The organism is Actinomycetota bacterium, assembly GCA_041658565.1.
GTDB lineage: Bacteria > Actinomycetota > AC-67 > AC-67 > AC-67 > JBAZZY01.
In genome coordinates this window covers 57672-115342 of the sequence record JBAZZY010000004.1, presented here as the reverse complement: position 1 = coordinate 115342, position 57671 = coordinate 57672, and the positions used below count along the sequence as shown (strand labels likewise).

The following is a 57671-nucleotide window of genomic DNA, read 5'->3' as shown; positions in this document are numbered from 1 at the left end:
ATGGGGGCCACAGTCCATCACCGAGCGGGTCATCGACCTCGTCGCTCCGCTAGGCAAAGGGCAGCGCGGTCTGATCGTGTCGCCGCCCAAGGCCGGCAAGACGACGATCCTCAAGCAGATAGCCAACGGGATTCTCGCTAACACCAGGGGCGTGCACTTGATCGTCCTGCTCGTGGACGAACGTCCCGAGGAGGTCACCGACTGGCAGCGCACCGTGAAGGCCGCCGAGGTCGTCTACTCGACATTCGACCGGCCGGCCGACGAGCACACTCAGGTCGCCGAGTTGGTGCTGGAGCGGGCAAAGCGCCTGGTGGAGGCCAAGCAAGACGTGGTGATTCTGCTGGACTCGATCACACGGCTGGCGCGCGCCTACAACCTCGCCGCCCCGACATCGGGCCGGATTCTGTCCGGTGGCGTGGACTCCACCGCGTTGTATCCACCGAAGCGCTTCTTCGGTGCGGCGCGCAACATCGAAGAAGGCGGATCGCTCACGATCCTTGCATCTGCGCTGGTCGAGACCGGTTCGCGGATGGACGAGGTGATCTTCGAGGAGTTCAAGGGCACCGGGAACTCCGAGATCCGTCTCGATCGCCAGCTTTCCGAGAAGCGGATCTTCCCGGCCATCGACGTCGAGGCCTCCGGTACCCGAAAGGAAGAACTGCTTTACGATAAGGAGGAGTTGATGCTCGTCTGGCGTCTGCGGCGCGTGCTGCATGCCCTCCAGGCTGGCCAGGCGATGGAGTTGCTGCGCGACAAGCTGGCGCAGACGGCGTCCAACGATCAGTTCCTTCGAGAAATCAGCAAGATGAAGTCCAACGACTAGGAGGCATGAAGCGTGAAGGCCGATATTCACCCTGCGTACGTGAAGGCGGTCGTGCGCTGCTCGTGCGGAAACACGTTCGAGACCCGCTCCACGAAGGCGGAGATGCAGGTCGAGCTTTGCTCGCAGTGTCACCCGTTTTACACCGGCAAGCAGAAGCTGGTCGACACCGGTGGTCGCGTCGAGCGGTTCCAGCGTCGCTACGCCAAGCACCAGGCCGACAAGTAGTGAGCGAACGCGAGGCGCCGCACTACTACGGTGGTCAGGCCCTTTTGGAGGGCGTGATGATGCGCGGCCGGGATACCTGGGCTGTTGCCGTTCGCCGTCCGGCCGGGGACATCTGGGTCGAGTGTCACCCGGTGCGTTCGGTGGCGCAGCGGTTTGCGATCTTCCGCAAGCCGTTCGTTCGCGGGGTCGCGGTAATGGCGGATTCGCTGTCGATCGGCATGCGCGCTATGACGATTTCAGCGAACCAGTCGCTCGGCGAGGACGAGAAACTCACGAAGAAGCAGATGGGGATGACGATGACGTTCGCCATGGCGGCGTTCATCGGCATCTTCATCGTTCTTCCGAACCTGTTGTCCAACATCGGGGGGAAGAAGTCTCACTCGCTCGCCTTCAACGTCAAGGAGGGCCTGATCCGGCTGGGGATCTTCGTCGGCTATCTCGTGCTGATCTCGTTCGTGAAAGAGATCCGCCGGGTGTTCCAGTACCACGGTGCCGAGCACAAGACCATCGCCGCCTACGAGGCGAACGAGCCGGTGTTGGAGCCCGGCGTGGTCGATAAATACTCGACCTTGCACGTTCGCTGCGGGACGAACTTCCTCATCATCACAATGCTGCTGACCATCGTGGTCTTCTCCATCTTCGGCCGACCGGCGATCTGGCTGCAGGTTCTCGAGCGCATCGGCGGGATCTTCGTTATCGCCGGGATCTCGTACGAGGGGCTGCGCCTCGGTGCCGCGCACGGGGACAACCTGATCGTGCGCGCGCTGATGAAGCCCGGACTGTGGCTGCAGAAGATCACCACGCGCCCGCCGACTCACGACATGATCGAGGTTGCGATTCGCTCTTTCGAAGCCGTGCTTCCGATCGAGGAGCGCGCGCGCGTCGCGGAGTTGCCGTCGATACTCGTGACGGGCGACTCGCTGGACGACGGTGACCCCGCTTCCCCTGACCGGTAAGAATCAAGCATCGGTCGCAAGGTAGACTCTCGCCGGTGGTGACTGATGGGGCTTGAGGAACGTCTTGCCGCGCGGCTGTCCGAGGTCGAGGCTCGCTTCGGCGAGGTCGAGCGGCGTCTTAGTGATCCGCGGGTTGCCTCGGATCCCGCGCTGTTGCGCTCGCTCGGCAAGGAGCATTCGGACCTTGCCGACATCGTAGATGGGCTGCGTGAGCATCGAGCCGCGACGGGGGACTTAGAGGCCGCGCGCGAAATGCTTCGAGATTCTCGTGAGTCCGACGCAGAGTTCTTGCGGGGAGAGATCGCCTCCCTCGAAGCCCGCCTTAACGCGCTCGCGGACCAGTTGCGTGACATGCTGGTGCCCAAGGACCCTAACGACGACAAGGACGTCATCGTCGAACTCCGCGCAGCCGCAGGCGGGGACGAAGCCGGCTTGTTCGCTCGGGACTTGTTCGTGATGTACCAGAAATATGCGGAACCCCGTCGATGGAAGATTGAGATTCTCTCGGCGCAGGGCAACGTGAGTGGTGGGTTCAAAGAAGTGATCTTCGGCGTGCGCGGCAAGGGTGCGTACTCCCGCATGAAGTTTGAGTCCGGCGTTCACCGGGTTCAACGTGTCCCCGCAACCGAGTCGCAAGGCAGGATTCACACGTCGACGGCGACCGTCGCGGTGCTGCCCGAAGCCGAAGATGTCGACGTCGAGGTGAATCCCACCGATCTGCAGATTGACGTGTTCCGCTCCAGCGGACCCGGCGGGCAGTCGGTGAATACCACCGACTCTGCGGTGCGCATCACGCACTTGCCGACCGGAGAGGTCGTCGCATGTCAGGAAGAGCGCTCGCAGTTGCAGAACAGGGAGCGCGCGCTTCGAATCCTGCGCGCGCGGCTCCTTCAACGCGCCGTAGAGGAGCAGCGGGCCAAGATCGCGGCCGACCGCAAGGGTCAGGTCGGCACCGGCGAACGGTCCGAGAAGATCCGCACTTACAACTTCCCTCAGAACCGGGTCACCGACCACCGTGTCGGAGTGACGCTGCACAAGCTGCCCCAGGTGCTCGAGGGCGATCTCGACGAACTGATCGACGCGCTCACGTTGAAGGATCGCGCCGATCGACTCACCGGCGACGACGATGCGAGGTCCGCCGCCTCGTGAGCATCGCTGTGGATCTGGCGACCGCCCAACGAACGCTTGTCGAGGCCGGAATCGAAACCGCGCGTCACGACGCGGAGTGGATCGCTGCGCGCGCGCTGAATGTCTCGCGCGGCATTTTGTTGGCGCGCGCGCAAGACGACTTCTCCGACGACGCTTCAAAGCATTTCCTAGAGATGATTGATCGCCGCGCGCGCCGTGAGCCTCTGGCGTACGTGACGGGGTTCGTCTCGTTCCGAGGACTCGAGTTGGAGTGCGGGCCCGGAGTTCTGGTTCCGCGGCCGGAGACTGAGATCACAGTCGCGCGCGCCATCGCGCGAGGGCGTGAGCGCGGTCCGAAGCCCACCATCGTGGACGTTGGAACCGGAAGTGGTGCGATCGGGATCGCTTTGGCCGCCGAAGTGCCGAACGCTCGTATCTTTGCGACCGAGGCCTCGGGTCACGCGCGCGGTTGGGCGTTGCGCAACCTCGCTCGTACCGGCCTTCGGTGCACGCTGCTTCCGGGAGATCTGCTCGACGGCCTGCATCCCGCACTCGGGGGAGGAGTGGATGTCGTCGTCGCGAACCCGCCGTACGTGGCGGAGGCGGAGTGGGCCGGCCTCGAGCCGGAAGTGCGTGAGTGGGAGCCGAAGGAGGCGATCATCGCCGGCCCGACCGGGCTCGAGGTCATCCTGGAGGTTATCGAGCAGGCGCGCGTCTGGCTTGCTCCCGGAGGATGGCTGGTGCTGGAAATCGCCTCTTCGCAGGCCGAACGGACCGCGCGTTTCCTGACGATCAACGAGTACGAGGATGTGCTCATCACCAAGGATCTGACCGGGCGTGAGCGCGTCGTGGAGGCGCGCTGGACGGGCGTGTGGTGAGCGACTTCGTGTCACTGGGGGACGGTGCCGCGCAGTGGCAGCGCGCGGCACTGGAGTTGCGCGCCGGCAACATCGTGGTCGTTCCGACCGACACCGTCTACGGAATCGCCGCCGACGCGTTCAACGCTGCGGCAACCCGGCGCATCTTTGCTTTGAAGCGCCGGCCGCGGTCCCTCCCTCTTCCCGTGCTCGTGTCGCGGCCGCGTCAGGCATGGGCGCTCGCGGCGAGCGTACCCGCAGCTGCAGAGGATCTGGCCGCTGCGTACTGGCCGGGCGCGCTGACTCTCATTCTTCCCCAAACGCCCGGCCTTTCTTGGGACTTGGGGGAGTCGTCCGACACCATTGCGCTGCGCATGCCGATGCACGAAGGCCTATTGTCGATGCTGGAGGCAGTGGGGCCCGTCGCAGCCACGAGCGCGAACCTGAGCGGAGAGCCCACCGCGCGCGCGGTAGCGGAGATCGCGGCGAAGTTCGGTGAGGGTGTGAGCTTGTACGTGGATGGGGGACCGGCCTCAACGGATGTCGGCTCGACGATCGTGGACGTGAGCGGTCCGGTTCCTCTTGTGGTTCGCGAGGGGCTCATCAGTGTTGCCGACGTCGAGCGCGTCACCGGCGGTCGCGTGGCGCGCGCGTAGCCGCTCGCCTTAGCCGGGCGAGGGCGCGCGGTAGGCGATGATCTCGACGTCTTCCAGGGTGATCAACCCTTCGCTCATCATCTCGTCAAGCAGCGGGAGGACGCGCATGATGCGCTCTTCGGCGTCCACGATCTCGATGACAAGTGGGAGATCCTCCGACAGCCGCAAGATGCGCGCCGTGTGAATCCGACTGTGCGCGCCGAATCCCTCGATTCCGCGCACGACCGTGGCCCCGGCGAGCCCTTCCTCACGGACGCGTTGAACGATCGCCTGATACAGCGGCGTTCCGTGCCACGTGTCGGATTCACCGACGAAGATCCGAAGCAGTTTCCCTTGTCCTTGGATCCTCATATCGCCCTCCCGATCCACATTCCCGCGACGATCGCAACGAGGCCGGCCAGCACGCTGCCCGCAACGTTGGCGGCTGCCAGCAGAACTGCACCGTCTTCTGCCAGTCTGACGGTCTCCAGGGAGAACGTCGAGAAGGTCGTGTATGCGCCCAGGAACCCGACCGTTAGCGCGGTACGCGTGGTTGGGTGAGGGAGGAACCTTTCGGTCAGAAGAACGAACACCAGCCCGAGCAGGAAACACCCGCTTACGTTGACGACAAACGTGCCCGCGGGGAACGCGCCTCGATTCGCGCGCGCAATCACTCCTCCGATTCCGTACCTCGCCAGCGCGCCGGCCGCCCCTGCGATTCCGATCCACAGTGCCCGCACTCCTACCTCCAACGAAAAAGGCTCCCACCGTCCCCGGTAGGAGCCATCAGCGGCCGCAGCCGCGGTTCACGGCGAGCTCCATCGCCGGATTCGCACGATACGGTTCCCCTTCGGCGCGCGTCAAGAAAGGGCGCGCGCCGAACGTGGAGATGTCGCCGGGCTATCGGGGAGTGACCGCAGCTGTTGAGGTAGTGGTTGGCGAGGGGACTGCGTGCGGGGCTCCGGAGGCCGCAATGGTGCGCTCGCTCTTCACCCAGGTTCCCGTTTCCGGGTCGATCCGGATGTCGGCCTTGTCGAGCAGGCCGTTCAGCCAGGTGATTACGCGCTTGGTCTTCTCGGCTTTCTCGGCCCAAGGCCGCAAATCCTCGCGGACCTTCGCGTATGGCTCGACTTCAGCGGGACGCATGCCGTCGTAGACGTACAGCATGGTTCCGTGGTCGCCCTTCAGCGGTCCAAGGAGTTGTCCGGGCTTGGCCGTCTTCAATTCCGCCTTGATCTCGGCGGGGAGCTTTTCGACGTCGATCCAGCCGAGTGCCCCGCCCGACTGCGCGGAGTGCTTATCGGTCGAGTCCTTGGCGACCTCGGCGAATGACTCACCGTTGCGCACGCGTCCGGCGGCGTCTTGGGCTTTCGCCTCGGACGCGAAAACAGCCACCCTCACGGACGCTTGCCGGGGATGCGAGAACAGGTGCTTGTAGCGCTGGTAGTAGCCCTTGAGTTCAGCTTCAGTGAGTGGATCTCCGCCGAACCGTTCGACGAGTTCCACCATGAGCGCCTTCTCTTGCCAGCGCTCGGTGAAGGCGCCTTTGTCCCAGCCGAAGTGCTCCATCGCCTCGTCCATCTTCTTGGTTCCCATGCTCGACTTCGCGGCCGCGATCGCGGCATCCGTCGTCGGCGGGGAGATACCCAGGCGCTCGGCTTCCTGGCGCATGACCTCGAAGCGGATCATCTCCAGGAGGACCTGGCGCCTCGCGGGTGAGGAGTTGGGCATACCCGCGAGGCGCCCTTGGGCCTCCGACATGCGAGCTGAGAGTTCGGACTCCGAAAGAGCCTCGCCGTTCACGCTGGCGACGGGGGAAGCAGAGCGTCCCCGGACCGCGAGCAGGGACGCGCCCGCCACCAGCACGATTACCAACGGTATTAGCAGTTTCTTGGAGCCCATCCGCATGACTGTTTCCTTTTCGTTGTCAGCCTCTCAGCGGCTGTTAAGGGCAACTACTGCGCGTCGTCGATGCGCTTGTAGAGACGCTGGTCGTGCGCGGTGTTATCGACTCGCCAGATCGTCTTGGTGAGCGGACCGGCAGAACCCTCGCCTTCCATGATCGGCATTAGGATGCCGGCCACGCCGGAGACGTCGCCGGGCATGTCCTTGAGGATCAGACCGCCATCGGCGATCACGTAGTTGACCTCAGGTGCGTACTCGATGATTACGGCGTCGATCTGGTCACTGACCGGAGTGAGGTCCTGGCCGGTGAACGCGTTTGTGCGCTCGGCGACAATGTGCCCCACGCTTTCGCCTGCACCGAGGCGGTGGCAGGCCGTGCATGCGATGTGCTTGGTGTGGCACAGCCAGCAGTCGGCGGTGCCGCTCGGAGTGACGTTGAAGTAGTGCTCCTCGCCCTTCTTCTCTGGGTGGCACTTCGTGCAGGACTCGGTCGTTCCCTTCGTGGCCGTCTCGACTTCTTCTCCGGCCTGGTCCGACTGCTCCTCAGGAGTGATGCCACCCTGCTCTCCGCCCACTCCGCTGCCGATCACCGGAAGGCCGTTTGCGGCCTCCTGGACGATCTGTGCAAGGTAGGGGATTCCCTCAGCCGTGCCTGCCGGCGGAGGCTGCGGATAGGACGAGCCCTTCCCGGGGAACGTTCGGGCCTCGATCTCTTCGATGTTGGTGAAGCCGTCCTGGTCCGAGTCGATCGGCTCGATCGCGACGAAGTCCAGGCCGGCGGTTTTGAGGTCCTTGCCGTACTGGTTCAGGTCGTCGGACGCGGTGTGGCAAGTGGAGCACGAGTCCAACTGAGTGCCGCCGGTGTTGTATTTCTGGTTGAACTGACCCTTGATGGTGCCTGTGGCCTGCGCCGCCGCCGCTCCCATTGCGACCATCGCCAGCGCGGAAAGCGCGACGATGAACACGGATGCGAGGCGGGTGCGTGGCCGTGAATGAGACTTCATGTTCGGCTACCCCCCTATTGGGTTTCCTACCTATGCGGTCTAGATTGTGAATCTTTTCACAACCTACCGGCATGGTACAAACCGGGCATGGGGGGGAGGGATAGCAAAAACACGGTCTTTTTCTGGGCAGGCGCATCAACTTCGCCTGGGTGAAACGCACCATAGCGACGGTTTCCCGCCGCTTGAATGGTGTTTATACCACCTCTGGATGTTCTTTGGCAATACTTCCTCCGAAGATCGGCGGTTTTTTCTAATGCAGACCCTAGGGCGTAGATGACAGCGTCTGGGATCCAGAGGGCGTCGACGTCGGTACACTCCCTGTTGTGGAGATCGAGGTGGTCGTGGAGATCCCGAAGGGATCCCGGAACAAGTATGAGATCGACCACGCCACCGGCGCGGTGTGGCTTGATCGCATGCTCTTCACTGCGACCCAGTACCCCGCCGACTACGGCTTCGCGCCGAACACTCTGGCTGAAGACGGTGATCCGCTCGACGTTCTGGTGATGCTCGATGAGCCCACTTTCCCCGGGTGCCACATGATGGTGCGGCCGGTGGGCGTTTTTTGGATGCGCGACGAGAAGGGTCCCGACGCCAAGGTGCTGTGCGTCCCTGCGACCGACCCGCGCTGGAAGTCGTGGCGCAACATTGGGGACTTGCCCGAGCATCTGCTCGACGAGATCGGTCACTTCTTCGACGTCTACAAGGAACTCGAGCCCGGCAAGCAGACCGAAACGCGTGGATGGCAGGACGTTGCCGCCGCCGAGGCCGCCGTCGAGGATGCGCGCGCGCGCTTTGATCGAGAGCACTCGTAGACTGCGCCTAAGGCGAAGGGGAAGGAAGCGGTGGAACCCAAAGAGATCATCGTCGTGTGCTACGGGAACATCTGCCGGTCTCCCATGGGCGAGGTGTTGCTTCAGCGAGCGCTCGAGGAGCGCTGCGGAACGGGTGCCTTCCTGGTGACTTCGGCGGGAATCGGAGCCGACGACGGCCGCCCTCCTAGTCAGGGAACCGTGCGCGCGATGGCGGAGCGCGACATCGACGCCCGCAGCTTGCGGTCGACTTACCTGCGTGGGCCCGCAGCGGAGGCGGCCTGGCGGATCTACTGCATGGAGCAGTACCAGGTGGACTTCGTCCGATCCATGCTGTCGACCCGGTCGGGCAAGGTGATGTTGATGGGCGAGGAGGTCCCGGACCCGTTGGGTTCGGCGCAACAGGCGTATGAGAACGTTGCGCAGCAGATCGAGCGACTGCTGCCGATGATCGTTGAAGACATCGCGGCTGCGGTCTCCGCCGAGGATGCTTCGGTCTGAGTTCGGTTAGACTCGGCGCCGACCCCTTCCCCCGTCCCAGAGGAGGCGCTCGGGTGCGCGTTGCGCTCGGCTCGGATCACGCGGGCTTCCGCTACAAGCAGATGTTCGATGTCGCGTTGCAGCACGCGGGTCACGACGTACTTGACTTGGGGTGCGAGACCGACGCGTCACCGCTCGACTACACGCAGGTTTCTGAGGCCGTTGCCCGCGCCGTCGTCGAAGGGCGCGCCGAACGAGGCATCATCGTGGCGGGATCGGGCAACGGAGAAGCCATCGTCGCCAACAAGATCCACGGGATCCGCGCCGCCGTCTGCAACGATCTGTACACGGCAGAAATGGCGCGTCTGCACAACGATGCGAACGTGCTGTGCCTCGGGCAGCGTGTGATGGGGGAGCCGGTCGCGTTGCGAATCCTGCACGTGTGGATGACGACCCCGTTCGAGGGCGCGCGCCATGAGGCGCGCCTCGCAAACATCGCCGCGCTCGAGGCGCGGCTGAAGAAGGAGTACGGAGCATGACTCAGCAGGGTGCGGGGGATCCGGTCCGGATCGCATGGGATGCCTTGCGCGCGTCCGATCCCGAGGTCGCCGACCTAATCGTGGCCGAAGAGCGTCGCGAACGTGACACCATTCGGCTGATTCCGTCGGAGAACTACGTCTCACACGCCGTGCTGGCCGCGACCGGCTCGGTGCTGACGAACAAGTACTCCGAGGGGTACCCGGGCAAGCGCTACTACGAGGGCCAGCAGGTGATCGATCAGATCGAGTCGCTGGCGATCGAGCGGGCGACCTCGCTGTTCGGAGCCGAGCATGCGAACGTGCAGCCGTATTCGGGGTCTCCCTGCAACCTTGCCGTGTACCTGGCCTTTCTGAAGCCCGGCGACACGGTGATGGGGATGGCGCTGCCGCACGGTGGTCACTTGACGCACGGCTGGAACGTCTCGATCACTGGGAAGTATTTCCGGTCGGTCCAGTACGGCGTGGCGAAGGAGACCGGCCGAATCGACTACGACGAGGTCCGCGACATCGCGAAGCGGGAGCGCCCGGCCCTGATCTGGGCGGGAGGCACGGCGGTTCCACGGATCATCGACTTCGAGGTGTTCGCAGAGATCGCGCGCGAGGTTGGAGCGGTGTTCGCGGCCGACATCGCGCACATCGCCGGATTGGTCGCCGGCGGCGCCCACCCGTCCCCGGTTCCGGTGGCAGACGTCGTGACCACGACGACGCACAAGACGTTGAGGGGGCCCCGCGGCGCTATGTTCTTGTCGCGAAAGACCCACGCATCCGTCTTGGACAAGGCGGTGTTCCCGGGCTTGCAGGGTGGGCCGCACAACCACACCACTGCTGCGATCGCCGTCGCCCTTGCCGAGGCCGCGCGCCCGGCGTTCCGCGACTACGCGCACCAGATCGTCTTGAACGCGAAGGCGCTGGCGGTCGGGTTGTTGAGTGCCGGCTTCGACTTGGTTTCGGGCGGGACGGACAACCACTTGATCCTCATCGATCTCACGAACAAGGGGATTACGGGCAAGGTGGCGGCCAAAGCACTCGACAGGGCCGGCATCGAGTTGAACTACAACACGGTTCCCTTCGATCCTCGCAAGCCCTTTGATCCTTCCGGGATTCGGATCGGCACTCCGGCCGTGACGTCTCGAGGCATGAAGGAGGCCGAGATGGGGCAGATCGCGGCGTGGATCACGCGTGTTGTGGAAGCGCCGGAGGACGAATCGACGGCCGCGCGAGTGCGCGGCGAGATCGCTGAAACGTGTGGGCGTTTCCCGGCTCCGGGGATTTCCGTCGGCGCCTAGCCGAGAACCGTGAAACCATTCCTCGTCGTCTTCGCTGTGGCGGCGGGGGTCACGTATTTGGTGACCCCGCTTGTTCGCCGGGCGGCGCTGCGCGTGGGCGCGGTTGACGTCCCGGACGATCGCAAGGTGCACTCCGAGCCGACGCCGACGCTGGGTGGCGTCGGCCTCTACGCGGGCTTTGCCGCGGCGATGCTCGTGGCCATGCTGTTACCGGCTCGATCCTTCGAGAACTTGTTTCGAACGTCTTCGGAGCCGGCGGCCGTTCTTCTGGCTGCGACGGTAGTGCTTGTTCTAGGGATCGTGGATGACGTCCGCGGGATGAAGGCTCGGACGAAACTCGTCGGTCAATTGCTGGCGGCGGGAGTCCTGGTCTTGCTTGGTGTTCAGCTCGTGTACTTCTGGGTGCCGGGGATCGGGGTGCTTTCGCTGTCGGCGGATCTGTCGGCCCTGCTGACGGTGTTGTGGGCGATCGCTCTGATCAACGCGGTGAACTTGGTGGACGGCCTGGATGGACTTGCCATCGGCGTGACGACGATCGCGGCCGTGACTCTGTTTGCTTACGCATACCAGACCACTCCCGGTCAGGCGACCACGGCTGAGTTGCTGACGGCGATCGTCGTGGGTCTGGGGGTCGGGTTCCTGCCTCACAACTTCAACCCTGCGCGGATCTTCATGGGGGACGTCGGCAGCATGATGCTTGGGTTGTTGCTGGCCAGCGCCACGGTCAGCGGAATCAGCCGAACTACCGAGCCGCGATTCATTGACGTTCCGGGATTCATCGTTCCTGTGTTGATGCCCTTGCTGGTGCTTGCCATCCCGCTGGCCGACGCGGGGTTTGCGGTCCTGCGTCGCGTCCGCGGACGTCGTCCGGTGTTCCATCCGGACAAGCGCCATATCCACCACTGGCTGCTCGGGATGGCGCGCAACCACCGCCAGGCGGTGCTCGTGATGTACATGTGGAGCGCACTTCTCGCCGGGGCCACGATTGCGCTCGCGCTCGGGCCGGGCGTGGTCTGGCGCTTTGTGTCGGTGGGCATATTCGGCTTGCTGGTGGTGAGCGTTGTTGTGGTTCCGCGGTGGATGCGGCGCGAACGGAAGTCACAGGTGGTCTCTGCTGGATCCGGACGACCCGCGGGGTCGCGATGACGACTTTTGCGCTCACTTCGCAGATCCCACTGCGATGTAGCGGAAGTGGCTGTTTACCTGGAAAATCGCTTCTTCCGATCGTTTTGACTTGGATCAGGGGGTGACCCTTAGAATGCCACCCATCACCGACCGGTCACGTAGTGAACTGTGGATTGGTGCGGGGGACGCCTGGACGATGGTCGCCGACCTTGTGTCGGCAATCGCAGTCTGGGGCGCAATCGGGTACGGCCTTGACCGGGTTCTTCACACGTGGCCGGCGCTGTTCGTGGTCGGTGTGGTCGTGGGACATGCGGCCGGCGTCTACGTCCTGTGGCTCCGGGCACAACGGCAGACGGCAAGCGCTCAGGCGCGCGCCAAGAAGGAAACTAAGTGAGCGCAGAGTTTCGGATCGTGCGGGGAGCCCTCAAGTGGGGCGCGATCGCGGCTGGGCCGGCCGGTGCTTTGATGTTCCTTGCGCGCGGCCCCGAGGCGGCACTGTCCGTGCTGCTGGCTATCGGTTTGGTGCTGGCCAACGCGGCCGTTGGGGCGCTCATCAGCGCGACCGCCGCTAAGGTCTCGACGCTGGCCTCGGCCGCCGTGGCGCTGCCGAGCTTCTTCGCGCGTATGGCCGGCGTGATCGCCGCACTTGTGGCTCTGAGCACTGCTGGATTCATCGACCTGCCGGTGTTCGCACTCGCGTTCGGCGCGTGTGTCGTCGCAGTGCAGGGGATCGAGGCTGTGCGCTGGATGCGCACACCGTGGATCGCACTGGCATTCCTGGAGGAGAGATCGTGACGTTCGCACTTGCACTGCTGGCAGCGTCGAAGCCCTTCGAGGTTCCGTCGGCCGGCGAGTTGTTCAACTACGAAACGTTGTTCAACATCGGTCCGCTGGAAGTCACGTACCCGACCTTGGTCATGTTCGGGGTCACCGCTCTCTTGGCTCTGTTCTTCTTGAAGGCATTCGCCCGGCCGAAAGTAGTGCCGACTGGATCGCAGAACTTGGCGGAAGCCGGAATCGAATTCGTCACCAAGCAAATCACCGGGCCGGTCTTGGGTGAGGAGGCCATTCGCTGGACGCCGTACCTGACCATCGTGTTCTTCTGGGTGCTGCTGCTGAACCTGATGGGAATCATCCCGGGGGTCCAGTTCCCGATCACCAGCCGCACGGCTTATCCGGCACTGCTCGCAGTGATTGCGTGGGTGATCTACAACGCCATCGGGATCAAGAACCAGGGGCCGATCGGCTACTTCAAGAACATGATGTTCCCGCCGGGCGTACCGGTGCTGGTGTATTTCATCTTGGCGCCGATCGAGTTGATCTCAACGATCATCATCCGGCCCGCCACGCTGGCCCTTCGACTCTTCGCCAACATGGTTGCCGGACACATGCTCCTCACCGTGCTGTTCCTCAGCGCCGGTGTGTTCTTCGCCAGCGGAATCGGAAAGGCAACCTTCATATTGCCGTTCGGGTTCGGCGTCATCTTCATGGGGTTCGAGATATTCGTTGCATTCATGCAGGCCTTCATCATCACCATTCTGATGGCCGTGTACATCGCCGGCGCGCAGAAGGCGCATCACTAGGACGGGAGTCGCTCGGGAGTCGAGCGGAAAGTAGGGAGGACGCATGCACATTCTCGCATCGCTGGTTGTGCTGGCCCAGCAGGCCACGACGACCATGGACTTCGCGCCGATCGGCAAGGGCCTTGTGTACGGTCTCGCCGCTATCGGCCCCGGCATCGGCATCGGCATCGTGTTTGGTAAGGCCATCGAGGCGATTGCCCGCCAGCCTGAGGCGCAGAGCCTCGTGCAGCCGGTGATGTACATCGGCTTCGCGTTGACCGAAGCACTGGCCCTGCTTGGGTTCGTGCTCTTCTTCATCCTCAAGTAAGGGGCGAGTGCACATGGTGACGTTGCTGGCCGAAGTCAGCCACAACCTGCGGGTTCTGCCGAACGTGGACGAGTTGGTATTCGGCTCGATTGCGTTCCTCGTGCTGGTGGTCGCCCTGCTCAAGCTGGCGTTCCCGAAGGCAAAGAAGGTCCTGGAAGACCGTAGTCGTCAGATTCAAGGGCGGCTAGAGGATGCCGAGCGCGTCAAGCGCGAAGCCGACCAGGTGCTCGAGCAGTACCGCGTGCAGCTGGCGGAGGCGCGCGTCGAGGTGCAAAGAATCATCGACGAGGGGAAGCGCACGGCCGAGGCGGTCAAGGCCGACATCGTCCGCAAGGCCGAGGAAGAGGCTGCGGCGGTCTTGGTGCGCGCGCGTGCCGACGTGGCCGGAGAGCGCGATCGCGCGCTCGATCAGCTTCGGACGTCGCTCGGGGACTGGTCAATCCAGCTTGCATCTCGCGTGATTGAAAAGGAACTCTCCTCCGACGCGACACAGCGCGCGCTCGTCGACCGCGCGATCGAGGATCTAATCGGCAGCGGAAGCGGGGGCGGGAACAACTGATGGGCGCCGCGGACCCGCGCACCCAGGGCTACGCGGCTGCGCTGTTTCAGGTCGCAAAGGCCGAGGGGGCACTCGAGCAGGTCGGGGACGAACTCTTCCGGTTTGCTCGGACCCTGGAGACAGAGTCGTCGCTTCGCGATGCGCTGGTCGATCTCAACGTTCCGACTGACCGGCGTGCCGCTGTTATCCGAGAGCTTCTCGGCCCGAAGGCGTCTCAGCACACGGTCAACTTGCTGGCGTTTCTGGTGCAACAGGGCCGCGCTCGCGACCTCCCGGCGATCATCGATGCGATGTCGCGCTTGGCCGCGACCGAGGGGAACAAGGCGATCGCCACGGTTCGCTCGGCAGTGCACCTCGACGACGGTCAGCGGGAGCGTCTGAAGGCGGCGCTGGAGTCGGCCACCGGCAAGAAGGTTGAGTTGAAAGTGTTGGTGGACCCCGCAGTCGTCGGCGGTCTGGTGGCACAGGTCGGAGACACCGTCTTTGACGCGTCTGTTCGCCGGCGGTTGCAACTTGCGAAAGAGCATTTCGGGAGAAGTTGAGATGGCTGAGTTGACTATCGATCCCCAAGACATATCGAACGTCCTGCGGAAGCACATCGAGGACTTCAAGCCGACGCTCGAACGTGAGGAGGTCGGCCGAGTCACGTACTCCGGCGACGGAATCGCGCGCGTGTCGGGATTGCCGCGCTGCATGGCGAACGAGCGCCTGGAGTTCCCCGGTGGGGTCTTCGGTCTCGCGTTGAACCTCGACGAAGACGAGATCGGCGCTGTGATTCTCGGCGACCCCGCGTCGATCGAGGAAGGGGATTCGGTCAAGCTCACGGGCGAGATCCTCTCGGTTCCCGTCGGCGATGCGCTGCTCGGCCGCGTTGTGGACGCGCTGGGAAATCCGATCGACGGCGGACCGCCTTTGGATGCGTCGAAGATTGCCGGCCGTCGGCCGCTGGAAGTTCAGGCGGCTTCGGTGGTGCAACGCCAGCCGGTGAAGGAGCCGCTCTACACCGGCGTCAAGGCTATCGACGCGATGACGGCGATCGGTCGCGGACAGCGAGAGCTGATCATCGGCGACATGAAGACCGGCAAGACCGCGATCGCCATCGACACGATCATCAACCAGCGCAGGTTCTGGGGAACCTCGCGTCAGGTGAAGTGCATCTACGTCGCGGTCGGTCAGAAGGACTCGACGGTTGCGCAGGTTGTGCAAGCGCTTCGGGACAGCGGTGCGCTGGAGTACACGGTCGTCGTTGTCGCCGGCGCCAGTGACCCGGCGCCCTTCAAGTACCTGGCGCCCTACTCCGGCTCGGCGATCGGCCAGCACTGGATGTACAACGGTGAGCACGCGCTGGTCGTGTACGACGATCTGTCCAAGCAGGCCGAGGCCTACCGCGAGATCTCGCTGTTGCTTCGGCGCCCGGCTGGGCGTGAGGCCTACCCCGGAGACGTTTTCTACTTGCACTCGCGGCTGCTCGAGCGCGGGGCGAAGCTGTCGGATGAACTCGGCGGCGGATCGCTGACGGCGCTCCCAATTGTGGAGACCAAGGGCGGCGACATCTCGGGGTACATCCCGACGAACGTGATTTCGATCACCGACGGGCAGATCTTCCTGGATGAGAGCCTGTTCCTATCCGGCGTGCGTCCGGCAATCAACGTTGGGACGTCGGTGTCTCGAGTCGGTGGTTCCGCACAGGTCAAAGCGATGAAGGGTGTTGCCGGCTCGCTGCGTCTGGATCTCGCGAGCTACCGCGAGTTGGAAGCATTCGCCGCGTTCGGCTCCGAACTCGACAAGGCGTCGCAGGCCCAGATCGCCCGAGGCGGGCGCATGGTCGAGTTACTGAAACAGGCGCAGTTCTCCCCCATTGCGGTCGAGGATCAGGTCATCGCGATCTTCGCGGGAACCAAGGGCGCCCTGGACGACGTGCCGGTTTCCGACGTCAAGCGGTTCGAAGCGCAGTTGGTGGAGTTCATCCACTCGCGCTTGCCGGCCGTCGTTGAGGAGATGGCAACGGCAGGGACCCTCGGCAAGGAGAACTCGGACGCGCTCGAGGCTGCGATCAAGGACTTCTCCGAGCAATTCCGGGCCGCAAACCGGGGCAACTCCGCAAGCTAGCGGGCGACGGGCATGGGCGCGAAGTCACGGCAGATGCAGAACCGGATCGAATCGATCCGGTCCACTACCAAGATCACCAGGGCTATGGAACTGGTGGCGGCCTCGCGTATCGCCAAAGCCCAGGGCCGGTTATCCCAGGCGCGTCCGTACTCACGCAGGATCCAGGAGGCCATTCGCGAGCTGGCCGGCGTCGGAGAGGTGGCTCACGAGTTCCCCCTGCTGAAGCCGCGCGATGAGATCAAGACCTCGGGCGTCGTGGTGATCACCAGCGACCGGGGGCTGGCGGGTTCGTACAACTCCAGCGTCATTCGCGAAGGTGTCGGTCTGATCCGCGAAGCCCGCGAAGCCGGACGTGATGTGCGCTTGCACGTCATCGGCAAGAAGGGACTGGCGTTCTTCCGGTTCGGCAACTACCCGATCGCGTCCTCAACTCTCGGGATCTCGGACACGCCTCGTTTCGAGGCAGCCGAGGCCCTGGGAGCCACGTTGGTTGAGGAGTTCATCTCGGGACAACTCGACGAGGTCCGGATCGCATTCACCGATTTCCGGTCGTCGGGCAGTCAGTCGGCGACGTCGGTGCAGATTCTGCCGATCCGCAAGGAAGACGTCACGCTGGAGGCGGGCGCGATTACTCCGCTTTACGACTTCGAGCCCGAGCCGTCGGAGATCTTGTCGCTCCTGTTGCCTCGCTACGTCAACACAGTCATCTTCGCCTGCTTGCTTGAGTCGGCGACCAGTGAGCACGCCGCGCGCCGGCGGGCGATGAAGGCGGCGACCGAGAACGGCGAGGAATTGGTCAAGGTCTACACGCGGATTGCGAACCGTGAGCGTCAGGCCGAGATCACCAGTGAGATCATGGAAGTTGTCGGCGGAGCGGAAGCGCTTCGTTCCGAAGAAAAAGCTACCGTCGGCTAGAGCGACGTAAAGAGGGGCGAGCACAGATGGCAATGACCGAGCAGGCGGCAACCCAGGCGCAGAAGCGTGCCGAGGGCAGGGTCGTGCAGATCGTCGGCCCGGTGGTCGACGTCGAGTTCCCCCCCGAGCACCTCCCGGAGATCAACACTGCACTCGAAATTGAGCGCGAGGTGGGGGAAGGGCGCGCAACGATCATCGCCGAGGTTTCTCAGCACGTCGGCCACGCGACCGTGCGCGCGATCTGCATGCAGCCGACCGACGGCCTTCGCCGCGGAGCAACAGCGATCAACACCGGCGCGCCGATCACCGTTCCGGTCGGCAACGCAACCCTCGGGCACGTGTGGAACGTCGTCGGGCGTCCCCTGGATTCCGACCCGACCACCGTCGAGATCACCGAGCGCTGGCCGATCCACCGGGACCCGCCGCCGTTCAACGAACTGGAGCCGAAGCTCGAGATGTTCGAGACCGGCATCAAGGTCATCGACCTCATCGAGCCGTACGTCAAGGGTGGAAAGATTGGGATGTTCGGCGGCGCCGGAGTCGGCAAGACCGTTGTCATCCAGGAGATGATCTACCGCGTCGCGCGCCAGCACGGTGGTGTGTCGGTGTTCGCCGGCGTCGGCGAGCGCACTCGCGAGGGCAACGACCTGTGGCTCGAAATGAAGGAGTCCGGCGTTCTCGAGAAGGCGGCGCTTGTCTTCGGTCAGATGGACGAGCCGCCCGGCGTGCGTCTTCGCGTCGCGCTTGCGGGTCTGACCATGGCCGAGTACTTCCGCGACGTCATGCGCCAGGATGTGCTGCTGTTCGTGGACAACATCTTCCGCTTCACGCAGGCAGGCTCCGAGGTCTCCACGTTGCTCGGCCGCATGCCGTCGGCGGTCGGCTACCAGCCGACGCTTGCCGGCGAGATGGGCTTCTTGCAAGAGCGCATCACCTCGACCAAGGGCCGCTCGATCACTTCCATGCAGGCCGTCTATGTTCCCGCCGACGACTACACGGACCCGGCGCCGCACACGACCTTCGCTCACCTCGACGCAATCACGCGTCTGGAACGTTCGATCGTGGAGAAGGGGATCTATCCGGCGGTCGACCCGCTGACATCGTCGAGCCGAATCCTGGACGCGCGCTACGTCGGTGAGGACCACTACCGCGTCGCGCGAACCGTCCAGCAGATCCTGCAGAAGTACAAGGACTTGCAAGACATCATTGCGATCCTTGGTATCGACGAGTTGTCGGAAGAGGACAAGCTCACCGTCGCGCGCGCGCGCAAGGTTGAGAAGTTCTTCTCGCAGCCGTTCTTCGTCGCCGAGCAGTTCACCGGCTCGCCGGGCAAGTACGTTTCCGTGAAGGACACCATCGAGGCCTTCGACGCGTTGAGCCGGGGAGACCTGGACCACATTCCCGAGCCCGCCTTCTACATGGTGGGCGGGGTCGACGAGGTCCTGGCCAAGGCGCGCGAGATGGGTGTCGAGGGGGCCTAGTGGCAGGATCGCTGACCATCCAGGTCGTCACGCCGGAGCGAGAAGTCATCGTCGCCGAGGACGCCACGTTCGTGCTGGCGCACGGGATTGAAGGTGATGTTGGAATCCTTCCCGGCCGCGCTCCATTACTGATCGCGCTCGGCGTGGGAGCGCTCAAGATCCAGCGCGGTGACCGCACGGAGAGAATGCTCGTAGACGGTGGTTTCCTCCAGGTGAAGGACGACAAGGTGATCGTGCTCGCCGAGTACGCGATTCTGCCGTCCCAGGCGGATTCCGCGGCAGTCTCGGCCGAGATCGAGGAGTTGCGCCGCAGGCTGACGTCGGAGGCGGAATCGGCGGCCGTGAAGCGGCAGTTGGCGCGCGCCGAAGCTCTTCAGCAGATCATCGGGGTCGGTTAGCCTCCCGACGCGCCCTCGGGCCCGGAGCCGCACACCCCATAGAATCGTGTCGATGAACCGCTACCTAATCTCGGGAGGGACTCCGCTGCGCGGCGCCGTCGGCGTGGGCGGAGCGAAGAACTCCGCACTCAAGCTGATGGCGGCTTCGCTGCTGTGCCCGGGGACGACGCTGCTGCGAGAGGTTCCGGACATCGCCGACATCGGCACGATGGCTCGACTGCTCGAGCGACTCGGATGCACGGTCGGTGAAAGCGCCGGCACGATGGAGATCACAGTTCCTGCGGAGCCGGGGCACGAGGCGCCGTACGACCTGGTTCGGCAAATGCGTGCGTCGATCGTGGTGTTGGGGCCGATGCTGGCGCGTTTGGGGCGCGCGCGTGTTGCGATGCCGGGCGGATGCAACATCGGTTCACGCAAGATCGATCTGCATCTCAAGGGCCTTGAACGCATGGGGGCGACGGTCGGCTTCGATCACGGGTATCTGGATGCGTCCGGCGATCTGCACGGCGCCGATATCGCCTTGGATTGGCCCTCGCACGGTGCGACCGAGAACCTCGTGATGGCGGCGACGCTGGCCAAGGGTACGACCGTGATCGAGAACGCCGCGCGCGACCCCGAGATCCAGGATCTGGCCGCGTTCTTGGTGGCGATGGGATCGCAGATCTCAGGCGCGGGGACGCAGACGATCGTGGTTGACGGAGTGGACGAGCTTCATCCCACGGCCGAGCACACCGTGATCCCCGACAGGCTCGAAGCCGGAACTTTCCTCATAGCGGCCGCGGTGACCGGAGGCGACGTCACCGTCCGTAATGCGCGCGCCGATCACTTGGAGGTCGTTTTGGCGAAGTTGGCCGACGCCGGCGCCGAGGTCGAAGTGCTTCCCGAAGGTATTCGCCTCGCGATGCACGTGCGTCCGCGCGCCGTTGACTTCGTCACGTTGCCCTACCCGGGGTTTCCCACGGACCTGCAACCCCAGATGATGGTCTTGTGCTCTGTCGCTGAGGGGACCTGTATCGCGACGGAGAATGTCTTCGAGAACCGGTTCATGTTCGTAGACGAACTCGTCCGGATGGGCGCCGACATTCGCACCGAAGGGCACCATGCCGTTATCAGTGGACGGCCTGGGTTGCAGGCCGCTCCGGTGCGCGCGCCCGACATTCGCGCCGGCGCAGCCCTGGTGATCGCGGCACTCGCCGCCGAAGGAACGACCGAGGTGACGGGGCTCGAATACATCGACCGGGGGTACGAGGCGCTCGAGACCAAGCTGGCGTCGCTGGGCGCCGCCATCGTGCGCGCGCCGGCGAGGGACGAAGTGCCTGATGCGTAGGCGTCGCACGTGAGCGCACGTCCGTGCCCGAACTGCGGGCAGCCGGTCTCCGCCTGGGCACGATACTGCGTCAGTTGTGGGGGCACTCTCGACCTCATCGACGCAGGAACCGCGCCCACGAGTGAGGCTGGGTCGAGCGATCGATGCGCGGTGCCCTGGCGCGCGCGCGCGGGGATCCCCATTCAGGTCCTTGCGCTCGTGGTCACTGCGCTCGTAGGTGTGCCGATTGCCATCCTGGTCGAAGATCGGGATCTCGTCACGATGATCGGGATCGTCGTGAACGAAACGGCATTGGCCGGCATTGTTCTGCTGTGGGTGCGGGCGCTTCATCGAGCCGACTATGAAGTGCTGGGCTTGCGGGGATTCACTCGTGAGAACGTCATCCTGGGACTCAAGACCGCCGGTTTTGGATTGGCCGCGGCTTACGGCGCCGGCATCGTTGTGACTCAAGCAATTGAGCGCGTTACGGGACGTCCGGTCGAGCAGCCCGAACAGATTCCCTTGCAGAATGCGCCGGGTGGGTGGAGTCTTGTCTTGATCGCCCTGGGTGTCGTGATCCTGGCGCCCATCGCTGAGGAGATCTTCTTCAGGGGGTTCGTCTATCGAGCGCTGAGGCGCTGGGCGGAGCCGTGGCCTGCGACCTTTCTGTCGGCTGCGATCTTCGCGGTAGCGCACTTCATCCCGCTGGTCATGCCTCCGATATTCGTCCTTGGGATCTTGCTTGCACGTGTGGTTGAGCGACGGGATAGCCTCGTGCCGGCGATCTTTGCGCACATGGTGTTCAACGCAGTGGGGTTCATCTTTCAGTTCGTTCTCGTCTCGCGCGCTTGAGTCTTCGCGCCACCACTGAGTAGACTCCGCCCGCGTACCGAGCGTGGGGTCCGGTTGGGCCCAGGAGGAGGGACTGCATGAGCGTCTTCCCAAGCAAGGAGTGGATGGACGAGTACGTCGAACTCATCAACGCGTCCAAGGACTACGAGGAGGCCGCCGCCACGTGGGAGGGCGACCTGTCGTACGTCTTTGAGGCTGAACCCGACAAGGGCGTTCCCAACGACGTGTGGGCGTGGATCGACCTGTGGCACGGGAAGTGTCGGGGCGCGAAGTACGACGTCGGCCAGGAAGAAGGCGAGAAGGCGAAGTTCATCATTCGCGCGCCGTACTCCCGCTGGAAGGAAGTCATCCTCAAGGAACTCGACCCGCTCAAGGGCATGATGCAGGGCAAGCTCAAGCTCAAGGGAGACTTGCCGACGATCGTTCGTTACGTCAAGGCGACCAACGTATTGGTCGACCTTGCGGCGTCTCTTTCGCCGCAGTTTGTCGACGAGGCATAGGCGGTGGAGCGCGTCGTCGTTACGCCGGAGGCCGACGGCTTTGCGACCATGTTGGCAGACTTGGTGCGCCAGAACATCGAGACCCACCCCCGCCGGGCGTCGTTGCTGGATGGGGTGAGGGGAGCGGTGAATGTGCGCGCGGTCGACGCCGAAGTGACCGCGGGGCTCGTGTTTGGATCGGGGCGGCTGACCGTGGGCATGGCGGCGACGAAGCCGGCGTTATCGATTGAGTGCGACTCCACGACGTTGATGGAGATGTCGGGCGTGCCGCTGTGGTTGGGGAGGCCTGATGTCCGGACGACACAGGGGCGCGCATTGATAGGCAAGATTCTGAAGGGCGAGGTCAAGGTGCGAGGGATGTTGGCGCACCCGCGCCTGCTGACGCGGCTGCAGAAGCTGCTGTCGGTCGCCTGAGAATCGCGTTCGTAGGAGGGGCCGGGCCCGCGGGGATCGGGCTCGGCGCGCGCCTCGGCCGCGCCGGGCATGATGTATTCCTCCTCGGATCCCGGTCCGTGAACAGCGCCGCGCGCGCATGCCGTCGCGTAAGCGACATGGCTCCGGGCGCGAATGTCGAGTGCGGCTTGAACGGCGAGATCATCCCGGGTTTGGATGCGGTGATCCTTGCCGTGCGTGATCGAGTGCAGCGCGAGCACCCGGCTCGCGGGTCGCGTGCGCGTTCCACGAGATCCCGCTCTCGCGGTTCGCCAACGTCGATGAGGTGATTGACTCCGACACCATCGTCCGCGGCGACGATGAGGATGCGAAGGAGATCGTCTGGCGGCTGGTTCGGGACATTGGGCTGCGCCCGGTGGACGCCGGGCCTTTGTGGATCTCTCGCTACGTCGAGGCGTACACGACTGTGCTTATCAGCATCGATCTCCGCCACGGCGCGAGCGCCTCGCTGCGGATCACCGGCCTGCCCGAGTAGGCGGCATCCTGGGGCCTCTGCGGAGGATCGTGGCCGATCGGACATACCGTTACGCACCACGCGCATGGCTACAATCCGGCCATCAATGATCAATGATCAATGATCGGGGGGCAATGAGCGCGTTGGGCTTGGGTCGTAGGCCACAGTCGGGTGAGGTGCGTCCGGGTGCTCGCAAGATTGCTGCGGCTGCGGCCGCGGTGTTGGCCATTGGGGCGGTAGCGGTATTCAATCCGAAGTCCGTCTCTCTCCGTCCCGTCGAGTGCGGTGTCGCGCCGACTGTGGGGACGTCGGCTCCGGCAGGAAGTCGTTGGAGACCGGTCCGTCCAGCACCTTCGACCGCCTGCTACAAACTGGTCGCGGCCGAGGCGGACTCCTCGGGAGTCGCGCCGGGAAGTTCGTTTCTTTTCGAGTCGTCGACGAGCATCGGGGCCGCCGCCCTCGCTGAACGGCTGCGAAGCGAACCTCCGGTGAAGTTCGAGGTTGAGCAGGTAGGAGAGAAAGCCGACGCCATTCCGTCGGCCGGCACGAGATTTCACCTTCGTCCGAGTCGAGTGCTTGCCGAGGGCGGGATGTACCGCATCGCGCTCATGGACTCTGCCGGGACGCGTGCGCTCCACCGATGGGCGATTCAGGTTCGGGAACCGCTGCGGGTCGTTCAGACGTTGCCCCGTGATCGCGCGACGGAGGTTCCCACCAATGTGGGGATCGAGTTGACGTTCAGTCACAGTGGGGTCCGCCGTGTTGAAGAGCGATTCCACATCGAGCCGGCGGTTCGAGGACGATTCGAAGTTCATGGACGTGCCATTGTGTTCGTCCCGTTCCATTTGGAGGAAGAGACGGAGTACGCCGTGCGGCTCGACCGCGGAGTGGGGATGGATGGGTCCGACCTGAAGGCGGAGGAGGACCTGGCGTTCCGGTTTCGGACGGGGAGCGACGAGGACGACGGCGAGCCGGACGAAGAGCGTCCTCGGATCACCTTCCATCGGCCGGTGTGGGAGGCGTCCCCCGCCAGCGCCCCGGTTCTTGGGGCCTGGTCGGGGGGAGACTCGGCTTCGCCTGCCGTTGCGGTCACGGTGTATCGCATGCGTGGGACAGATGAGTTCACGAAACTCCTCGGGCGATCCCTGCCGACGGGGTGGTCCGGGTACGACACCGAATTGGAACCGGTGGACACGAGCGGTCTGCCTCGCGCGACGTCGTTCCGGACGAACTTGGAGGATTCGGCAGGGGGGTCCTCACTACGGTTCCCCCGGCCTCTGCCGCCGGGGTACTACCTGGTCGAAGTGGATCTGGATGGCGTGCCGAGTTTCACGTGGCTCCAGGTCACCGAAGTGTCCAGTTACGTCGCCGTCACCGAGACATCGACTCTGGTCTGGGTGAACGATCTTGCGACGGAGGCCCCTCTAGCAAACGCGACGGTTCGGTCGACGACGGGAGAGGTCCGGACGAAGACGGGGTCCGACGGCGTTGCCGTCTTCCCCACCGGCGACGATGGGAATCTCATCGTCACCGCGTCCGACGGCAGGTCCGCCGTGATCCCGTTGGATCTCAGGCGCGCCCCCACAAGTCAGTACTTCTCCTACCCTTTCGAAGGCGATCCCGAGGGGTACTGGCGTTTTCTTTACGCGGAGCGTCACGTCTACCGACCCACGGACTTGGTTCGCTTGTGGGGGCTTGCGCGCGCGCGCACAAAGGCGGTTCCGCTTCGGGTGACACTTGAGATCACCGGCGACTACGCGTGGGAGGAGGAGGGTCCCTACGTCGTCGCGCGCCGCAGTGTGACCACGAGTGATCGAGGAACCTTCATCGGTTCTCTCCCTATCGAGCAGGTCGCGCCTGGGTGGTACACGTTGCAGGCGAGGGTGGGAGATCAGGTCCTCGCTTCGACGGCGATCGAGGTGCGAGACTTCGTCAAGCCCGCGTACCAGGTGACCGTGACTTCGTCTCCGCGCGCGGTGTTTGTCGGGGAGCAAGTTCGCTGGCACTTGAGCGCGCGGTTCTTCGAGGGTTCGCCAGTAGTCGGTGCCCTTCTCTCGTACGAAGGGTTCGCCAAGGGGACGGTGCGGACAGATTCTCGAGGTGAAGCGGTCGTGACCGAGGTCGCCCGCATGGATGAACGGGGCGTGCCCGAGGATGGGCAGATTACGGTTTCGGCCCCCGAAGGCGGTGAGGGCGACGTTGCCGGTTGGGGCCAGGTGCAGGTGTTCTCGGCGGCGACGTCCCTCGATGCGGAGACAGTAATCCGGGGTAAGGAAGCCATTGTCGAGGGGTCGTCTGCCCGGGTGGATCTATCGCGCATCAACCGGGGAGAGTCCGAGGATTGGGAGGCGGGGCCGGATGCCGGTCGTCGCGTGCGCGCAAGGATAGTCCGGGTCGATTGGGTCCGCGTCCAGGACGGGGTGGAGTACGACCCGATTGAGAAGGCGTCTCGCCCGACCTACACCGAGGAGAGGCGCGAAAGCGTCGTTGGCACCGAGGAGACCCGTACGGACGCGCGTGGTCGATTCCGCATTCCGTTCCCAGTGGAGAAAGAGGTCTCGTACGAGATCCTCCTTTCCGCAGAAGACGACATGGTGAGGACGTACTCGGTGGACCTCTTCGCGTGGGGCGGCGAGGAGGTCGCTTCATTCCAGCTTGAACTCGGCGAGCCTCCGCCCTTCCGGGTGGGCGATCGAGTGGAACTGGCAATGAGGGAAGGGAGTCGGGCCTTGCCCGCAGGGCGCCACCGCCGTTACATCTTCATCAAGGCCCAGAAAGGACTGCGGGACTATTCGGTCGAGCGGGTACCCGCATACTCGTTTGCGGCAACCGAGAAAGACGTTCCGAACGTCTCTATGTTTGGCGTTCAATTCACGGGCAAGGGATACCGGGAAACGGAGCCGGTTTCGGTGGGCCTCGACCTCGATGCCCGCCGTCTGAAGATCGATGTGACCCCCAATCGCGGCCGCTATCGTCCCGGGGAGACCGCGAATATCCGGGTTGCTGTGCGGGACGAAGCGGACCGTCCCGTGCGGGCCGAGGTCCTTGTGACGGCGGTCGACGAGGCGCTCGTTTCCCTGGAGGACGGCGATTTCGACTGGGGGAACGACATTCTCTCGGCCTTGTACGAGCCGATTTCGTCAGGCATCTGGGCGACCCGTGCTTCGCACGTGACCGAAGACCCCGGATTCGGAGGGGGTGGCGAAGGGGAGGCCCGGGATGAGTTCCAGGACGTCCCCTTGTTTGAGCGCGTCGTGACGGATACCCATGGCCGCGCGCGGGTCGCGTTTCGAGTGCCAGACAATCTCACGTCCTGGAGGATCGCGGCCGTCGCGGTCACGCAGGATCTCCACGCGGGAACGTCGACCGCGGGTGTCGAGGTCGGGCTCCCCGCGTTCATCGCCTTGGCGATGAACGACAGTTACCTCGTCGGAGAGCGTCCGGCGGTTCGCGCTCGCGCGTATGGGAGCGCGTTGAGTGCTGGGGATCCGCTTGAGTTCACCTTGTCGGCCCCCTCATTGAAGGCGGAAGATACGGTCCTTCGCGGGAGTGCGTTCTCGGCCGTCGATATCCCGCTTCCGCCGCTGACGGAGGGGACGCACAGGATAACGATTCGACTCACATCTACCGCCGGGACGGACGCCGTCGTGCGGACGATCAACGTGCGAGACTCCCGGCTTCAAGCCGTGGGTACGGGGTTCCGTGAGGCGTCCGCCGGAGAGGTGGATCTCGGGGAACTCGGCGGTTCGAGACCCGCCAGTCTTGTGCTGACCGATCGGAACCGGGGACGCTACTACCCGGTGTTGCGCTCGCTTTCCGTGGACGGCGGAGACCGCGTCGATCAGGTCCTCGCTCGTCGACTCTCGAGAGAACTGCTGGCCGAGTACTTCGGCGAGGAGATCCGGGAGGACGAAGCCGAATTCAAGGCCTCTCGCTACCAGGCGGACGATGGCGGCATTGCCATCTATCCGTACGCCGACAGCGACGTAGCACTGAGCGCGCGCATCGCGAGTCTCGCCGCCGATCGCTTCGACCGGACCCGCCTGGCGGGGTACCTCCGCCATGTGATGAACGACCCGAAGTCCACTCGGGAGCGTTCCATCGTCTCGCTCTACGGGCTGGCATCCCTTTCCGAGCCTTTAGTGCAGGATGTGCGGCTGCTGAGTGAAGGAGGCGATCTCAGCGCGAAGGAGCGGTTGTACGTCGGGCTGGCCGCCGCCGAACTCGGGGACGACGACACGGCTCGCCGCATGTACTCGGGTCTAGTCGGCACCTTCGCCGAAGCTCAGGGAAGGGCCATCCGTTTGCGAGTGCCGGGGAGCCGCGATGATGTGATCGAGGCGACCTCGCTTGGCGCGACACTTGGCGCGCTGTTGTCGGACGAGGGTGCGCCGGGGATGTTCGAGTTCTCGTCACGGGAGATCCCGGATGATTTCCTGACCGGACTCGAGCAGGTTGGCTACTTGACGTCGGTCCTGCCGAATCTCGCGTCGGATCCCGTTCGCATCAGTTACGAGCAGGCGGGAGAGCGAGTGGAGCGTACGCTGCCGCGGGGGGAGTCCCTGGTGCTACGCCTCCTACCAAAGGAGAGTCGTTCGCTCGGTCTGCGCGTCATCGAAGGGCGGCTCGGGGTCTCATGGTCGTTCCCTGCGCCGATCGACGCGACCGCACCGTCCGATCCGTGGCTCAGTCTTCGCCGCTCGTACAACGGAACGGGTGGTTCGGTGGTGAATCTGCGGGTCGACTCCCTCGTTCGCATCTCTCTCTCCTGGAGTATCAACAAGGACCGCGCGGCCTCCGGGTGTCACGAGGTTACCGACCTCCTGCCGTCCGGACTGCGAGCAGTGACGAACGAAAGGATGATCTACGCCGACGAGTACGCAGAGGATGAGGGCGGGACGAGATTCCCCTACGCTGTCGAGGGGCAGCGCGTCAGTTTCTGCGTCTCGACCGACGATCCAGATCGAGCGCCGATCGTCTACTACGCGCGCGCGGTGTCGACCGGGCAATTCGTGGCCGAGCCGGCCGTTATCCAGTCCCAGCGGGTTCCCGGGAACATCGCTTTCTCTCAACCTGTGGCGGTGGCCATCGGGTGAACCGTCGCTCAAGCGGTTTACTGTTGTCGCTCGCTCTCGTTGCAGGGCCCCTCGTAGGTGACGTGTCACCACGAACTGAAGGGGGGTCGCGCCACGATTCGCGTTTCTTCGACCGGCGGGCATTCGACAACGCGCTGAGCGCACCATCGGGCCTCGACGCATCACCGATGACCGGCGTCAGGGCGATCATCGTTCCGCACGACTGGAACGCGGGGACGCTCATCTCGCATGCCTTCCAACTTCTCGACGAGACGAGGGACTGGAAGAGAGTGATCCTGATTGGACCGAATCACACCGGGGCGGGATGGTCCACCTCTTCAACGAGCCTGTGGGAATGGTCCACTCCGTACGGGCGTGTGGGAGGGGACCGGCTGGCCATCCGACGCCTGATGGCGACGGGGTTGGCGCGTGTGGAGCCGGAGGTTCTGTCTCGGGAGCATTCGGTTGCGGGCTTGGTCCCGGTCGTCGGCTATTTCATGCCGGGCGCGAGTCTGGTGCCTGTGGCGTTGCGCAGCCATCCGCGACGCGAGGTGGTGAAGGAGTTCGCGGGTTCCATCGCTGCGCTGTGCGACGAGGACACCGTCATCGTGGCGTCGGTTGATTTCGCCCACCGTGCGACCGTGTCGCAAGCGCGGCGCCTCAACAGGGAGTCGATCCGAGTTCTTTGGAACCTGGATGTGAACGGTGCCCTCCGACTTGGGAACGACCACACGGATTCGTCGGCCGCGCTCGCCGTGGTTGCAGAGGTCGCACGCCTACTCGGGGCGACGCGCTTCGAGCTGTTGGCCGATACGGACTCCGCGTCGGTTGGCAGTTCGTCGGATCGAGCGGTTACGAGCTACGTCGTCGGCTACTTCCGACTGCCGTAGCGACGAGGTCGAGACCTCGGTCGCTCCCGATATGATGCGCGGATGGACCCCGAGCAGATGGCCGCGTCGCTGCGCGACGGGAACCGGCGCACGATCGCCCGCCTGATCTCGCTCGTCGAAGATGAAGACCCGCGCCTGGCCGACGTTGTGCGCGCGCTTGGACCCCTAACCGGAAACGCGTACGTTGTCGGACTGACGGGGTCTCCGGGAGCCGGGAAATCGACGCTTGCATCCGCGCTGGTGTCCGTGGTGCGCGCGACCGGCCGCAAGGTTGCGGTTCTCGCGATCGATCCTTCGTCTCCGTTCACCGGAGGCGCGCTCCTCGGCGACCGTTTGCGGATGCAAGAACACGCAACCGACGAAGGCGTGTTCATCCGGTCGATGGCGACGCGCGGGCACCTGGGCGGGTTGGCGTGGGCGGTTCCGCATGCGCTTCGCGTGCTCGACGCCGCGGCTTACGACGTGATCATTCTGGAGACGGTCGGGGTGGGGCAGGCCGAGGTCGACGTTGCGCTTGCGGCCGACACGACCCTGGTCGTGCTCGCGCCGGGGATGGGCGACTCGGTGCAGGCGAACAAGGCTGGGATTCTGGAGATCGCCGACGTCTTCGTCGTGAACAAGGCCGACAAGCCCGATGCCGCACAGACCAAGCGGGACATTGAGCAGATGCTTCATCTTGGAGTCGCGACGGACTGGACTCCGCCGGTTCTGCAGACCGAGGCGGAGCGTGGAATCGGCGTCTCTGAGGCGTGGAAGGCGATCGAGGACCACCGCGCTCACCAAGAATCGGGCGGGGGTCTGCGCGCGCGCCGCTTGCGCCGCTTGGCCCGCGAGATCCGCGAGATCGCGCTGGCGGGTTTGCGCGCGCGCGTGGGCGAACCGGGTTCCAACGGACAACTCGACGACCTTGCCGCCGAGGTGCTCGAGGGGCGTCTCGACCCGTATGCGGCCGCCGATAGACTGGGAGCATCATGAGCGATCGCGAGCGCTGGGAGCACGAGCACGGAAAGGGGCGTTTGCGCGACGCCGATTTCGACAGTTTGTCGGGCGAGGCGCTCAAGCCGCTCTACGGGCCCGAGGATCTCGACGGGATCGACTTCGACCGCGACATCGGCTACCCGGGGCAGTTCCCGTACACACGCGGCATCTACCCAAGCATGTACCGGGGGCGTCTGTGGACGCTGCGGCAGTTCTCGGGATTCGGGGACGTGCGCGCGACCAACGAGCGCTACCGGATGCTCCTGGCGCGCGGCGGGACCGGCTTGTCGGTCGCGTTCGACATGCCGACGCTGATGGGCCGCGACTCCGACGATCCGCGATCGGCCGGTGAGATCGGTCACTGCGGGGTGGCGGTGGATTGCGTCGCCGACATGCAAGAGTTGTTCAGCGGCATTCCGCTCGGCGACATCACCACGTCGATGACGATCTCGGGACCGGCGGTGGTTCTGTTCGCGATGTACTTGGTCGCGGCCGAGCGTCAAGGGGTCGCGTGGCGGGATCTGGGCGGGACGCTGCAGACGGACATCTTCAAGGAGTACATCGCGCAGAAGGAGTGGTGCTTTCCTCCGAAGCCGCACCTTCGCTTGATCGGGGATCTGCTCGAGTTCTGCTCCGCCGAGATGCCCAAGTACTACCCGATCTCGGTCTCGGGCTACCACATTCGCGAGGCGGGAGCGACTGCTGCGCAGGAACTCGCCTTCACGCTCGCCGATGGGTTCGCTTACGTCGAACTCGGTCGCGACCGGGGGATGGACGTCAATGTTTTGGCGCCGCAGCTGTCATTCTTCTTTGATGCGCACGTGGACTTCTTTGAAGAGATCGCGAAGTTCCGGGCCGCGCGGCGGATTTGGGCGCGCTGGTTGCGTGATCGCTACGGAGCGACCGATCCAAAGGCGCAGATGTTGAAGTTCCATACTCAGACGGCCGGCGTGTCGCTGACCGCGCAGCAGCCCTACAACAACGTTGTGCGCACGGCCATCGAGGCGCTCGCGGCGGTGCTCGGGGGAACTCAGTCGCTGCACACCAACGCGCTCGACGAGGTCCTTGCCTTGCCGACGGCCGAGGCTGCCGAAATCGCGCTGCGAACCCAGCAGGTGATCGCGCACGAGACCGGAGTGGCAAACGTTATCGACCCGCTCGGCGGATCGTGGTTCATCGAACGGTTGACGACCGAGATCGAGGCGCGCGCGGAGGAGTACTTCAGTCGCATCGAGCGACTCGGCGGCGACAAGGGGATCCTGCCTGGAGTTCTCGCCGGGATCGAGACGGGATGGTTCCAACAGGAGCTGGCGGACTCGGCCTTCCGCGACCAAATCCGTATTGAGGAGAAGCGCAGGGTCGTAGTCGGGGTGAACGAGTTTGAGGAGTCTACTTCCAGCCCGATCGAGGTTCTGCGGATCTCGGCCGAGGTCGAGGCCGAGCAGCGCGCGCGTCTGGCGGCGCTGCGCGCGGAGCGGGACCAAGCCGCGACGGATGCTGCTTTGAAGAACTTGCAGGAAGCCTCCCGCACCGATCGGAACCTCATCCCGTTAATAGTTGAGGCCGCGCGCGCGTCGGCGACTGAGGGCGAGATCATCGGCGCGATGCGAGAGGTCTTCGGCGAATACCGCGAAGTTCCGCGCTTTTAGTTCTCGATCGCAGCACGGAGTATCCTGCATGCGAGGTGTCGGGACACTGCGGTTGTACCTTGTTGACATCAATGAGACGCACAATCCGACTCCTTCCCACGGTCTTCGTCGTCCTGACGGCATGCTCGGGAACGGTGGTGCCGTCGTCGTCGCCGGTCGCATCGCCGGAGCACGTGCGTTTTCGCGCGCTGGTCGAGCGGGCCGGTCCGTCGTGCGTCGAGGCGCCCGAGTGGGCTCTGGCGACCGACGAGGCGGAGTGGATCGATGTGTTCGACCGCGAGACGGACTGCCGGCCGGACGCCGACGTGATGCTGCCGGAAGTGGATTTCGGACGGCAGGCCGGACTCGCCGTATGGTGGGCGAGTTCGTCCTGCGCTGAGGCGGGCGTGCGGACCGAGTCGGTCGAGCGGGCCGGCGCGATCGTGACGGTGAGGGCGGTCACGATCCCTCCTCCGCGAGGGTGCCGGGTGGGTCACGCCACGCTCGAGTCGATGCTTGCGCTCGACAGGTGGGAGGGGTTCGCCGGAGTGGAGCAGATCCGTCTGGTGTTGGATGGACGGCCGGTGCGGGTTTCCGGAACCGAAGAGTGACGACAGAATGGGGGGCCAATGACTGATTCGCGGTTCGCTCAATCGACGTACGTGATCCGCAGGAAGGTCCTGAAGCTGGTGGGCGGGGCTTTCCACGTTTTCGACGCCTCGGGCACCGTGATCATGTATTCGCAGATGAAGGCGTTCAAGCTTCGCGAGGACATTCGGCTGTTCACCGCCGAGGACATGCAGACGGAGCTGTTGCGGATTCAGGCGCGCCAGATCATCGACTTTTCGGCGGCCTACGACGTGGTCGACTCTCAGACGGGCGAGAAGATCGGTGCACTCAAGCGCAAGGGGTTGAAGTCGATCGTCCGTGATCATTGGATCATCATGGACGCGGTGGACGGAGAAGTTGGGGGAGTTCTGGAGGACAGCGCGGGGTTGGCGATCCTCCGGCGACTCATCGGCGGCTTGGGGAGTGTTGTCGCCCCTCAGAAGTACCACTTCGACGTGGGCGGCAGGTCTGTCGGCACCGGTTCGCAGAGCCGCAATCCGTTTGTCTACAAGGTCAGGATCGATCTGGAGCCGGGGGCCGGGGGCGCGCTCGATCCTCGCCTTGCGATCGCGACCGGGCTCTTGCTCGCGGCAATCGAGGGCAAGCAGGGTTAGATCAGGCGCGCGCGAAGGGTTTCGGGCCGTTCAGCGCGCGCGCGCGGCCATTTGGTCCGCCAGGTCGCGTGCGGAGTTCTCGCTGATCGCGCCCGGCGCTCCTGCCGCGACGATCCCAAAGACGGCGTTGCCCAGCTTCCACGCGTAGAGGTATCCGGGCGGCAGTCCGGGCTCCAGGGTCCCTTCGAGAGAGAAGGACGCGTCCCCGAGGCCGGCCGAGGGCCGCTCTCGCAGGTTTCGCCCGTCGCGGCGAACCGCGCGCTCGACGATGCCGAGTCCTTGCTCGGCCCCGTCGGGCGTCTTGAACAGCAGTGCGAACGCCGTGGCAAGGCTTCCCGCGGGGGATAGCTCGGAGGCGTCCTTGCCGTCGAACAATTCCGGCGCCAGGAATAGCCGGAAGTACGAGGTGACGAAGCCCGCGTCTGCAAGTTCGGCGCGCTTGACCTTGTCGTCCTTTGCGAATTCATCGAGCGTCTTGGTTCCGGAGGAAGCTTGATCGAGGCTGGTCCCGGCTGGGGCCTCGAACGGCTGCAGGACGAGGCCGGGCAGTTGATCGGCGGTAAAGCGGGGCTCGCCTCCGCACGCGACTGCAACGGTCATCAAGACTGCGAAGGCTATCGTCCGACGGATCATTCCTCGACCACACACTCCTCGGGCGCTTTGTCATCGCGCAGACCCTTGAACGAGGCTGCGCGCATCCTGCCTTGTGATGTGAACTCCAGGTATTCCACCGCACATACGACTTCGGGGCGAACCCAGTGCACACCCCGGTGGTCGACCTCGTCGCGCGGAGGCACTGCAATGGGCGGGCCGGACACCTCCAGCGGCGACAGGCGCGCGCGCAGCAGCAGGGAAGTGGCGCGCGTGAACCCGGTTCCGCAGTGCCCGGCGAATCGGAGCCCTTCGTCGTCCATCACGGCGCACAGCAGTGAGCCGATCCCGGCGGCCGATCCGGCTGCCGGCGACCATCCGACCACGACGCAGTCCTGACGCTTGGTCGCCTTGATCTTCAGCCAGTCGCGGCTGCGGCGGCCGGGTTCGTAGATCGAGCCGAGGCGCTTGGCGACCACTCCCTCGAGACCGCGCGCTGCTGCCGATTCGAAGAGCGAGACTCCGTGCTCGGGGATCTGGGGTGAGATCTGCACGGAGCCTGCGGGAACTAGGTGACGCTCCAGCAGCGCGCGCCGGTCTTGCAGCGAGTGGTGCAGCAGCGATTCCCCGTCCAGCCACAACAGGTCGAAGGCCAGGAAGTCCACCGGGGTTGCGGCGACGCTGCGCGGCGTTGCGCGCGCGGCGGTGAATCGACGCTGGATCAGTTCGAACGAGGGGCGTCCTTCGCCGTCGAGGGCGATGATCTCGCCGTCGATGATCGCGTTCGTGCCCGACAGGTGTTCGGGGAGGTCGGCGAGTTCGGGGTAGAGCGCCGTGACGTTGCGACCGCCGCGCGACGTGAGGCGAAGATCTTGTGCGTCGATCCGAGCAAGGGTTCGCACGCCGTCCCACTTGGGTTCGAAGACCCAGTCGGGGGAGTCGAACGCGGCGCGCGCCGACGTGGTCAGCATCGGCTCGATCCCCTCGGGGGGCCGTTCCGAGCGGAGCATGGGGGCGTCGCGCGCAGACCGGAAAACGAGCCAGTTCTTCCGCTCGCCGTCGCGACCGGTCCGCGCGAGGTGGTATTCCCCGCGGATCCGCTCGCCGTGCAGGCGTACGGTGATCTTGTCGTTGCTCCACTCGACAGTGTCGTAGGTTCCGGCGTCGAAGATCCTGACTTCACCGGCTCCGTACTCGCCCTCGGGGATGCGTCCTTCGAAGGACGCGTACTCGAGTGGATGGTCTTCTACGTGGACGGCGAGGCGCCGGATTCCGGATTCCTCCGGCAGGCCCTTCGGAACCGCGAAAGACACGAGAACACCGTCGCGTTCGAGGCGCAGGTCGTAGTGCAGTCTCCGGGCGTGGTGCTTGTGGATCATGTAGACGGGAGCCGCGACCGACGACGCCGGAGAGCCTTCGGGCTCGGGGGTTACGGCGAAGCTGCGCTTTCGGTGGTATTCGGTGAGGGCTGCTGTCGAGGCGGCGCGCGCGGCCGGCGCGCGCGCGAAGCGTCGAGGGTCGATGCCTAGGTCTTCCATCGCCGCACCGAGGTTGTGTCCTTCGGGAGTTCCTCCCGTCAGAACGGGGGCGAACAAGTCGCCTTCGCGGGCCAGGCGGTCCCAGACGTTGGCGATCGTGAAGTCCTGCGGTTCGACGTCCTGCTCGACTTCATCCCATCGCAGTGGTGTGGACACGCCGGCGAACGGGGTGGGGCGGATCGAGTAGGCGGCGGCGATGTTTGCTCCTTGGCGCACCATCGCGTAATCGAGATACACCTTTCCCGATCGCTTGGCGATTCCTTGCTCCATCGTCGTTCCGTCGGGCCATGCGTGATGAACAACGCGACAGACGCGCTCGACGAACGCTCGTGCTTCTTCGTAATTGTGTGATCCATCGAGCGGAACGTAGACCTGCATGCCTGTCGCTCCCGACGTCTTTGGGTACGAGGGAAGCCCGAGGCCATCCAGGGCCACTCGGATCATCAGCGCGACGCGACGAACCTGCGCGAAGGTGATCGGGGGGAACGGGTCGAGGTCGAAGAACGCATAGTCGGGGTGCCCCGGACGTTGGCGGCGCGAATGCAGCGGATGCATCTCGACGCAACCGAGGTTCGCAACAAAGAGCAGGGATGCTTCGTCCTGCGCGACGAGGTAGTCGATCGCGCCTCTGGATCCGCGGCCTTCGATTCGCGCGCGCGACACCCACTCGGGCGTGTGGGCCGGTGCTTGTTTCTCGAAGAAACTCGGGCCGGTGACACCGTCCGGCATGCGCAGCAACGTTAGCGGTCGGTCCCGCAAATAGGGAAGGATCAGCGGCGCCAAGCTGTTGTAAGCACCGAGGAGATCGCCCTTTGTGTACCCGGTGTCCGGCCAGAAGACTTTCGTCAGGTTGGAGAGTGTCACGACACGTCCGCCTGCGTCGAAGGTCCACGATCGTCCGTGTGCGACCGGCATGAACGGACGAGGGAACCGCAGTGTGCTCTCCCAAGCGGCCACGGATCACAGCGTACCGGTGCGCAGCCTGCCTATTGCCGTCGAACGCGGCGGTGGGCAAGATTGAGTTCACGCACGGTGCCGGCGCGGGGGACGCGCACATTTCGGACGAAATGGAGGACCGGTGCGATCGATTTGGAAAGGTGCCATCTCATTCGGCCTCGTTACGATTCCGATTCGGCTGCACGCCGCGGTCGAGGAGAAGTCGCTCCGCTTCAACCAGTTGCATGCCAAGGACCAAGGCCGGCTGAAGTACAGAAGGACCTGCTCGGTCTGTGGGGAGGAAGTCCCTTGGGAAGAGATCGTGCGTGGTTACGAGTACGAGAAAGACCACTACGTGGTCTTGAGTGACGACGAGATCGATCGCGGGGTTGCGGGACCGCACGTCATCGACATAGTCAAGTTCGTGCCGTCCGAGCAGATCGACCCGATCCTGTTCCAGAAGACCTACTATCTGGCCCCGGACGGTATCGGAGTAAAGGCCTACAAGCTGCTCGCCAAAGCGCTGGAGGACGACGCCCGCGTGGCGATTGCGACGGTCGCCTTTCGAGACAAGCAACACCTGGCAACACTGCGCGCGCGCGATGGGATCTTCGTGCTCGGCACGATGTACTGGCCGGACGAGATTCGCGATGCGGAGTTTGAAGAGCTGGACGCCAAGGTCGACGTGCGCGAGCAGGAACTCCGGATGGCGAAGTCGCTGATCGACAGCATGACCGGCGACTGGGTGCCCGATGAGTTCACCGACGAATACCGCCGGCGCTTGGAGTCCCTCGTCGCGGCCAAGATCGACGGGCAGGAGATCACGGTCGTCGAAGGCCGCGAAACCACCAAGGTTGTCGATTTGATCCAGGCGCTGAAGGCGTCGGTTGAGGCGATGGCCAAGGGCGAGACTGCGAAGAAGCCGGCCGCGCGCCGCCGCCGCGAGAGCGCTTGATGATTCGGCCGGTTTGACTGCGCTTCGAATCCCGGTGATCCTCGCGCTGAAGACGTGTTTCGGCGGAGGGATCGATGCGGATCAGTTCGTGGCCCCCTAGACAGAAGGTCGCCGTAGTCGTGGCGATACTCGCGATTTCGGCGACAGTAGCCGGCGTGAAGGTCTACATTCCGCATCCCCTGGCCGGAAACCCGCCGCGCGCCTGGGTCGTGATCGGGACCGTGTCGGCGTTGATGTCCTGGGTCGGGGCCTGGGGCTGGTGGCGTGGACGATGGGCGATCGCCGCCGTTGGGACTGCGTTTTGCGCTTGGGCGAATCTGTGGTTGTCCGTGTTTGCCCTCGTTCCCCTGGCGATCCTCGCCCTTGTCGCCGCAGGTCTCGCGGTTCTGCGGCGCATGGAGCGCCGGGATGCCGCGCGCGCCGGAGGCTGACGCCTCGGTCGGTCACCCTGCAACGAGATCGCGAAAGCGCAGCGCGAAGCGAACGCCGGATGGATCGTCTTCGTGCTTGAAATAGACGTAGACGTCGGCGCCTTCCTCCAACGCTGCGCGCACAGGAGTCGACCACGCGCGCAGGTCCTCGTCGCTGTAGTCGAGCCCTCGCAGGCGCATGTACATGAAGCCCTGCGCCGTTCGGACGACGCTCGGTGTCGCGGTGCCGGTGTCGGCCACGCACAGAGCCGTGTTGTTGGCGGCCAATGCTTCCCGAACCTCGGCGTCGTCCCACGAGGGGTGTCGGAACTCCATCGCGAAGCGAAACGGCTCGCCGGGCAGCAGCGCGAGGAAGTCGGCCAGCAGTCGGCGTTCGTACCGAAGCGACGGCGGGCACTGGAACAGGATGCAGCCGAGCCTGTCGCCGAGCGCGCGCGCGGTTCGTAGGAAGTACTCAACCGATTCCTCGGCGTCGCGCAGGCCTGCGAAGTGCGTGATCCGCTGTGGCGCTTTGAGCGTGAAGCGGAAGGACTCCGGGGTTTGCTCGACCCAGGACTTCAGCATCTTCTCGGTCGGCGCGCGGTAGAAGGTGTTGTTGATCTCGACCGAGGAGAAGTGTGAGGAGTAGAAGGAGAGCATCTCCGCGTTCTTGAGCGCGGCGGGGTAGAACTCCGGCTTCCACTCGCGGTAGGCGAAGCCGCTGGTGCCGACGAACAAGGTCCCGGCCATAGGGGCACTCTACCCGCGGCGGCTTCGCCGGCGCTGAGCTGCAAGTGAGCATCCGGCGCTGCGGAGAACGCTGACTCGACGGCCGAGACCGGTTTCCTCCCCTCCCTTCCATCCTCTTTCTCCTCCAGGAGTTGCGGCGATGTTGTCGGGGGGTCCCGATAGACTTGGAGGCATGAGCCGGTCATCTGACATCAATGTCGCGCCGTATGCGGTCGACGCCACCGCGTCTCGGCGAGACATCGCGCTCGCGCGCCCACTGGACCAGATCGAGGCGGAGATCGCGGAGCTTGCCGCCCACGTTTGCGCCGGAACCGCTCGGCTGCTTGCGCTGGTCGGGGAGTTCGACGCGCGCGAAGGCTGGGCCGGGTGGGGTATCCGTTCGTGCTCCCAGTGGCTCGCGTGGCGCTGTGGGTTCTCGGATGTGGCCGCGCGCGAGCACGTCCGCGTCGCCCGCGCCCTGCGTGCGCTCCCGAAGGTCCACGAGGCGTTCGCGCGCGCCGAGATCACCTACTCCAAGGTGCGCGCGATCACGCGCGTCGCGTGTTCTGAAACCGAGGAGATCCTTCTGGAGTGGGCCCGCCACGCCACTGCGGCGCAACTGGACCGGGTCGTTCGGGGATACCGGCTGGCGAAGTCGGTGAAGAACGCCTCGGAGCGGCACCGTCGGCGCGCGCTTGAGTGGTTCTACGACGACGAGGGAGTCCTGGTCGTTCGGGCGCGTCTGGATCCCGAAGACGGTGCCGTCGTGGTGCGCGCGCTCGAGGCTGCCGTCGCCGAGTTGGAGCGCGAAGAAGCTCACGCGGGAACACCTATTGAAGAGGCCGGGCCCGATGTTCCCGCGGGAGCATCTCCCGAAGGCCCTTGCGACTCCGAGGGCTCATCCCCCCAGCAACAGCGTCGCGCCGACGCCCTTACCCAGGTGTGCCAGTCCTTTCTCACATCACCGACGCGCGAGATCTCTCTGCGCGACGATGTCCCTCGGGCCTTGATCGTTCTCCACGTGGATCCCGCCGCTCTTGCCACCGATGCGGGCGAGCGTTGTGAACTCGAAGCGGGTCCGCCTGTTGCCTCAGAAACCGCAAGGCGGCTCGCCTGCGACGCGACGCTTCTCGTCGCGCATGACGGTCCGTTTGGGGAGGTGGCGAGCATTGGTCGGCGCAGTCGGGTCGTACCGCGTGGGATGCGGCGGGCTCTGCGCGCGCGCGACCGAACCTGTCGGTTCCCCGCATGTACTGCGCGACGCGTTGACGCGCACCATATCCGCCACTGGTCGCGCGGCGGCGAAACGTCGCTGGAGAACCTCGTCCTGCTCTGTCGTCGGCATCATCGCTTGGTGCACGAGGGCGGATTCGTAATGGAAGACGCCGGCTTTCAACGGTTCGCGTTCCGACGGTCCGATGGCTCGATCATGGACGCGCGACCGCCGGTTGTGGACGAGAGCGGCGCCGGTCTTGCGCGCGCGCATGGGGTCTTCGGCCTCGGACCCGAGACGACTCGATCATTGTGGGATGGCACTCGGCCCGACTACTCGATCGCAGTCGCGGGGTTGCTCAGTCTCGAGTCGCGCGTCGGCTGAGATCGGCGCCGGGGTGGTCGCCGCTCAGAATCTGAGTGTGTCGAGGATCAGTTCTTCACTCGGCCGACATAGCAGAGATCAAGCGGTCGCTCGTCGCGGCTGGCGGTCAGTTCGATACCCATGTGTCCGGGGACTTCGTGCCGCCGAAAGCCACCGCGTTCTCACGCTACTTCACCGATACGCAACCGCTTGCAACGTGAACAGCTCGGCGTAGGTTCCTCCCCGAGCCATCAGCTCCGCGTGAGTTCCAACCTCAACGATGCGTCCGGAGTCGACAACGACGATCAGGTCGGCGTTGCGCACAGTGGAGAACCGGTGCGAAACCAGGATCGTGATGCCGCCGCTCGCGCGTCGCGCCTGCGCTGCCTGGGCATAGCGCTGGAAGAGGGCATGCTCGGTCGTCGCGTCGAGGCTTGCGGTCGGCTCGTCGAGCACAAGCAGCAGTGGCGCGTTGCGCATCATGCCGCGCGCGAGTGCGAGTTTCTGCCACTGACCCATCGATAGCTCGGAGCCGCCGTCGAACGACCGGCCAAGTTGGGCGTCCAGTCCACCGTGAAGCTCGTCCACGACTGAGGAGGCTCCGGCACGCCCAAGCGCGGCGTTCACTGCCGGAGCGTCTTCGATTCGCGGCAAGTCACCAACGCCGACGGCTTCGCGAGCGATCAGCTCAAAGCGGCAGAAGTCCTGGAACGCTCCGGCGAGACGTTCGCGCCACGAGACGAGGTCGATCGTGGAGAGTTCCGTGCCGTCGACCAATATGCGCCCGCTCGTGGGCGAGTAGAAACGGCACAGCAGCTTCACCAGTGTGGTCTTGCCGGCGCCGTTGTCTCCGACGATTGCGAGCGTGGCGCCGGCGGGTATCGAAAGCGTCACATCGTGAAGGACGTCGTTGTCGGTCCCGGGGTAACGGAAGGTGACGCCTTCGAACTTGATGCCCTCGCGTAAAGACTCGGGCGCAGATGCGAGCGTGGGAGTCGAGCGGGCAGCCGCTGCGAATGCCTCGAGCCAGAGGTAGTGCTCGGCGGTGCGAAGTGATCCCATCATCCACTGGACGCTGCTCACCGTCGTGGCGACGAACTGGTTGACGCGTGATGCCAGTGTCACCACGAGGAAGACGTCGCCTGTACCGGCGCGGCCTTGTGATGCGCGCCAGACGACGAATGCGATCGCCCCAACGTAGCCCAGCGCGAAGATCCCCCACGCGAGCGCGCGCTGCCATGCAGAGCGCGCGGTCACTCGGGCTTCGGTTCTGACGATGTGCTCGGTTGCATCGCGGTGCAGCCCGAGGATTCGCTCGGCGATGCCGAAGACTCTTAGCTCCTTGGCGGGTGAACTCTGGGTTGCAAGCTCGAACAGATGCCGGCGCCGGCGAGTCGGCTCGGCGTTGGCTTGACGAACACGTTCGAGTGCGCTCCGGGCGCGCGCGCCCAGCAAGACGGAAGGAATGCCGAACAGCGGCAACGCGAGCAGCAAAGGGGATATGCGTGCGAGCAGCACAGATGTGACCGCGAGCTGAACGACACCTGAGATCCCTGGAACCAAGCCGGTGACCGCGCTTCCGAGTGAGCTCCCGCTCCGCTTCAGCAATTCGATGCGATCCAGGTACTCCGCGCGCTCGTGGTGTTCCAGGCCGGGGATCTCCGCCGTCAACTCGATGATGCGCTGCGTGAAATACGCGCCCGCCTCCTCCCGCAAGCGCATCCGGAAGGGCCATCCGAAGCCGCTGATCAACCCTCCTACCGCGAGGATCACGCCGGTGATGATGGCGCCGCGCTGTACTGAGGACAGGTCGCCGCGCGTTGCCGAATCGACTACGAGCTTGAGCGCGAGCGCAGAGGTGACATTCAGCCCGGCCGCAATCGGCTCCGATGCAAGTCCGAGGAGCGCAAGCCGCGGATTGACGCGGAACCCTGCGGTGACGACCAGGCGGATCCCGCCGAGGAGCTTACGCATCGGCGATCTCTTCCAGATACGCCGAGGCCTGCAGGTTGAACATGCGCGCATATGTTCCCTCGCGCTCAAGAAGCTCGTCGTGAGTGCCTTGTTCGAGCAACTTTCCGTGTTCGATCACGCAGATGTGGTCGGCCTTGCGCACAGTGGAGAAGCGGTGCGAGATCAGGATCGTGGTGACGCCATGGGTGATCTCCAGGAAGCGTTCGTACAACTCGGCCTCGGCGCGGACATCCAGATTTGCCGTCGGTTCATCAAGGACCAGCACGCGCGCGCCGGCACGCACTGCGTAAAGGGCGCGCGCAAGCGCGATGCGCTGCCACTCGCCGCCGGAAAGTTCGGCGCCGCCGGCGTATTTGCGGGAGAGGGTCGTGTTCCACCCCTCCGGCAGGCGCTCGACGATTCCGTCGGCACCGGCGAGGCGCGCCGCGTGACGAAGCGCTTCCTCGTCGTCTGTGAACGGCGCGCCGAGCCCAACGTTGTCGCGCGCAGAGAGTTCATAGCGCACGAAATCCTGAAAGATAACGCCGATCTGACTGCGCCACGCGCCGGGATCGAACTCGCGCAGGTCGACACCGTCGATGGTGATCCGGCCTGCCGCCGGATCATAGAAGCGGCACAGCATCTTGATCAGAGTCGTCTTGCCCGCGCCGTTCTCGCCGACGACGGCAAGAGATCGACCGGCGGGGATCTCCAGGTCGAGACCGTCGAACACCGCGCTGTCACGTCCGGGGTAGGTGAAGTGCAGCGACTCGATGCGGATCGAGCGGGCAGGCGCGTCGTGCTCGGGCGCGCGCGAGCCGTGCAGGTCCGTAGCCGGCGTGGTGACCGCCTGGCGCATTTCCAGCGCATGCCCGATCGGGCGCGCGCCGATCTTCAACTCCCAGCCGGAATCGCCGGGCGGATAAAGCCCACCCATTCCCGACGCCGCCTGCAGATAGATCACGAGTGCGCCGATCCCGATCGTGTGGTGGGCTGCCGCCTGACCTGCCGCAGTGAGCAGCAATGCGTAGGAGAGGCCGAGGCCCCCGTATGCGGGAAGTATGATCCTCCACAAACGCAACCTCTCGCGCCAGATGTCGTCCATGCCGCCGTACCAGTAGGTCGAGAACCGGTCGAGCAGCCAGCCTCCCAGCCCGAACACGCGCAGTTCTTTCGCGGCGCCGCCGGCGATCACCAGTTCGCGCATGTAGTCGGAGCGTCGGAGTCCCTGTGTGGCTGCTTCCGCTCGCTTCAAGAACAGCACCGCGGTCTGATGGCCGTAGTAGCTGACCCCGCTCCACGCGGCGATCATCACCAGCGGTGCCCACCATCGGAAGTGCAGCAAGATGATCCCGAAAGCGATCGCGCTCAGCCGCGAGGAGGTAATGATCGCGAGCGCGGGCACGGCTGCACGTGCGCTGTTGGCTGTTCCGATCTCATCGCTGAGGCGGATCTTGTCGGCGATCGTTGAGTCCTCGAGGTGCGCGATGCCTGCGGGGGATGAACACGCGCGCATCACGAGACTCGCGCCTTCGGATTGCAGGCGCTCGCCGAGAACTCCGCCGATGGCCTCCTGGATCGGTCCGTGCATCTGGCGTACGACGTAGAGGGCGCCGGTAACCGCGAGCACGGTCAGAAGATGCGTTCCCGCCGGCGATCCAAGTCCATTCCCGATCGCCGGACTGACGGAACCGACGAGCACGCCGATCGCAACGGACACTGACACCGGGAGGAACGCGCCGAGCAGGATAAGCCCAACGTAGGCTGTTGCCGCGCGGATGCCGAGTCGAGGGAGCATTCGGGCCACCGTCAACGAAGCCGATGTATGGATTCGTTCGCGCACGTTTTTGCGCGTCCGTACGGTGGCCCCCGCCATGGTCGGGAGTTTATCTCAGATGGTTGCTTGATGACTTTGATTCCGATGGGTCGGTTGGGGAAGTAATCAGTCGGCGCGGCTGACGCGAAGGCCGGCCGGCGCCAGCGGATATAGTCAGAACCACTTTTCCGCGCGCGACGGAGGGATGACATGAGCGAAGTGGTTCGGTTCGAACTCGACAAGGAAACGGGCGTCGCGACGATCCGCCTCGACCGCCCGAAGATGAATGCGATCAACGACGAGGTTGCAGCAGGTGTCGCGGCTGCCGCGCGCGAGGCGACGTTCAACGATGAGGTGCGCGCGGTCGTGCTCTGGGGCGGCGACAAGATCTTTGCGGCCGGCGCCGACATCAAACAGATGACTGAGGCGACATCGGTGCAGATGATGAGCCGCATCGGTGGATTGCAGGCGGCGTTCAACCTCGTCGAGGAGATCCCGAAGGTCACCATCGCCGCGATCAACGGTTTTGCGCTCGGCGGTGGGTGTGAGTTGGCACTCACGTGCGACTTCCGAGTCATGGCCGACAACGCGCAGGTCGGCCAGCCCGAGGTCCTGCTCGGAGTGATTCCCGGCGCTGGCGGAACCCAGAGGCTTCCGCGTTTGATCGGCCCGGCGCGCGCCAAAGACCTGATCTTCACCGGCAGGTTCGTGGATTGCACGGAGGCGTTGTCGATCGGCTTCGCCGACCGGATCGTGCCGGCCCCCGATGTGTACCCGACGGCGGTAGAGATGGCGGCTCGGTTCGCCGCCGGTCCGACGGTGGCGTTGCGCGCGGCGAAACTGGCCGTGCAGCGCGGCATGGAGATGTCTCTTGCGGACGGACTCGTGCTCGAGCGCGAGCTATTCGCCGGCCTGTTTGCCACCGAGGACCAAAAGATCGGGATGCGGACCTTCATGGAGAAGGGTCCGGGCCAGGCGAAGTTCAGCGGCAGCTAAGAGGAATCGTGCGCGCGGGTCCGGGGGGAGCGGTTCGAGCCCCGCCGGATCCGCGTGTATTCTGGCCGGTCATGACCGACAACCCCGTATCCGAGGCCGATTCCGACGCAGCGGTGAAGGCGCCCCCGCGCCTGAACCCCGCAGCGATGGATGCCAAGACGGCGAACATCATCTACCACGACTGGGAAGCCCGGTCCTACGACGACAAGTGGTCGATCTCCTTCGACGAGCGTTGTACTTCCTACGCGCGCGAGAAGTTCTGCAAGATTGCCCCTAATCGCCGGTACGGCAAGGTGCTTGAGATCGGGTCGGGGACGGGATTCTTCATCATCAACCTGACCCAGGCCGGCCTCGTCAGCGAGCCCTACGCCACCGACATCTCGCAAGGGATGGTGGATGTCTGCTTGCGTAACGCGCGCAACGTGGGAATCGAGAACATGCAGGGGCGCGCGGTGGACGCCGAGAACTTGCCGTTTGAGGACGACTTCTTCGATTTGGTCGTCGGCCACGCGGTGCTGCACCACTTGCCCGACGTACCCGGTGCGCTGAAGGACGCTTTCCGTGTACTTAAGCCCGGCGGAGCGATCGTCGTCGCGGGGGAGCCGACACGGATCGGTTTCAAGATCGTGAGCGCGGCCAAGCGCGCGACCGCGATCGGGATGAAGACGGTCGGTGCTCGCTTCGGCTTGACGCGCGCATCCACAAAAGCGGCCGGAGGTGCAGATCCCGAATCGGTGCTCGAAGCACACGTGGACTTGCACGAGTTCCACCCCCACATGGTCAGGCAGTGGGCGCGAGAGGCGGGTTTCACCAACATCCGCGTCGAGACCGAGGAGTTCTTCAGCGGGTTGTTCGGATGGAGCGTGCGCACGGTCGAAGCGCTTGCCCGTCCGGGACTGCTCGGCGACAAGTGGGCGTGGTTCGCGTATCGCAATTACCTTCGTCTTTACGCCTTCGACGACAAGGTGACGCGCAGGATCCTGCCGAAGCCGCTCTTCTACAATCTCCTGCTGTACGCGGAAAAGCCCGCGAACGACTGAGATGGCCGGACCGATCCGTCGTACCGCGACCTTCATTCGCCGGCGGCGCCTTTACCTCCCGCGCTACTGGGTGATGGTGCTGCGCTTTATCCGCCTGAAGGTCCTTCACCCGCACATCAAGACCGAGGGCTTTGTCTTTCTGGACAAGAAGGTTGAGCTGTACGCCCGCAAGGGCTACGGGCGCCTGACGCTGGGCAAGTGGGTCTTCATCGGCCGAAGGAACGCGATCCGGTGCCACGAGGGAAACCTGCGCATTGGAGACAAGGTTGTGTTCGGAACCAAGAACACGATCAATTGCTATCTCGACATCGAGATTGGAAACGACTGTCTTTTCGCCGACTGGATCTACATCTGCGACTTCGACCACCGCTTCGAGGACATGACGATTCCGATTCGCAAGCAAGGGATCGTCAAGTCGCCGGTGAAGATCGGCAACGACGTCTGGTTCGGGGAGAAGACCACGGTGCTTCGCGGGGTCACCATCGGCGAAGGCTCGGTAATCGCGTCGCATGCGCTGGTCAATCGAGACATCCCGCCGAAGTCGATTGTGGGCGGAGTTCCCGCGCGCGTTCTCAAGACACGGGGCGAAGCGGCACAACGCGAGTGAGCGCGCGAACGTGGGTCAAGGGTTAGGCGCTGTCGCCTTCGACGGCGCGCAGAATTGGTGAGCGACCCAGAATGACGCGCAGCGGAGTGCGTTCCTCGCGCAGAATCCCGCGTCGCAAGGCTTCTTCTTCGGCAATCGCGCGCTCGTAGACGCCGCCGGTTGCGAACGCGATCGAACGCCACGAGAACTGCTCGTCGAGCATGCGGCGCGCGTCCACGATGAGCCGTTGGGCCAAGCGGCGGTCCATGGTCAGCTTCAAGATCGTATCGGCCAGTGATGCCGGATCGCCCGGGGTGAAGTGCAGCCCTGTGGCTTCGTGCACGACGAGTTCCCGAAGGCCGCCCGTGTCGCCGGCGATACAGGGAGTTCCCGACGCCATGGTCTCCAGCGCCACCATGCCGAAGGGCTCGTACAGCGAGGGCACCACCGCGAGGTCCGCGGCCGCGTAGTACATGCGCAGTTCCTCGTCGCCGAGGAACCCAAGGAAATGAACCCGGTCGGAGACGCCCAAACGACTGGCTTGAGCTTTCAACTCGTCGTAGTGAGTGCCGACCCCTGCGATGTAGAAGCGCAGTGCCTCTTCTTTGAGCACCAGGGGGAGGGCCTCCAGCACCGTCTGCACGCCCTTTTCGTACTCCAGGCGTCCTGCGAAGAACAGCATCTTCTCTCCGGGGGCGATCCGTGCGGCGCGGAACTCATCAACGCCGTCCGGACGTTCGAAGTCCTCGAGGTCGACGCCGTTGGGGATCACGTCTTGCTTTCCGGCCGGCAACTCGAAGATCTCGTGAACCTGGTCGCGCATGTACTCCGAGCACGTGATGACGCGGCGGGCTTCGTAGGTCAACCACCACTCAACTTGGTGGATGAGCTTGTTCATGGGGCCGGGGAGGTTGCCCTGATGGCGGCCGTACTCGGTGGCGTGGATCGTCGACACGAGCGGAAGGTCGAACGTGTTCTTGATTCCCGCTGCGGCGTACGCAACCAGCCAGTCGTGCGCGTGCACCACGTCGACCTCGGACTCCAGCAACAGGCGCGCGGCACGTTCTTGCACCGCGATGTTGAACTGCAGCACCCATGGGATCAGGTCGCCGAAGTCGACCATCGGCGGATACTCGGGTACCCGTACGACGTGGACGTCGTCCAGGATCTCCTCGGCAGGGGCTTCGGGGTGGCCGCGAGTAACGACATGCACGTCATGTCCCTGCTCGGCAAGTGACACCGTCAGCCGGTGGACATGCTTGCCGAGCCCACCGACGATTCGGGGCGGGTACTCCCAGGAAAGAATAAGAATTCGCATTACGACACGTCCTCGCGAGTCCGGATATCCTGACACGCGACTTCCTCTGGAGCAAAAGGGACCCATGTGAGCACTCTTCCTGTCGTTCCGATCGCGCTGCCGACGCCGTTCGCGGTGGGGGACGTCAACGTCTACCTCATCCGGTCGGAGCCTTTGACACTGATCGACACGGGGACGGCCACTTTGCCGGCCGAGAACGCCCTCAAGCTGGCGTTTGCGCGCGAGGGGCTCTTCTTGGAGGCCCTGCGACGCGTGGTGATCACCCATGCTCACGCCGATCACTACGGCTTGGCAGCGCGTATCGCGGAGTTGTCGGGTGCGGAGCTGTTCATCGGCGCCGATGATGTTGTCAAAGTCCAGGAAGGCACGATCTGGCTTGACATGGACCACATCCTGCTCGACGCCGGGATTCCGTACGAGTTCATTTTGGAGATGCGCAAGCACGAGTCGGAGGTGCGCAAGATTCACCCCCGGCTGCAGGAGGTCAAGCCTCTGGCCGAGGGCGATGTGCTGGAGTTCGAAGACCTGACGTTGCAGGTCGGCAAGTTCCCCGGCCACACCGGAGGACACATCTGTCTGTACGAACCCAACACCGGAACCATGTTCTCCGGCGACACGCTGTTGCCGTCGATCACTCCGAATCCGTTGTGGGAGCCGGACCCGAACGAGCCGGATGGCCGCCGCAAGTCACTAGTGCAGTACATGGAGTCGCTGACGCGTCTTGAATCGATGGATTTACGGCTCGTCTACCCGGGTCACGGTGCGCCCATCACCGACGCCCCGGCGTTGCTGGCGAGTTACCGCGTGCACCACGCGCGCCGCGCCGACCGCATTGCCTCGATGCTCGGTCCCGAGGGAGCCACTGCGTTCCAACTCGCACGCAAGATGTACGCGGGACGCCCCCCTGAGGATCAGTTCTTGGCAACCAGCGAGATCATCGCGCACCTCGATGTCTTGATCGCGCAAGGGCGCGCGGAGGCCGAGTCTGCTGAGGGCGTTATGTTGTTCCGGACGGCCCGCGGGTGAGACGTCTTGTCGCGGTAGCGGCGTCGCTTGCCGCGCTCGCCGCGGTTGCGGCAGGACCGGCGTTGCGCTCGGGGGCGGTGTCGCCCGACGTTCCCCCGACGGCGCCGGGCGTGGCCGCCACTGTGCGGCCCGAGCGTCCGCGCGTAAGCACGACACCGCGCGCGGCGCGCGCGCGCACCGAGATCACCGAGTGCGGCGAGGCGCGCGCGCGTCTGGTGCGGATTCGTGTGGACGTTCAGGAAGGATTGCCGGTAAGCGAGGCGGGGTTTCGTCGAGCCGTGATGTCGATCTTGTGCGACCGTCGCTCATGGGTTGCTTCCGGCAAGGTTCGGTATCGCTATGACCCCGAGGCTCGCATTGTGGTGAAGCTGCGCGACCCGGAGCAAACCGAGGAGCGCTGCCGAAGACTGACGGGTCAAAGCGTGCTCAAGCGATTCTCGTGCGCCGGTTCGCGAGAGACGGTGCTGAACTCGGACCGCTGGTTTGAGGGATCCCCGTGGTGGGACGGAACCGTTGCGCAGTACCGCCATCTTCTGGTCAACCACGAGTTCGGACACGTGCTCGGCCAGCGTCACCGGTCCTGCAGGACTTCGGGAAAGCCGGCGCCGGTGATGATGCAGCAGTCCAAGGGCCTCGGTGGGTGTTTGCCGAATCCTTGGCCGCTTGCGTACGAGTTGCGCAGCCTTCGCTGACCTACGCCGGGAGCACGTCCTCGCAGCGAAGTCCGGGCAGGATGTTGTCGATCTCGCCGATCTCTGCTGTGGCCGCGGCGATCACATCCTCAGATGCGTCCGAGCGAATCAGGTCGGCCAAGCGGTGCCAGCGGGATTGGTGTGTTGCGAAACGCTCGTAGGCGTACTCCGGCGCGCGCCCGCGAATTACCATGAACGGCCAGTCGCTGGACTCCAGCAGCATCGTTTCGCGAACAAGTTGGGACAGCGCTTCGCGGCGCGCGCCGGTCGCCCCCGCGAACTCCTGCAGTAGTCGCGGAGTTTCCCTTTCGATCTCTCCGAGGAACCACCACATGTCCTGGGTCCCATCGGAGACCCAGGAACGGTCGTCCTTGCGGAATCCCCACGATCCCTCGATCAGGTCCACCGGTTCGGGTTCGTCGAGCAGCTCGCGCGCGCGCTCAAGCGAGCACGCTCGCACGCCCGGAATTGAATCGAGCACGGTGAACAGGTGGCGCAAGAATTCCGGCCCCTCGAACCACCAGTGCCCGAACAACTCCGTGTCGTAGGCGGCGACAACGACGCCCTCTCGTCCGGTCCGGCGCTCCGCCGCCGAAAGCGTTTCGGCGATTAGCGCCGCGAAATTCTCGGCGTCTTGGCGCGCCGCAGCAGCCGCGCGCTTTGGTTCGTACGGACGCTTTTCTCCGATGGACTTGTGAATCGAGGTGACTCGCCAGTTCTTGAATCCCGCCTCGAGGTCGTAGTGGTAGAAGTCTCGGTACCACTTGCCGCTCGGGTAGCCGCCGGTGGGCGACCAAACGCGGTAGGACACGTCGAGATCGCGGGCGAAAGCAACGACGTCGGACGTGCCGATCCGGCGCGGCGCGAACGTCGATCCCGGCCCGGCGCTCTTGAGCATCGTCGGGCCGTCGACCACCACGTGACCGACGCCGGCGCGCGCAAACGTCTCTTCGATTCCGGCGCCGGGCTGGTACGCGCACTCGGGTAGCCACATTCCGCGCGGTCGTCGCCCCAGAATTCGCTTGTGTTCCTCCGCGCCCAGGCGGACTTGGGCATCGATTAGTTCGGGCGCGCGGACTCGGGGAAGGAACGGGTGCGTGACCGGGCCTCCGAGCAATTCGACGACGCCGGCGTCGGCGATCGCGCCGAAGCTGCGTGCGATCCCGCCGCAGGCGTCCAGGCGGTCGCTCTGCGCGCGCGCGTGAATTGCGAAGTGCGCGGCGAGGTCCTTGAACTCCGGCGTGAAGACGCCTTCGTAGTTGGCGACCTGCTGCCACGCGCGCGCCTCGAATCGCCCGAGGTACAGCCCCAGCTCGCGAAGCATGTGCGGGTCTTCCATTTGGTGGGCGACCATCGGAGACAGCCCGAGCGACATCAGGCCGGTCATCCCATGGGCGCCGAGATCTTCAAGGACGCCCAGCAGCGGCAAGTAGCTTTCTACCGCGGCCTGGTGGAAGAAGTCCTCACCGCACGGCCAGACGCCGTTATGCCGGACGTAGGGCAGGTGCGTGTGCAGAACGAGGGCGAAGATTCCCACAGACAGTCCCTACGCGCGCGCCGTCGCGATCAGATCGAGCGATCGCTCGAGGTGCGTGCTGCGAACTCGAAAGTCCCCGGGCCGAACGCGCGCGACGCATCGGCGCAGCCAGGCCGGCCATTCCGGTGCCGGTTGCGCAATCAGTCGTTCGGGAAGCCCTCCGCGCAGCAGGCGCTCAATGGTGCGCACGCGCGGGCCGTGGGAGGTTCCTAAGATCTCAACCGCGCTGAAGTGCCGGGCCACTGTTGCGCGCAACTCATCCGGGGCGAACTCGAAGGAATGGAACGGATTGCGGGTGCCCTCGGGAGAGAAGGTCAGGCGATTCGGCGTGGAGAGAATCAGCAGGCCCCCGGGCGTCATAACTCGTGCGCATTCCGCGATGAACTCGTGGGGCGTGTGTAGATGCTCGATCACTTGTAGCGACACGACGGCGTCGAACGAGGCGTTGCGGAATGGGAGGGAGACGAGGTTTGCCGGTTGGAAGCCGGGGCGTGAGTAAACGGCTGCGGCGCGACGCACGATCTCGGCGTCGAGGTCGACCCCGACCACCCGGCGCGCGGTGTCCGCGAGGATGTCGGTGCCGTAGCCTTCGCCGCTGCCGGCGTCGAGCACTCGCATGCCGCCGATGCGCGCGGCGGCCCATCGATAGGCCACGACGTGACGCTGGAACCAGTAGTTTTCTTCGGCAACACCCGGAGCCGTCCGCTCGCCCGTCAGCGGGATCGGTTCGTCGGCGTTGAAGGTGAGTTCTGTGGGGGCGCCCATGGCTCGCGCATCCTATCGGGTCGGGGGCCGGCATTCCGTCGCGCGCCGTCCGACCGGGTTCTCCACGTAGGATGTGCGCCGTGGCAACGGCCTGGGACCAACGCTCGGCGACCGAACAGCGCCATCTGCAGAACGTTCTGCTGAAGCAGACCGTTCTGCAGATGGCGCTTGCCCACGTGCCGTATGTGCGCGCCAAGCTTGCCGCATCCGGCATCGATGCTCGGCTGTTCGGCGGCCTTGACGAATTGCGACGCCTTCCTACGACGATGCGCCGCGACATCGTGGATCCCCAGCGCAACCCCGAGGGTCCATCGGCGGTTGTCTTGCAGGGGACCGCTGAGGGAGTAAAGCGTTTCAGCGACCGCAGCGTGTTGCGCCGCATCGCAATGGCCCGGCTCCTGGGCGGCGAGGAAGAGCAGCAACTTGCCATCGAGTCGGCGACGCGGGCCATCCATGTGCACATGGTGCCGGGGCCCGGCGGGAGAATTCCGGTCGCTTATACGCGCGACGACTTGGATCTGTCGGCGCGCGCCGGCGCGCGCCTGGCTCATTTGGTTGGTCTCGCCCGCGAGGACACCTTGTTGAACCTTGTTCCTTTCGCGGCGTCGCTGGACTTCTGGGGCATCTACTACATGTCGCACGGGCTTGGGATGAGCGCGGTGCACAATCGTCGGGACGGGCAGGACCTGGCGCGCGCGGTCGCAGGGTTCGCCGACGTTCAGCCGACGGCCGTGGCGATTCCTGCCGACGAGGCGGCGGTCTTTGTGGCCGCTGCGCGTGATGCGGGCGCCGACCTCGCGCGGCTACGCGTGCTGATTCCGGTGGGCCGCTCGCTGTCGATCGAGGAGCGGGCGTCCGTCGGCGAAGATCTGCTGGCCGCAGGTGCGCGCGACGCCGCGATCGCGGCCGCCTACGGCGTGGCAGAGGGGCGCGTGCTCTGGGGTGAGTGTGCCGTTCCCGCGGGTCGCACCGAGACGTTCGGGTTTCACACGTTCCCCGACCTGGAAGTGCTCGAGGTCGTTTCGCCGGAGACCGGCGAGGCGCTTGCCGAAGAGACGCCCGGCGAGATCACCCTGACGCCGCTGGGGTTCCGCGGCGGGGGGGTACCGCGCTGGCGTTCCGGAGACCTTGCGCTGGGCGGCATGACGGTCAAGCCGTGTCCGAACTGCGGGCGAAACGTTCCGCGCATTGGTCCGACGGTCGTACGCGGCGCCTGGCAGCATCTGGCTACGCTGGAGGGACGTCGCTCGTGGATTGACCTTCGAGACGCGGGGGCTGCCGCTTCCGAGCGCGCGCGCGAGTGGCAGGTCGAGCTTCGTCGGGAAGACGGCGGACACGCGCTGTTCGTCCACGTTGCCGCGCCCGACGACCGGCCCGGATCTGTGATCGATTTGTACGAGGATCTCGCGCGACTCGGGTCCGCACCCACGCAGATCGTGCTGGGGTCCGAGGCCGAGATCGCGGAGCGGTGTGCGCGCGCGCCCGGCCCGTGGCCGCGGTACTGGGAAACCGCGGAATACGCATTTGCCCCGCAACTCCCTGCGGATTAGCGAGACCGCGTCCGGGCTCCCAAAAGTATTCTTCGCGCACGGGTGTCGTTCTGGGCGAAATGCCCGATCGGTTTCGTAGTATCTTTCAGATAAACGGTTATCTGGGCGGTTCCTCCTTTCAAAAGATCCGCCCGGCCTGCTAAACACGAGTCGGGGTCGGTCCGATTCTGCTGGGGGAGTAATGGTGCGCCGCGCGAGAATCATCTTTGTCGCTCTTGTCGCTGCTTGCGTCACGCTGGGCGTGCCGGGGCCGGTAAGGGCGGCTGAGTACGTTCCCCGGGCGGAGTCGGCCGGGATCCCGATCGAAGCGTTCGTTGTTCCCGGGCAGCCGATCGTGCGAGAAGTCTCTTTGCCGTGGCGCGCCAACATGGCTGCTGTGTCGTATGAGGCGTACGACCCGTCGGGTGAGGGCCTCACGATGCGTGTCCGGACACTGTCCGACGGGCGCTGGACTGCTTGGCGCGCGCTGTCGAGGGAATCTGAGGACGCGCCGGACGGCGCCGAGGGCTCGGCATCGAGCGAACGGATCGCGACAGATCCGATGTGGATTGGAGCAGTCAACCGAGTCGCCGTGTCGGTCGAGGTGGCTGCGACGGCGGCTCCGATTCGGAATCTTCGTCTCGAGATCTCCAATACGGCGGGTGACGCCCGGCCGGTCAATCCCTTGGTTCGCGCTTACCGGATCGCGTGGAGTTACCTAAACGCGACGCCGGTTGAGGCCGACGCCGAGCCCGGACAACCGACAATCATCCGGCGGTCGCAGTGGGGCGCCGACGAGAGCAGGCGCGGCAGCTCGCCCGGTCTCGCGCGATCGATCAAGGCCGTGTTCGTCCATCACACCGACAACGGCAATTCGTACACCAAGAGCAAGAGCCGGGCGCTCGTGCGCGGCATTTACCGTTTCCACACGAGCAATCGCGGCTACAGCGACATCGCGTACAACTTCTTGATCGACAAGTACGGGCAGATCTTCGAAGGTCGTGCCGGGGGCATCACCAAGCCCGTTATCGGCGCGCACACGAAGGGCTTCAACACCAGCACCGTGGGGATCGCGCTCATAGGCAACTTCACCCGTACGCGGCCCTCGAAACAGATGGTTGCTGCGCTGAACCGCCTCGTGGCGTGGCGGCTGGACATCGTCCATCTGCCGGTCACCGGCAGCGTGCGACTCGTGTCGGCTGGGAACGAGCGGTACCCGCGGGGTCGTGCCGTGTCCTTCAACCGGGTCTCGGGTCACCGGAACGCGAAGCCGACGGCATGCCCCGGCACTGCGGCTTATCGTTTGCTTCCCTCCGTCCGCAGGTCCGCCACTGCGATCGGGAGTCCGAAGATCTACTTCCCGAGCGTGAGCACGTCGGTTCTTCGACCCGACGGCGACGGCGTCGCCGAGTCCATCCGTTTCACGGCGAAGTTCAGTCAAGTCGTGGACTGGACGCTGACTATTACGCACGGGAGTTCGGCGGCGGCGCAGACGTTTACCGGCAGCGGGTCGTCGTTTGACCAACGCTGGGACGGGACGGGCCCGACGGGCGTCCCGGTCGCGACCGGACTTTACCGCTGGAGGCTGGGGGCGCAGGACGACAACGAGCACAGCGCGCGCGCGGCGGCGGGAGCGTTCTACGTCGTCAACGACCACCCCAGCGGCACACTGCTGCGTGACGATGCGGGTCGGTACGTGATCTCGGGTCTTCAGCATTCCGAAGTGGGCGACATCGCCTATCGCTCGACGTACGGGACGCTCGCCGCTGTTTCTACGGGTCCGGCTGAACGTGATCGCTATTCACCGGCGCTCGCGCCGCTCGCGCCTCGAGCCGGAGCGCTGCTGCAGGATCCCGATGGGAACAGGTACATCTGGACCGGCGTGACGCTTCGTCGGTTCGCGGTGGAACCGGAGGACATCTTCGCGGCGCTCGGATACCGAGCCGAGGCGCTGATTTCCGCCGAACAATCGGTCGTTGACGCCCTTCCGCCGGGCCTGGTGGTGGACAGCGCTGTCGCGCATCCCGACGGCAGCCTTATCGCCGACGGCAACGGAGCCACCTACGTCGTGGACAACGGACAGCTTCGGCCGATCGGGGCCCTGGCGCGCGCATCGTGGTATCGATCAATAGAGGTTGTCGCCGCGACCGAGGGGGATCTGGGGCTCGTGGCGGGGACGGCGTTCCCCGTTCGAGACGGGACCCTGTTGTCCGATCCTGCGGGTGGGTCGCCCTGGATCATCGACCAGGGTTCGCGTCGCCAATTCGTAACCGACGGGATGTTCGCGGCGATGGGCTACCGGTCGTCGATGCTGCTGCGCTCTTCCAAGCCGGACTTCGCCTCTGTGCCCGAGGGCGAGATCCTCGGCTGATTCAGGGCCGTCCGGCCGTCGAACCGCGCTGCTAGGCTGACGTTCGTGCGCTCATCCCTGTACTTCGACTACGCAGCGACCTCCCCGCTTTGGCCTGAGGTTCGTGAGGCGATGGCGCCCTTTTTGTACGAGTGCTTCGCGAACGCGTCTTCTCTATACGCCGGCGCGCGCGAGGCCCGTAAGGCCGTCGATGAGGCGCGAGAACGTGTCGCCGAGGCTGTGGGCGCGCGCCCGGACGAGGTTGTGTTCACCTCTGGGGGAACCGAGGCCGACAACCTCGCTCTGCAGGGGACGGCGTGGCGAGCCGGCAATGAGGGGCGCAACGGCATCGTCGTATCGACCGTAGAGCACCACGCGGTTCTCGACACCGCTAAGTGGCTGGGTCGCCGGGGGTTTCGAGTTGCGACCGTTCGGGTTGGACGCGATGGGGTCATCGACACCGACGCGCTGGAGGCGGCGGTCGACGCGCGCACCGCGATCGTGTCTGTAATGACGGCCAACAACGAAGTCGGCGCCATTCAACCCGTCCGGCGCGCTGCCGAGGTGGCGCGCGCGTCCGGCGCGCGCTTTCACACCGATGCCGTCCAGGCTTTTCCGTGGATTCCCGTGCGTGCCGCTGAATCCGATCTTGTCGCGCTGGCCGCTCACAAGATCGGCGGTCCCAAGGGGGTCGGCGCGCTCGTGGTGCGCAGGGGAGTCGGACTCGAGCCGATCATGCACGGGGGCGGCCAGGAGCGCGGACTGCGTTCGGGCACCTACAACGTCGCCGGGATCGTGGGGTTCGGAGCGGCTGTGGCGGCGACGCAGGCGGCCTTGCCCGGTCTAGCGGCGCGGGTGGGCACCTTGCGAGACCGATTGCAGGCCGCGCTGCTCGCACGGATCGAAGGGCTGCACGTCGGTGCCGCGGGCGCCGAACGGCTTCCGAACAACTGTCACGTCTGCATCGAAGGCGTGGATTCGGAGCCGCTGCTGTTGCTGTTGGACGCGGTGGGCGTCGCGGCGTCGAGCGGCTCGGCGTGTCAGTCGGGTGCGGCCGAGCCGAGCCATGTGCTGGCGGCAATGGGCGTTACTCAGACGCTCGCAAAGGGAGCGCTCAGGCTGACGCTCGGGCGAGACACCACCGAAGGAGAAGTGGACGGCGTCGTTGAGCACGTCGCGGCAGCGGTGCAGCGGCTGAGGCGATGAAGATCCTCGTCGCCATGTCCGGCGGCGTTGACTCCAGCGTGGCGGCAGCGATGCTCGCTCGTGAAGGTCACGAAGTCACCGGCGTGCATCTGCGGCTGACGGACCTTGCGGATTCACTGCAGGGCGCGCGCCCGCACGGCTGCTGCGGTGTCGCCGACGCCGACGACGCGCGCCGGGTAGCCCAGATGCTCGACATTCCCTTCTACGTCTGGAACCTCAAGGATGAATTCGCCTCGACGGTCATTGCCGATTTCATCGACGAGTATGCACGCGGACGTACGCCGAACCCGTGCATCCGATGCAACGAGAAGGTCAAGTTCGGTGCCCTCCTTGATCGCGCGGTCGTGCTCGGCTTCGACGCCGTGGCCACGGGGCACTACGCGCGCGCAGTCTCCGACGGAGAGCGGTGGCGCCTTTTCCGGGGAGCCGACGCGGGTAAGGATCAGTCTTATGTGCTGGCCCGCCTTGCTCAAGAACAACTGGCGCGCGCGCGTTTCCCGCTTGGAGATCTGACCAAGCCGCAGGTTCGCGAGATGGCCGCGGATCTGGACTTGCGCACTGCGGCGAAGCCCGACAGCTACGAGATCTGCTTCGTCGCCGACGGCGACGCGGCGGGATTCGTCGGGCGCGCGCTCGGTGGCTCGCGCGCGGGTGACATCGTCGACTCCGAAGGTGCGGTCGTCGGTCGCCACGAAGGGATCCACGCGTACACCGTCGGTCAGCGCCGCGGGCTCGGGTTGGGATCGTCGCAGAAGAACTACGTTCTGGAGCTCGATCCCGAGCGGGATGTCGTCGTGGTCGGACCGGACGAGTTGTTGCTTCGTAGGGGACTGGAGGCCGGTGAAGTCGTCTGGATTTCCGGGGCTCCGCCCGAGCGAATCGACGTCGTGCAGACCAGGGCGCACGGCGCCGCGGCGCCCGCGGAGTTGGTGCGGGCGCAAGGCGCCGCGGCGACGGTTCGTTTTGCCGAGCCTCAGCGGGGCATCGCACCCGGCCAGTTGGTCGCGTTCTATGCCGGTGATGAGGTGCTCGGCGGCGGGTCGATCGCGCGCGCATTCCGCTGACCGGCTCCACGGGCGGTTGTCGGGCCTATAATCGGTCCGACCCGAGAGGAGTAGTTGTGGACGAGGTATTCCTTCCCGATTTGCAGGTGATCCGGCAGTTCTCGATCGCCGTCCGCCGTGAGCGCGCTCCCGTGGAGGAAGTGCTGGCTGCACTGGAGGCGGATTTGCGCACGCTCGGCGGCGCGCGCCGGGCTGCGCGCACGGAGTACGTGTCCGCACCACGTGAGTCGCGCCCGTCCGTGCGTTCGAGTTCGCCGCGCGTCGCGGGCGCGTCCAGGCCGACTGCCTCGCGCGCGGCCGCCAAACCGGCCCCGAAGCCTGTTGTGCGAAAGCCTGCCGTGCGAAAGCCCGCGGCCACCGTATCCAGGCCGACCGCGTCGCGCGCGGCCGCCAAACCGGTACCGAAGCCTGGGGCTAAGAAGCCTGCCGCTAGGAAGCCCGCTGTTTCTAAGCCCGCTGTAAGGCCTGCGGCCAAGAAGGTCATGGCGAGGAAACCTGCGCCGAAGCTCGTCGCCAAGAAGAAGAAGGGTGCGGCGCGCGCGACCAAGAGACGTTAGCCCGTGCCCGAGCGCTCC

The 57671-nt window shown here is 65.0% G+C and carries 57 protein-coding genes, 1 pseudogene and 1 riboswitch (2 of these 59 cut by a window edge); of the genes and pseudogenes, 46 read left to right on the top strand and 12 right to left on the bottom strand.

What is annotated here, in order from left to right:
* The 6 genes in view from rho to WDA27_04460 are tightly spaced (at most 45 nt apart) and all read left to right on the top strand, a layout consistent with a single transcriptional unit that may run on beyond the window.
* Positions 1 to 823: the final stretch of a transcription termination factor Rho gene (gene rho, locus WDA27_04485; protein ID MFA5890200.1), read on the top strand. The gene continues 938 nt to the left of window position 1, outside the view; the window shows 823 of its 1761 coding nt (coding positions 939-1761); its start codon lies off the left edge, out of view; it ends in the stop codon at positions 821 to 823.
* 12 nt (positions 824 to 835) lie between these two features.
* Positions 836 to 1048: a 50S ribosomal protein L31 gene (gene rpmE / locus WDA27_04480; protein ID MFA5890199.1), complete on the top strand. Its 213-nt coding sequence runs from the start codon at positions 836 to 838 to the stop codon at positions 1046 to 1048.
* Positions 1048 to 2004, top strand: a complete 957-nt coding sequence (locus WDA27_04475) for a DUF1385 domain-containing protein (protein ID MFA5890198.1) — start codon at positions 1048 to 1050, stop codon at positions 2002 to 2004. The genes rpmE and WDA27_04475 overlap by 1 nt, the downstream gene beginning before the upstream one ends.
* Before the next feature lie 45 nt (positions 2005 to 2049).
* Entirely contained in the window at positions 2050 to 3153 is a 1104-nt protein-coding gene (gene prfA, locus WDA27_04470; protein ID MFA5890197.1) for a peptide chain release factor 1, read from the top strand.
* A complete protein-coding gene (gene prmC, locus WDA27_04465; GenBank protein MFA5890196.1) occupies positions 3150 to 4010 on the top strand; it encodes a peptide chain release factor N(5)-glutamine methyltransferase in 861 nt (286 codons plus the stop codon). The genes prfA and prmC overlap by 4 nt, the downstream gene beginning before the upstream one ends.
* Entirely contained in the window at positions 4007 to 4645 is a 639-nt protein-coding gene (locus WDA27_04460) for an L-threonylcarbamoyladenylate synthase (protein MFA5890195.1), read from the top strand. Before prmC ends, WDA27_04460 begins: the two co-directional genes overlap by 4 nt.
* 9 nt (positions 4646 to 4654) lie before the next feature.
* On the opposite strand, the gene WDA27_04455 is transcribed toward WDA27_04460, so the two are convergent.
* From WDA27_04455 to WDA27_04440, 4 genes are all read right to left on the bottom strand, one after another.
* A complete protein-coding gene (locus WDA27_04455) occupies positions 4655 to 4996 on the bottom strand; it encodes a DUF190 domain-containing protein (GenBank protein ID MFA5890194.1) in 342 nt (113 codons plus the stop codon).
* Entirely contained in the window at positions 4993 to 5364 is a 372-nt protein-coding gene (gene crcB / locus WDA27_04450; protein ID MFA5890193.1) for a fluoride efflux transporter CrcB, read from the bottom strand. The genes WDA27_04455 and crcB overlap by 4 nt, the downstream gene beginning before the upstream one ends.
* 30 nt (positions 5365 to 5394) lie before the next feature.
* A riboswitch (Fluoride riboswitch) is annotated at positions 5395 to 5459 on the bottom strand.
* 65 nt (positions 5460 to 5524) lie between these two features.
* Positions 5525 to 6532, bottom strand: coding sequence for a peptidyl-prolyl cis-trans isomerase (locus WDA27_04445; protein MFA5890192.1), 1008 nt, complete (start codon positions 6530 to 6532; stop codon positions 5525 to 5527).
* A gap of 47 nt (positions 6533 to 6579) precedes the next feature.
* A complete protein-coding gene (locus WDA27_04440) occupies positions 6580 to 7533 on the bottom strand; it encodes a hypothetical protein (GenBank protein MFA5890191.1) in 954 nt (317 codons plus the stop codon).
* A 323-nt stretch (positions 7534 to 7856) separates the two neighbouring features.
* Between WDA27_04440 and WDA27_04435 the strand changes: the two genes are divergently transcribed.
* The 26 genes and pseudogenes from WDA27_04435 to WDA27_04310 all read left to right on the top strand — a co-directional run bounded on the left by WDA27_04435 (position 7857) and on the right by WDA27_04310 (position 32483).
* Positions 7857 to 8345, top strand: coding sequence for an inorganic diphosphatase (locus tag WDA27_04435; GenBank protein ID MFA5890190.1), 489 nt, complete (start codon positions 7857 to 7859; stop codon positions 8343 to 8345).
* A gap of 30 nt (positions 8346 to 8375) precedes the next feature.
* Complete coding sequence (locus WDA27_04430; protein ID MFA5890189.1) at positions 8376 to 8843, top strand: hypothetical protein; 468 nt, start codon at positions 8376 to 8378, stop codon at positions 8841 to 8843.
* 53 nt (positions 8844 to 8896) lie between these two features.
* The gene (rpiB, locus tag WDA27_04425) at positions 8897 to 9361 is read left to right on the top strand and encodes a ribose 5-phosphate isomerase B (GenBank protein ID MFA5890188.1); all 465 of its coding nucleotides are present in this window, start codon (positions 8897 to 8899) and stop codon (positions 9359 to 9361) included.
* Complete coding sequence (gene glyA / locus WDA27_04420) at positions 9358 to 10647, top strand: serine hydroxymethyltransferase (GenBank protein ID MFA5890187.1); 1290 nt, start codon at positions 9358 to 9360, stop codon at positions 10645 to 10647. The genes rpiB and glyA overlap by 4 nt, the downstream gene beginning before the upstream one ends.
* A 9-nt stretch (positions 10648 to 10656) precedes the next feature.
* Positions 10657 to 11793, top strand: coding sequence for an MraY family glycosyltransferase (locus WDA27_04415; protein MFA5890186.1), 1137 nt, complete (start codon positions 10657 to 10659; stop codon positions 11791 to 11793).
* A gap of 100 nt (positions 11794 to 11893) precedes the next feature.
* Positions 11894 to 12166: an AtpZ/AtpI family protein gene (locus WDA27_04410; GenBank protein MFA5890185.1), complete on the top strand. Its 273-nt coding sequence runs from the start codon at positions 11894 to 11896 to the stop codon at positions 12164 to 12166.
* Entirely contained in the window at positions 12163 to 12567 is a 405-nt protein-coding gene (locus WDA27_04405; protein MFA5890184.1) for a hypothetical protein, read from the top strand. The genes WDA27_04410 and WDA27_04405 overlap by 4 nt, the downstream gene beginning before the upstream one ends.
* The gene (gene atpB, locus WDA27_04400; GenBank protein ID MFA5890183.1) at positions 12564 to 13355 is read left to right on the top strand and encodes a F0F1 ATP synthase subunit A; all 792 of its coding nucleotides are present in this window, start codon (positions 12564 to 12566) and stop codon (positions 13353 to 13355) included. Before WDA27_04405 ends, atpB begins: the two co-directional genes overlap by 4 nt.
* Positions 13356 to 13449: 94 nt before the next feature.
* Positions 13450 to 13662, top strand: coding sequence for an ATP synthase F0 subunit C (atpE, locus tag WDA27_04395; protein ID MFA5890182.1), 213 nt, complete (start codon positions 13450 to 13452; stop codon positions 13660 to 13662).
* 13 nt (positions 13663 to 13675) lie between these two features.
* Positions 13676 to 14221: a F0F1 ATP synthase subunit B gene (gene atpF, locus WDA27_04390; GenBank protein MFA5890181.1), complete on the top strand. Its 546-nt coding sequence runs from the start codon at positions 13676 to 13678 to the stop codon at positions 14219 to 14221.
* On the top strand, positions 14221 to 14763 hold the full coding sequence (gene atpH / locus WDA27_04385) for an ATP synthase F1 subunit delta (protein MFA5890180.1): 543 nt from the start codon (positions 14221 to 14223) through the stop codon (positions 14761 to 14763). Before atpF ends, atpH begins: the two co-directional genes overlap by 1 nt.
* A gap of 1 nt (position 14764) precedes the next feature.
* A pseudogene (atpA, locus tag WDA27_04380) lies at positions 14765 to 16309 on the top strand (F0F1 ATP synthase subunit alpha).
* A gap of 33 nt (positions 16310 to 16342) precedes the next feature.
* The gene (locus WDA27_04375; GenBank protein MFA5890179.1) at positions 16343 to 17245 is read left to right on the top strand and encodes a F0F1 ATP synthase subunit gamma; all 903 of its coding nucleotides are present in this window, start codon (positions 16343 to 16345) and stop codon (positions 17243 to 17245) included.
* A 26-nt stretch (positions 17246 to 17271) separates the two neighbouring features.
* Positions 17272 to 18726 (top strand): F0F1 ATP synthase subunit beta, encoded by a 1455-nt coding sequence (atpD, locus tag WDA27_04370; protein MFA5890178.1) that lies wholly within the window; start codon positions 17272 to 17274, stop codon positions 18724 to 18726.
* The gene (gene atpC, locus WDA27_04365) at positions 18726 to 19124 is read left to right on the top strand and encodes an ATP synthase F1 subunit epsilon (GenBank protein ID MFA5890177.1); all 399 of its coding nucleotides are present in this window, start codon (positions 18726 to 18728) and stop codon (positions 19122 to 19124) included. Before atpD ends, atpC begins: the two co-directional genes overlap by 1 nt.
* A gap of 52 nt (positions 19125 to 19176) precedes the next feature.
* A complete protein-coding gene (gene murA, locus WDA27_04360; GenBank protein ID MFA5890176.1) occupies positions 19177 to 20451 on the top strand; it encodes a UDP-N-acetylglucosamine 1-carboxyvinyltransferase in 1275 nt (424 codons plus the stop codon).
* Between the two features lie 9 nt (positions 20452 to 20460).
* Complete coding sequence (locus WDA27_04355; protein ID MFA5890175.1) at positions 20461 to 21282, top strand: CPBP family intramembrane glutamic endopeptidase; 822 nt, start codon at positions 20461 to 20463, stop codon at positions 21280 to 21282.
* Between the two features lie 77 nt (positions 21283 to 21359).
* On the top strand, positions 21360 to 21782 hold the full coding sequence (locus WDA27_04350; GenBank protein ID MFA5890174.1) for an SCP2 sterol-binding domain-containing protein: 423 nt from the start codon (positions 21360 to 21362) through the stop codon (positions 21780 to 21782).
* Between the two features lie 3 nt (positions 21783 to 21785).
* A complete protein-coding gene (locus WDA27_04345) occupies positions 21786 to 22196 on the top strand; it encodes a hypothetical protein (GenBank protein ID MFA5890173.1) in 411 nt (136 codons plus the stop codon).
* 304 nt (positions 22197 to 22500) lie between these two features.
* A complete protein-coding gene (locus WDA27_04340) occupies positions 22501 to 22710 on the top strand; it encodes a hypothetical protein (GenBank protein ID MFA5890172.1) in 210 nt (69 codons plus the stop codon).
* Positions 22711 to 22823: 113 nt separating this feature from the next.
* Complete coding sequence (locus WDA27_04335) at positions 22824 to 27785, top strand: alpha-2-macroglobulin family protein (protein ID MFA5890171.1); 4962 nt, start codon at positions 22824 to 22826, stop codon at positions 27783 to 27785.
* Positions 27786 to 27952: 167 nt separating this feature from the next.
* Positions 27953 to 28654, top strand: a complete 702-nt coding sequence (amrB, locus tag WDA27_04330; protein MFA5890170.1) for an AmmeMemoRadiSam system protein B — start codon at positions 27953 to 27955, stop codon at positions 28652 to 28654.
* A gap of 42 nt (positions 28655 to 28696) precedes the next feature.
* Positions 28697 to 29629, top strand: a complete 933-nt coding sequence (meaB, locus tag WDA27_04325) for a methylmalonyl Co-A mutase-associated GTPase MeaB (GenBank protein MFA5890169.1) — start codon at positions 28697 to 28699, stop codon at positions 29627 to 29629.
* Complete coding sequence (locus tag WDA27_04320) at positions 29626 to 31281, top strand: methylmalonyl-CoA mutase family protein (protein ID MFA5890168.1); 1656 nt, start codon at positions 29626 to 29628, stop codon at positions 31279 to 31281. Before meaB ends, WDA27_04320 begins: the two co-directional genes overlap by 4 nt.
* Positions 31282 to 31352: 71 nt before the next feature.
* Positions 31353 to 31871 (top strand): hypothetical protein, encoded by a 519-nt coding sequence (locus WDA27_04315; GenBank protein ID MFA5890167.1) that lies wholly within the window; start codon positions 31353 to 31355, stop codon positions 31869 to 31871.
* Between the two features lie 18 nt (positions 31872 to 31889).
* A complete protein-coding gene (locus WDA27_04310; protein ID MFA5890166.1) occupies positions 31890 to 32483 on the top strand; it encodes a hypothetical protein in 594 nt (197 codons plus the stop codon).
* Positions 32484 to 32513: 30 nt separating this feature from the next.
* Here WDA27_04310 and WDA27_04305 read toward each other — a convergent pair whose 3' ends face one another.
* Complete coding sequence (locus WDA27_04305) at positions 32514 to 33116, bottom strand: hypothetical protein (GenBank protein MFA5890165.1); 603 nt, start codon at positions 33114 to 33116, stop codon at positions 32514 to 32516.
* Positions 33113 to 35569 carry a non-homologous end-joining DNA ligase gene (ligD, locus tag WDA27_04300; GenBank protein ID MFA5890164.1) on the bottom strand — a complete coding sequence of 819 codons (2457 nt, stop codon included), beginning with the start codon at positions 35567 to 35569 and terminating at the stop codon, positions 33113 to 33115. The genes WDA27_04305 and ligD overlap by 4 nt, the downstream gene beginning before the upstream one ends.
* Before the next feature lie 121 nt (positions 35570 to 35690).
* Between ligD and WDA27_04295 the strand changes: the two genes are divergently transcribed.
* A complete protein-coding gene (locus tag WDA27_04295; GenBank protein ID MFA5890163.1) occupies positions 35691 to 36503 on the top strand; it encodes a Ku protein in 813 nt (270 codons plus the stop codon).
* Between the two features lie 119 nt (positions 36504 to 36622).
* A complete protein-coding gene (locus WDA27_04290; protein ID MFA5890162.1) occupies positions 36623 to 36934 on the top strand; it encodes a hypothetical protein in 312 nt (103 codons plus the stop codon).
* Between the two features lie 12 nt (positions 36935 to 36946).
* On the opposite strand, the gene WDA27_04285 is transcribed toward WDA27_04290, so the two are convergent.
* The gene (locus WDA27_04285) at positions 36947 to 37663 is read right to left on the bottom strand and encodes a DUF72 domain-containing protein (GenBank protein ID MFA5890161.1); all 717 of its coding nucleotides are present in this window, start codon (positions 37661 to 37663) and stop codon (positions 36947 to 36949) included.
* Between the two features lie 172 nt (positions 37664 to 37835).
* Between WDA27_04285 and WDA27_04280 the strand changes: the two genes are divergently transcribed.
* Positions 37836 to 39239, top strand: coding sequence for a DUF222 domain-containing protein (locus tag WDA27_04280; protein MFA5890160.1), 1404 nt, complete (start codon positions 37836 to 37838; stop codon positions 39237 to 39239).
* 171 nt (positions 39240 to 39410) lie between these two features.
* On the opposite strand, the gene WDA27_04275 is transcribed toward WDA27_04280, so the two are convergent.
* Complete coding sequence (locus WDA27_04275) at positions 39411 to 41192, bottom strand: ABC transporter ATP-binding protein (GenBank protein MFA5890159.1); 1782 nt, start codon at positions 41190 to 41192, stop codon at positions 39411 to 39413.
* Complete coding sequence (locus tag WDA27_04270; GenBank protein ID MFA5890158.1) at positions 41185 to 42969, bottom strand: ABC transporter ATP-binding protein; 1785 nt, start codon at positions 42967 to 42969, stop codon at positions 41185 to 41187. The genes WDA27_04275 and WDA27_04270 overlap by 8 nt, the downstream gene beginning before the upstream one ends.
* 228 nt (positions 42970 to 43197) lie before the next feature.
* On the opposite strand from WDA27_04270, the gene WDA27_04265 reads away from it, so the two are divergent.
* The 3 genes from WDA27_04265 to WDA27_04255 are packed head-to-tail and all read left to right on the top strand — an operon-like array spanning position 43198 to position 45630.
* Positions 43198 to 43983 (top strand): enoyl-CoA hydratase-related protein, encoded by a 786-nt coding sequence (locus WDA27_04265; protein ID MFA5890157.1) that lies wholly within the window; start codon positions 43198 to 43200, stop codon positions 43981 to 43983.
* Positions 43984 to 43991: 8 nt separating this feature from the next.
* The gene (locus tag WDA27_04260) at positions 43992 to 45023 is read left to right on the top strand and encodes a methyltransferase domain-containing protein (protein MFA5890156.1); all 1032 of its coding nucleotides are present in this window, start codon (positions 43992 to 43994) and stop codon (positions 45021 to 45023) included.
* 1 nt (position 45024) lies between these two features.
* A complete protein-coding gene (locus WDA27_04255; GenBank protein ID MFA5890155.1) occupies positions 45025 to 45630 on the top strand; it encodes an acyltransferase in 606 nt (201 codons plus the stop codon).
* A 22-nt stretch (positions 45631 to 45652) separates the two neighbouring features.
* On the opposite strand, the gene WDA27_04250 is transcribed toward WDA27_04255, so the two are convergent.
* Positions 45653 to 46927, bottom strand: a complete 1275-nt coding sequence (locus WDA27_04250) for a glycosyltransferase family 4 protein (GenBank protein MFA5890154.1) — start codon at positions 46925 to 46927, stop codon at positions 45653 to 45655.
* A 66-nt stretch (positions 46928 to 46993) separates the two neighbouring features.
* Between WDA27_04250 and WDA27_04245 the strand changes: the two genes are divergently transcribed.
* Both WDA27_04245 and WDA27_04240 read left to right on the top strand, forming a co-directional pair.
* Positions 46994 to 47953, top strand: a complete 960-nt coding sequence (locus WDA27_04245; protein MFA5890153.1) for an MBL fold metallo-hydrolase — start codon at positions 46994 to 46996, stop codon at positions 47951 to 47953.
* Positions 47950 to 48645: a DUF3152 domain-containing protein gene (locus tag WDA27_04240; GenBank protein ID MFA5890152.1), complete on the top strand. Its 696-nt coding sequence runs from the start codon at positions 47950 to 47952 to the stop codon at positions 48643 to 48645. The genes WDA27_04245 and WDA27_04240 overlap by 4 nt, the downstream gene beginning before the upstream one ends.
* A 1-nt stretch (position 48646) precedes the next feature.
* On the opposite strand, the gene WDA27_04235 is transcribed toward WDA27_04240, so the two are convergent.
* Positions 48647 to 50182: a 1,4-alpha-glucan branching protein domain-containing protein gene (locus WDA27_04235; protein MFA5890151.1), complete on the bottom strand. Its 1536-nt coding sequence runs from the start codon at positions 50180 to 50182 to the stop codon at positions 48647 to 48649.
* Between the two features lie 9 nt (positions 50183 to 50191).
* On the bottom strand, positions 50192 to 50947 hold the full coding sequence (locus WDA27_04230) for a class I SAM-dependent methyltransferase (protein MFA5890150.1): 756 nt from the start codon (positions 50945 to 50947) through the stop codon (positions 50192 to 50194).
* A gap of 80 nt (positions 50948 to 51027) precedes the next feature.
* Here WDA27_04230 and WDA27_04225 point away from each other — a divergent pair, with 80 nt between their 5' ends.
* The 6 genes from WDA27_04225 to ligA form a co-directional block, all read left to right on the top strand.
* On the top strand, positions 51028 to 52497 hold the full coding sequence (locus tag WDA27_04225; protein MFA5890149.1) for a hypothetical protein: 1470 nt from the start codon (positions 51028 to 51030) through the stop codon (positions 52495 to 52497).
* A gap of 184 nt (positions 52498 to 52681) precedes the next feature.
* Positions 52682 to 54847: a peptidoglycan recognition protein gene (locus tag WDA27_04220; GenBank protein ID MFA5890148.1), complete on the top strand. Its 2166-nt coding sequence runs from the start codon at positions 52682 to 52684 to the stop codon at positions 54845 to 54847.
* Positions 54848 to 54892: 45 nt separating this feature from the next.
* A complete protein-coding gene (locus WDA27_04215) occupies positions 54893 to 56032 on the top strand; it encodes a cysteine desulfurase family protein (protein ID MFA5890147.1) in 1140 nt (379 codons plus the stop codon).
* Positions 56029 to 57096: a tRNA 2-thiouridine(34) synthase MnmA gene (gene mnmA / locus WDA27_04210; GenBank protein ID MFA5890146.1), complete on the top strand. Its 1068-nt coding sequence runs from the start codon at positions 56029 to 56031 to the stop codon at positions 57094 to 57096. Before WDA27_04215 ends, mnmA begins: the two co-directional genes overlap by 4 nt.
* 56 nt (positions 57097 to 57152) lie before the next feature.
* Positions 57153 to 57653, top strand: coding sequence for a hypothetical protein (locus tag WDA27_04205; GenBank protein ID MFA5890145.1), 501 nt, complete (start codon positions 57153 to 57155; stop codon positions 57651 to 57653).
* A 3-nt stretch (positions 57654 to 57656) separates the two neighbouring features.
* Positions 57657 to 57671 carry the beginning of an NAD-dependent DNA ligase LigA gene (gene ligA / locus WDA27_04200; protein MFA5890144.1) on the top strand. Its footprint extends 2031 nt past the window's final position, so only the first 15 of its 2046 coding nucleotides appear in the window; the start codon lies at positions 57657 to 57659; its stop codon lies beyond the right edge, outside the window.

Excerpts from the sequence above, each read along its gene's own strand:
- WDA27_04255 (MFA5890155.1), top strand. The coding sequence starts at position 45,025 with ATGGCCGGACCGATCCGTCGTACCGCGACCTTCATTCGCCGGCGGCGC.
- WDA27_04440 (MFA5890191.1), bottom strand. The coding sequence starts at position 7,533 with ATGAAGTCTCATTCACGGCCACGCACCCGCCTCGCATCCGTGTTCATC.
- WDA27_04280 (MFA5890160.1), top strand. The coding sequence starts at position 37,836 with ATGAGCCGGTCATCTGACATCAATGTCGCGCCGTATGCGGTCGACGCC.
- atpD (MFA5890178.1), top strand. The coding sequence starts at position 17,272 with ATGGCAATGACCGAGCAGGCGGCAACCCAGGCGCAGAAGCGTGCCGAG.
- WDA27_04315 (MFA5890167.1), top strand. The coding sequence starts at position 31,353 with ATGAGACGCACAATCCGACTCCTTCCCACGGTCTTCGTCGTCCTGACG.
- amrB (MFA5890170.1), top strand. The coding sequence starts at position 27,953 with ATGACCGGCGTCAGGGCGATCATCGTTCCGCACGACTGGAACGCGGGG.
- WDA27_04265 (MFA5890157.1), top strand. The coding sequence starts at position 43,198 with ATGAGCGAAGTGGTTCGGTTCGAACTCGACAAGGAAACGGGCGTCGCG.
- WDA27_04375 (MFA5890179.1), top strand. The coding sequence starts at position 16,343 with ATGGGCGCGAAGTCACGGCAGATGCAGAACCGGATCGAATCGATCCGG.
- atpE (MFA5890182.1), top strand. The coding sequence starts at position 13,450 with ATGGACTTCGCGCCGATCGGCAAGGGCCTTGTGTACGGTCTCGCCGCT.
- WDA27_04270 (MFA5890158.1), bottom strand. The coding sequence starts at position 42,969 with ATGCTCCCTCGACTCGGCATCCGCGCGGCAACAGCCTACGTTGGGCTT.
- atpF (MFA5890181.1), top strand. The coding sequence starts at position 13,676 with ATGGTGACGTTGCTGGCCGAAGTCAGCCACAACCTGCGGGTTCTGCCG.
- WDA27_04285 (MFA5890161.1), bottom strand. The coding sequence starts at position 37,663 with ATGGCCGGGACCTTGTTCGTCGGCACCAGCGGCTTCGCCTACCGCGAG.
- WDA27_04310 (MFA5890166.1), top strand. The coding sequence starts at position 31,890 with ATGACTGATTCGCGGTTCGCTCAATCGACGTACGTGATCCGCAGGAAG.
- WDA27_04455 (MFA5890194.1), bottom strand. The coding sequence starts at position 4,996 with ATGAGGATCCAAGGACAAGGGAAACTGCTTCGGATCTTCGTCGGTGAA.
- WDA27_04230 (MFA5890150.1), bottom strand. The coding sequence starts at position 50,947 with ATGGGCGCCCCCACAGAACTCACCTTCAACGCCGACGAACCGATCCCG.
- WDA27_04250 (MFA5890154.1), bottom strand. The coding sequence starts at position 46,927 with ATGCGAATTCTTATTCTTTCCTGGGAGTACCCGCCCCGAATCGTCGGT.
- WDA27_04275 (MFA5890159.1), bottom strand. The coding sequence starts at position 41,192 with ATGCGTAAGCTCCTCGGCGGGATCCGCCTGGTCGTCACCGCAGGGTTC.
- WDA27_04445 (MFA5890192.1), bottom strand. The coding sequence starts at position 6,532 with ATGCGGATGGGCTCCAAGAAACTGCTAATACCGTTGGTAATCGTGCTG.
- WDA27_04305 (MFA5890165.1), bottom strand. The coding sequence starts at position 33,116 with ATGATCCGTCGGACGATAGCCTTCGCAGTCTTGATGACCGTTGCAGTC.
- prfA (MFA5890197.1), top strand. The coding sequence starts at position 2,050 with ATGGGGCTTGAGGAACGTCTTGCCGCGCGGCTGTCCGAGGTCGAGGCT.
- glyA (MFA5890187.1), top strand. The coding sequence starts at position 9,358 with ATGACTCAGCAGGGTGCGGGGGATCCGGTCCGGATCGCATGGGATGCC.
- WDA27_04335 (MFA5890171.1), top strand. The coding sequence starts at position 22,824 with ATGAGCGCGTTGGGCTTGGGTCGTAGGCCACAGTCGGGTGAGGTGCGT.
- atpH (MFA5890180.1), top strand. The coding sequence starts at position 14,221 with ATGGGCGCCGCGGACCCGCGCACCCAGGGCTACGCGGCTGCGCTGTTT.
- WDA27_04350 (MFA5890174.1), top strand. The coding sequence starts at position 21,360 with ATGAGCGTCTTCCCAAGCAAGGAGTGGATGGACGAGTACGTCGAACTC.
- WDA27_04320 (MFA5890168.1), top strand. The coding sequence starts at position 29,626 with ATGAGCGATCGCGAGCGCTGGGAGCACGAGCACGGAAAGGGGCGTTTG.
- murA (MFA5890176.1), top strand. The coding sequence starts at position 19,177 with ATGAACCGCTACCTAATCTCGGGAGGGACTCCGCTGCGCGGCGCCGTC.
- meaB (MFA5890169.1), top strand. The coding sequence starts at position 28,697 with ATGGACCCCGAGCAGATGGCCGCGTCGCTGCGCGACGGGAACCGGCGC.
- mnmA (MFA5890146.1), top strand. The coding sequence starts at position 56,029 with ATGAAGATCCTCGTCGCCATGTCCGGCGGCGTTGACTCCAGCGTGGCG.